Origin of the sequence: Actinomycetospora soli, assembly GCF_021026295.1 — a bacterium.
Lineage (GTDB): Bacteria > Actinomycetota > Actinomycetes > Mycobacteriales > Pseudonocardiaceae > Actinomycetospora > Actinomycetospora soli.
The window spans coordinates 1-51969 of record NZ_JAJNDA010000029.1 but is presented as its reverse complement, the minus strand read 5'-3'; the positions used below and the strand labels follow the sequence as shown (position 1 = coordinate 51969).

At 72.1% G+C, this 51969-nt stretch carries 55 protein-coding genes and 1 pseudogene; 33 read left to right on the top strand and 23 right to left on the bottom strand.

The annotated features are described in order from the left end of the window. A pseudogene (locus tag LN037_RS28950) lies at positions 1-350 on the top strand (cobalt ABC transporter ATP-binding protein); the annotation flags it as partial. A 348-nt stretch (positions 351-698) separates the two neighbouring features. On the opposite strand, the gene LN037_RS28945 reads toward LN037_RS28950, so the two are convergent. Then, a complete protein-coding gene (locus LN037_RS28945; protein ID WP_230760007.1) occupies positions 699-1529 on the bottom strand; it encodes a helix-turn-helix transcriptional regulator in 831 nt (276 codons plus the stop codon). A gap of 85 nt (positions 1530-1614) precedes the next feature. Between LN037_RS28945 and LN037_RS28940 the strand changes: the two genes are divergently transcribed. After that, positions 1615-2682 carry an aldo/keto reductase gene (locus LN037_RS28940; protein WP_230760005.1) on the top strand — a complete coding sequence of 356 codons (1068 nt, stop codon included), beginning with the start codon at positions 1615-1617 and terminating at the stop codon, positions 2680-2682. A gap of 71 nt (positions 2683-2753) precedes the next feature. Here LN037_RS28940 and LN037_RS28935 read toward each other — a convergent pair whose 3' ends face one another. Next, positions 2754-3533 carry an IclR family transcriptional regulator gene (locus LN037_RS28935; protein ID WP_230760004.1) on the bottom strand — a complete coding sequence of 260 codons (780 nt, stop codon included), beginning with the start codon at positions 3531-3533 and terminating at the stop codon, positions 2754-2756. 47 nt (positions 3534-3580) lie between these two features. Beyond that, positions 3581-4855, bottom strand: coding sequence for an MFS transporter (locus LN037_RS28930; protein WP_230760002.1), 1275 nt, complete (start codon positions 4853-4855; stop codon positions 3581-3583). A 284-nt stretch (positions 4856-5139) separates the two neighbouring features. Between LN037_RS28930 and mhpA the strand changes: the two genes are divergently transcribed. The 3 genes from mhpA (at position 5140) to LN037_RS28915 (ending at position 8607) form a co-directional block, all read left to right on the top strand. Further along, entirely contained in the window at positions 5140-6666 is a 1527-nt protein-coding gene (gene mhpA / locus LN037_RS28925) for a bifunctional 3-(3-hydroxy-phenyl)propionate/3-hydroxycinnamic acid hydroxylase MhpA (protein ID WP_230760000.1), read from the top strand. A 75-nt stretch (positions 6667-6741) separates the two neighbouring features. After that, a complete protein-coding gene (gene tsdA, locus LN037_RS28920; RefSeq protein ID WP_230759998.1) occupies positions 6742-7731 on the top strand; it encodes a gamma-resorcylate decarboxylase in 990 nt (329 codons plus the stop codon). A 36-nt stretch (positions 7732-7767) separates the two neighbouring features. Further along, on the top strand, positions 7768-8607 hold the full coding sequence (locus LN037_RS28915; protein WP_230759996.1) for an intradiol ring-cleavage dioxygenase: 840 nt from the start codon (positions 7768-7770) through the stop codon (positions 8605-8607). Positions 8608-8909: 302 nt separating this feature from the next. On the opposite strand, the gene LN037_RS28910 is transcribed toward LN037_RS28915, so the two are convergent. Further along, a complete protein-coding gene (locus tag LN037_RS28910) occupies positions 8910-9893 on the bottom strand; it encodes a GlxA family transcriptional regulator (protein ID WP_230759994.1) in 984 nt (327 codons plus the stop codon). 71 nt (positions 9894-9964) lie between these two features. Here LN037_RS28910 and LN037_RS28905 point away from each other — a divergent pair, with 71 nt between their 5' ends. The 5 genes from LN037_RS28905 to LN037_RS28885 all read left to right on the top strand — a co-directional run bounded on the left by LN037_RS28905 (position 9965) and on the right by LN037_RS28885 (position 14698). Continuing rightward, positions 9965-10387: a TIGR03618 family F420-dependent PPOX class oxidoreductase gene (locus LN037_RS28905; protein ID WP_230759992.1), complete on the top strand. Its 423-nt coding sequence runs from the start codon at positions 9965-9967 to the stop codon at positions 10385-10387. Next, positions 10384-10704: a carboxymuconolactone decarboxylase family protein gene (locus LN037_RS28900; RefSeq protein ID WP_230759990.1), complete on the top strand. Its 321-nt coding sequence runs from the start codon at positions 10384-10386 to the stop codon at positions 10702-10704. Before LN037_RS28905 ends, LN037_RS28900 begins: the two co-directional genes overlap by 4 nt. 339 nt (positions 10705-11043) lie before the next feature. Continuing rightward, positions 11044-12162: an epoxide hydrolase family protein gene (locus LN037_RS28895; RefSeq protein ID WP_230759989.1), complete on the top strand. Its 1119-nt coding sequence runs from the start codon at positions 11044-11046 to the stop codon at positions 12160-12162. A gap of 588 nt (positions 12163-12750) precedes the next feature. After that, complete coding sequence (locus LN037_RS34160; protein ID WP_504756269.1) at positions 12751-13542, top strand: DUF305 domain-containing protein; 792 nt, start codon at positions 12751-12753, stop codon at positions 13540-13542. A 394-nt stretch (positions 13543-13936) separates the two neighbouring features. Then, positions 13937-14698 carry a VIT1/CCC1 transporter family protein gene (locus LN037_RS28885; RefSeq protein ID WP_230759987.1) on the top strand — a complete coding sequence of 254 codons (762 nt, stop codon included), beginning with the start codon at positions 13937-13939 and terminating at the stop codon, positions 14696-14698. Positions 14699-14710: 12 nt separating this feature from the next. On the opposite strand, the gene LN037_RS28880 is transcribed toward LN037_RS28885, so the two are convergent. From LN037_RS28880 to LN037_RS28855, 6 genes are all read right to left on the bottom strand, one after another. Beyond that, positions 14711-14998, bottom strand: a complete 288-nt coding sequence (locus tag LN037_RS28880) for a YciI family protein (RefSeq protein WP_230759984.1) — start codon at positions 14996-14998, stop codon at positions 14711-14713. 214 nt (positions 14999-15212) lie between these two features. Continuing rightward, entirely contained in the window at positions 15213-15845 is a 633-nt protein-coding gene (locus LN037_RS28875; RefSeq protein WP_230759982.1) for a YveK family protein, read from the bottom strand. After that, positions 15842-15985 carry a hypothetical protein gene (locus tag LN037_RS28870; RefSeq protein WP_230759980.1) on the bottom strand — a complete coding sequence of 48 codons (144 nt, stop codon included), beginning with the start codon at positions 15983-15985 and terminating at the stop codon, positions 15842-15844. Before LN037_RS28870 ends, LN037_RS28875 begins: the two co-directional genes overlap by 4 nt. A 27-nt stretch (positions 15986-16012) precedes the next feature. Further along, positions 16013-16708 carry a DedA family protein gene (locus tag LN037_RS28865; protein WP_230759978.1) on the bottom strand — a complete coding sequence of 232 codons (696 nt, stop codon included), beginning with the start codon at positions 16706-16708 and terminating at the stop codon, positions 16013-16015. 149 nt (positions 16709-16857) lie between these two features. Further along, positions 16858-18279 carry a sensor histidine kinase gene (locus LN037_RS28860; RefSeq protein ID WP_230759976.1) on the bottom strand — a complete coding sequence of 474 codons (1422 nt, stop codon included), beginning with the start codon at positions 18277-18279 and terminating at the stop codon, positions 16858-16860. A 16-nt stretch (positions 18280-18295) separates the two neighbouring features. Beyond that, the gene (locus LN037_RS28855) at positions 18296-19003 is read right to left on the bottom strand and encodes a response regulator transcription factor (protein WP_230759974.1); all 708 of its coding nucleotides are present in this window, start codon (positions 19001-19003) and stop codon (positions 18296-18298) included. Positions 19004-19197: 194 nt separating this feature from the next. On the opposite strand from LN037_RS28855, the gene LN037_RS28850 reads away from it, so the two are divergent. Then, positions 19198-20373, top strand: a complete 1176-nt coding sequence (locus tag LN037_RS28850) for an LCP family protein (RefSeq protein WP_230759972.1) — start codon at positions 19198-19200, stop codon at positions 20371-20373. A gap of 11 nt (positions 20374-20384) precedes the next feature. Here LN037_RS28850 and LN037_RS28845 read toward each other — a convergent pair whose 3' ends face one another. Continuing rightward, a complete protein-coding gene (locus tag LN037_RS28845; RefSeq protein WP_230759970.1) occupies positions 20385-20660 on the bottom strand; it encodes a hypothetical protein in 276 nt (91 codons plus the stop codon). Next, the gene (locus tag LN037_RS28840) at positions 20657-21148 is read right to left on the bottom strand and encodes a hypothetical protein (protein ID WP_230759969.1); all 492 of its coding nucleotides are present in this window, start codon (positions 21146-21148) and stop codon (positions 20657-20659) included. Before LN037_RS28840 ends, LN037_RS28845 begins: the two co-directional genes overlap by 4 nt. Positions 21149-21242: 94 nt before the next feature. On the opposite strand from LN037_RS28840, the gene LN037_RS28835 reads away from it, so the two are divergent. Together LN037_RS28835 and LN037_RS28830 are read left to right on the top strand one after the other, a co-directional pair. After that, entirely contained in the window at positions 21243-21899 is a 657-nt protein-coding gene (locus LN037_RS28835; RefSeq protein WP_230760011.1) for a phosphatase PAP2 family protein, read from the top strand. A gap of 23 nt (positions 21900-21922) precedes the next feature. After that, the gene (locus LN037_RS28830; RefSeq protein WP_230759967.1) at positions 21923-22642 is read left to right on the top strand and encodes a phosphatase PAP2 family protein; all 720 of its coding nucleotides are present in this window, start codon (positions 21923-21925) and stop codon (positions 22640-22642) included. On the opposite strand, the gene LN037_RS33930 is transcribed toward LN037_RS28830, so the two are convergent. The 3 genes from LN037_RS33930 to LN037_RS28815 all read right to left on the bottom strand — a co-directional run bounded on the left by LN037_RS33930 (position 22633) and on the right by LN037_RS28815 (position 26474). Then, a complete protein-coding gene (locus LN037_RS33930) occupies positions 22633-24714 on the bottom strand; it encodes a multicopper oxidase family protein (RefSeq protein ID WP_230759965.1) in 2082 nt (693 codons plus the stop codon). The two genes, LN037_RS28830 and LN037_RS33930, sit on opposite strands and share 10 nt — an antisense overlap. Positions 24715-24980: 266 nt before the next feature. Next, on the bottom strand, positions 24981-26072 hold the full coding sequence (locus LN037_RS28820; RefSeq protein ID WP_230759963.1) for a zinc-binding dehydrogenase: 1092 nt from the start codon (positions 26070-26072) through the stop codon (positions 24981-24983). 3 nt (positions 26073-26075) lie between these two features. Beyond that, on the bottom strand, positions 26076-26474 hold the full coding sequence (locus LN037_RS28815; RefSeq protein WP_230759961.1) for a DUF302 domain-containing protein: 399 nt from the start codon (positions 26472-26474) through the stop codon (positions 26076-26078). Positions 26475-26613: 139 nt separating this feature from the next. On the opposite strand from LN037_RS28815, the gene LN037_RS28810 reads away from it, so the two are divergent. The 6 genes from LN037_RS28810 to LN037_RS28785 all read left to right on the top strand — a co-directional run bounded on the left by LN037_RS28810 (position 26614) and on the right by LN037_RS28785 (position 30988). After that, positions 26614-26880, top strand: a complete 267-nt coding sequence (locus LN037_RS28810; RefSeq protein WP_230759959.1) for a metal-sensitive transcriptional regulator — start codon at positions 26614-26616, stop codon at positions 26878-26880. Positions 26881-26959: 79 nt separating this feature from the next. Beyond that, the gene (locus LN037_RS28805; protein ID WP_230759957.1) at positions 26960-28354 is read left to right on the top strand and encodes a rhodanese-like domain-containing protein; all 1395 of its coding nucleotides are present in this window, start codon (positions 26960-26962) and stop codon (positions 28352-28354) included. Positions 28355-28515: 161 nt separating this feature from the next. After that, a complete protein-coding gene (locus LN037_RS28800; protein ID WP_230759955.1) occupies positions 28516-29112 on the top strand; it encodes a rhodanese-like domain-containing protein in 597 nt (198 codons plus the stop codon). A gap of 3 nt (positions 29113-29115) precedes the next feature. Beyond that, a complete protein-coding gene (locus LN037_RS28795) occupies positions 29116-29901 on the top strand; it encodes a sulfite exporter TauE/SafE family protein (RefSeq protein WP_230759954.1) in 786 nt (261 codons plus the stop codon). 26 nt (positions 29902-29927) lie between these two features. After that, positions 29928-30242 carry a rhodanese-like domain-containing protein gene (locus tag LN037_RS28790; RefSeq protein WP_230759952.1) on the top strand — a complete coding sequence of 105 codons (315 nt, stop codon included), beginning with the start codon at positions 29928-29930 and terminating at the stop codon, positions 30240-30242. Positions 30243-30766: 524 nt separating this feature from the next. After that, positions 30767-30988 carry a hypothetical protein gene (locus LN037_RS28785; RefSeq protein ID WP_230759950.1) on the top strand — a complete coding sequence of 74 codons (222 nt, stop codon included), beginning with the start codon at positions 30767-30769 and terminating at the stop codon, positions 30986-30988. Between the two features lie 46 nt (positions 30989-31034). On the opposite strand, the gene LN037_RS28780 is transcribed toward LN037_RS28785, so the two are convergent. From LN037_RS28780 to LN037_RS28770, 3 genes are all read right to left on the bottom strand, one after another. After that, on the bottom strand, positions 31035-31253 hold the full coding sequence (locus LN037_RS28780) for a hypothetical protein (protein ID WP_230759948.1): 219 nt from the start codon (positions 31251-31253) through the stop codon (positions 31035-31037). A 102-nt stretch (positions 31254-31355) separates the two neighbouring features. Beyond that, a complete protein-coding gene (locus LN037_RS28775; RefSeq protein ID WP_230759946.1) occupies positions 31356-31598 on the bottom strand; it encodes a hypothetical protein in 243 nt (80 codons plus the stop codon). A 255-nt stretch (positions 31599-31853) separates the two neighbouring features. Beyond that, positions 31854-32381 (bottom strand): DUF4232 domain-containing protein, encoded by a 528-nt coding sequence (locus LN037_RS28770; RefSeq protein ID WP_230759944.1) that lies wholly within the window; start codon positions 32379-32381, stop codon positions 31854-31856. A 402-nt stretch (positions 32382-32783) separates the two neighbouring features. Here LN037_RS28770 and LN037_RS28765 point away from each other — a divergent pair, with 402 nt between their 5' ends. From LN037_RS28765 to LN037_RS28715, 11 genes are all read left to right on the top strand, one after another. After that, positions 32784-33107, top strand: coding sequence for a hypothetical protein (locus LN037_RS28765; protein WP_230759942.1), 324 nt, complete (start codon positions 32784-32786; stop codon positions 33105-33107). Positions 33108-34029: 922 nt separating this feature from the next. Next, complete coding sequence (locus tag LN037_RS28760) at positions 34030-34716, top strand: winged helix-turn-helix domain-containing protein (protein ID WP_230759940.1); 687 nt, start codon at positions 34030-34032, stop codon at positions 34714-34716. Further along, positions 34713-36095, top strand: a complete 1383-nt coding sequence (locus LN037_RS28755) for a sensor histidine kinase (protein ID WP_230759938.1) — start codon at positions 34713-34715, stop codon at positions 36093-36095. Before LN037_RS28760 ends, LN037_RS28755 begins: the two co-directional genes overlap by 4 nt. A 273-nt stretch (positions 36096-36368) precedes the next feature. Next, the gene (locus tag LN037_RS28750; protein WP_230759937.1) at positions 36369-38156 is read left to right on the top strand and encodes a BCCT family transporter; all 1788 of its coding nucleotides are present in this window, start codon (positions 36369-36371) and stop codon (positions 38154-38156) included. Continuing rightward, on the top strand, positions 38153-40174 hold the full coding sequence (locus tag LN037_RS28745; protein WP_230759935.1) for a transglycosylase domain-containing protein: 2022 nt from the start codon (positions 38153-38155) through the stop codon (positions 40172-40174). The genes LN037_RS28750 and LN037_RS28745 overlap by 4 nt, the downstream gene beginning before the upstream one ends. Positions 40175-40259: 85 nt before the next feature. Further along, positions 40260-41852 (top strand): alanine/glycine:cation symporter family protein, encoded by a 1593-nt coding sequence (locus LN037_RS28740; RefSeq protein ID WP_230759933.1) that lies wholly within the window; start codon positions 40260-40262, stop codon positions 41850-41852. 53 nt (positions 41853-41905) lie between these two features. Next, positions 41906-42757, top strand: a complete 852-nt coding sequence (locus tag LN037_RS28735; RefSeq protein ID WP_230759931.1) for a YhjD/YihY/BrkB family envelope integrity protein — start codon at positions 41906-41908, stop codon at positions 42755-42757. A gap of 127 nt (positions 42758-42884) precedes the next feature. Beyond that, entirely contained in the window at positions 42885-43253 is a 369-nt protein-coding gene (locus tag LN037_RS28730; RefSeq protein ID WP_230759929.1) for a hypothetical protein, read from the top strand. 62 nt (positions 43254-43315) lie between these two features. Continuing rightward, entirely contained in the window at positions 43316-43897 is a 582-nt protein-coding gene (locus tag LN037_RS28725; RefSeq protein WP_230759927.1) for a hypothetical protein, read from the top strand. A 328-nt stretch (positions 43898-44225) separates the two neighbouring features. After that, the gene (gene nhaA, locus LN037_RS28720; protein WP_230759926.1) at positions 44226-45500 is read left to right on the top strand and encodes a Na+/H+ antiporter NhaA; all 1275 of its coding nucleotides are present in this window, start codon (positions 44226-44228) and stop codon (positions 45498-45500) included. 383 nt (positions 45501-45883) lie between these two features. Then, positions 45884-46804 carry a M48 family metalloprotease gene (locus LN037_RS28715; protein WP_230759924.1) on the top strand — a complete coding sequence of 307 codons (921 nt, stop codon included), beginning with the start codon at positions 45884-45886 and terminating at the stop codon, positions 46802-46804. Positions 46805-46806: 2 nt separating this feature from the next. Here LN037_RS28715 and LN037_RS28710 read toward each other — a convergent pair whose 3' ends face one another. After that, entirely contained in the window at positions 46807-47199 is a 393-nt protein-coding gene (locus LN037_RS28710) for a BlaI/MecI/CopY family transcriptional regulator (RefSeq protein WP_230759922.1), read from the bottom strand. A 106-nt stretch (positions 47200-47305) separates the two neighbouring features. Here LN037_RS28710 and LN037_RS28705 point away from each other — a divergent pair, with 106 nt between their 5' ends. From LN037_RS28705 to LN037_RS28695, 3 genes are read left to right on the top strand one after another with little or no spacing between them, the layout of a single operon-like run. Next, positions 47306-47707, top strand: a complete 402-nt coding sequence (locus LN037_RS28705; protein ID WP_230759920.1) for a hypothetical protein — start codon at positions 47306-47308, stop codon at positions 47705-47707. Continuing rightward, a complete protein-coding gene (locus LN037_RS28700; protein ID WP_230759918.1) occupies positions 47704-48219 on the top strand; it encodes a hypothetical protein in 516 nt (171 codons plus the stop codon). The genes LN037_RS28705 and LN037_RS28700 overlap by 4 nt, the downstream gene beginning before the upstream one ends. A gap of 3 nt (positions 48220-48222) precedes the next feature. Continuing rightward, complete coding sequence (locus LN037_RS28695; RefSeq protein ID WP_230759916.1) at positions 48223-48438, top strand: hypothetical protein; 216 nt, start codon at positions 48223-48225, stop codon at positions 48436-48438. Positions 48439-49122: 684 nt separating this feature from the next. Here LN037_RS28695 and LN037_RS28690 read toward each other — a convergent pair. From LN037_RS28690 to LN037_RS28675, 4 genes are all read right to left on the bottom strand, one after another. Further along, on the bottom strand, positions 49123-49860 hold the full coding sequence (locus LN037_RS28690) for a peptidoglycan-binding domain-containing protein (protein ID WP_230759914.1): 738 nt from the start codon (positions 49858-49860) through the stop codon (positions 49123-49125). A gap of 387 nt (positions 49861-50247) precedes the next feature. Beyond that, positions 50248-50658, bottom strand: coding sequence for a hypothetical protein (locus tag LN037_RS28685; protein WP_230759912.1), 411 nt, complete (start codon positions 50656-50658; stop codon positions 50248-50250). A gap of 654 nt (positions 50659-51312) precedes the next feature. Continuing rightward, positions 51313-51831 (bottom strand): SGNH/GDSL hydrolase family protein, encoded by a 519-nt coding sequence (locus LN037_RS28680; RefSeq protein ID WP_230759910.1) that lies wholly within the window; start codon positions 51829-51831, stop codon positions 51313-51315. A 24-nt stretch (positions 51832-51855) separates the two neighbouring features. Continuing rightward, positions 51856-51969 (bottom strand): transposase (locus LN037_RS28675; RefSeq protein WP_230760009.1); only part of this gene is annotated, 114 nt, incomplete at its 5' end.

Genomic DNA, 51969 nt, shown 5'->3' with positions numbered 1-51969 from the left:
CCGTGGCCATGCGACCGCGGCTGCTCGTGCTCGACGAACCCACCGCCGGTCTGGATCCCGCCGCCGTCGAGGACACGCTGACCACGCTCGGGGACCTGCACGCCGCGGGCACCACCATCGTGCTCTCGACGCACGACGTCGACCTCGCACACCGCTGGGCCGACGAGATCGCGGTCGTCACGGAGGGCACCGTCCGCTCCGGCTCCCCCGATGACGTGCTCGTCGACCTCGACCTGCTCGCCTCGGCCCGACTCGGCCCCGCCTGGGCTCCCGCTGTCCGGGCCCTGTTGCGCCGCCACGGGCTCGAACACCTCGCGCCCCGACGACCGTCCGACGCACTCGAGGCCTGAACCTCACGTCGCACCTCTCGGTGTGTCGCCCCGGCCGCGCGGGGGGGGAGGCCCGACCAGGGACATCGCGGTGGCGATCGGCGCCGCCCTCGACCTCCCGGTCGTGTCCGACCCCGCGAGCGGGGCCGACGAGCACTTCGGCTTCGTCGGCGGCTTCTTCGCCACCTCCATGACCGGATCCAGCGCCCGGACCCGCGAGCTCCTGGACTGGCGGCCTACCGGACCCAACTCTCATCGACGACATCCGCGCCGGCGCCTACACCGGTGTCTGAGGCCCGTCCCCCCACCACGACGAAGGAGATCCCCGTGGCCGACCTGGCCGGCGGACCGTCGCGGGCCAGGAGCAGATCAACCGGCGCCCAGCCGATCCAGCGCCATGCGGCTCCCGTCGTCGGCCGCGCGGTGGACGACGACGACCTGGTCCGGGTCGGCGAGCGGCGCGAGCACCTCGAAGTCGGTGGCGATGAGGCCGAGGTCAGGGTGCCGGACGACCTTGTGTCCCCGGCCGGACAGGGCGACGTCCGGCTCGGACCACCACCGGGCGACGTCCTCGCGGCGCAGACACTCTGCGATCAGGGCGTTCAACGCGGGATCGTCGGGGTGCATGGCCCACGCGACGCGCAGATGCGCGACCCCGTCCCGGACCACGGCCTCCCGGTCGAGGTAGGACTCGCGAAGACGGGGATGCATCAGGCACAGCCAGACCGCATTCCGCCGCGACGGCGGCAGCGTGTCGAAGTCCAGCATGAGCCCGGCCATCGCAGCGTTCCAGGCCAGGATGTCGTAGCGGTAGTTGAGCAACATCGCCGGCCGCGGGGACAGGTCCTCGACCAGCTGCGCGAGCGCCGGCGCCGCGGTCGTGGTCGGGCCGTCGGATTCACGGGGACGCCGCCCGGACAGGCCCACGAGATACGCGCGCTCGTCGGGAGCCAGGTGCAGTGCCCGGGAGAGGGCCTCAATCACCTCCAGCGACGGACGCAGCCCGCGGGCCTGCTCCAACCGCACCACGTAGTCGGTGCTGATCCCCGCCAGCTCGGCGACCTCCTCGCGACGCAGGCCGGGCGTCCGCCGGTTCCGTCGGCGGGGCGGCAGGCCGGCGTCCTGCGGGCTGAGGTTCTCCCGTCGCGCCCGGAGGAAGACCGCCAGCTCCTGCGCCGCGTCGAGGCTCCCGGTGATCACGACCGGAGAACCCGGCGGCGACGACCGACATTCCTGGGAAGAACCCTCCCTGGTCCACCGCCGCCGACCGGGCCACCGTGCAGGCATGTCACAGACACTGGACACCTACCGGTTGCTGGGCCGCTCCGGACTCCGGGTCTCACCGCTCGCGCTGGGTACGGCGACGTTCGGCACCGAGTGGGGCTGGGGGGCCGAGAAGGACCAGGCCCGGACACTGTTCGACCGCTACGTCGAGCGCGGCGGCAACTTCCTCGACACCGCCTCCACCTACACCGACGGTAGTTCCGAGCGGATGCTGGGCGAGTTCATCCGCGACCAGCGGGACCGCCTCGTCGTCGCCACCAAGTACACGACGCTGCGTCAGGCCGACGACCCGAACTCCGGCGGCCCGCACCGCAAGAGCCTGTTCGCCTCGGTCGAGGCCAGCCTGCGCCGGCTCGACACCGACTACATCGACCTGCTCCACCTCCACGTCTGGGACTTCACGACCCCGGTCGAGGAGGTCCTGCGCGGCCTCGACGACCTGGTCCGGGCGGGAAAGGTCCTCTACGTGGGCATGTCCAACGTCCCCGCCTGGGAGATCTCCCGGATGCAGGCCATCGCCGACCTGCGGGGCTGGGCGCCGTTGGTCGCTCTGCAGCCCGAGTACAGCCTCATCAACCGGACCGCCGAACGCGACCTCCTGCCCATGGCCCGGGAGATGGGCCTCGGCGTCACCCCGTTCTCACCGATCGGTGGTGGCGTGCTCGCCGGCAGATACGGGCGAGCCGACCTGGCCCGAGACGAACCCGCGGCAGGCGAGGGCGGCCGCAAGAGGTTCAACGCCGCTCTCGGCATGGTCACCGACCGGACCCTGCGCATCGCCGACGTCGTCCAGGACATCGCCACCGAGACCGATCGCCGGCCCGCCCAGATCGCGCTCGCCTGGGTCCTGCAGGTCCCCGGGGTAACGGCCCCGGTCATCGGCGCCCGCACCGCCGAGCAGCTGCTCGGGAACCTCGAAGCGCTGCACGTCGATCTCACCGACGAGCACCTGGCCCGCCTCGACGCCGTCAGCGCCGTCGACCTCGGTTACCCCCACGACCTGCTCGCCGGGGACCACGGCCGCACCGTCACCGCCGGCGACCTGCGGATCGACAAGCGCCGCCCCTGAGCGGGCAGGTGCCTGCGGTCTCGCCGAGGAGACCATCCCGTCGCGGTCGGACCACGGAGTCCGACCGAGACCTACCGAGCGCCGAGCTCGCTCGACATGGTCGCCGTGACCGAGAGGAGCGCGCCGACGACCCGGTCGATCTCCTCGTCGGTCGCGGCGCGGGCCGGGAGTGCGACGGCGACCGCGAGCGGCAGCGACTCGCCGGCGGTGAAGACGGGCGCGGCGATCGAGGTGACGCCGGGGATCACGCCGCCGGAGGTCACGGCGTACCCACGGTCCCGGACCTCCTCGCCGATGCGTCCCGCCTCGTCGAGGTCGGCGTCCTCGGAACGCAGGACCGGGTCGGTGAGCGTGGCGGGGAGGTGGGCGAGGTAGACCCGACCGACGGACGACGCGAGCAGGGGCATCGTCGCGCCGACGCGGACGGTGATGGGCAGCGCGTAGGCCCCGTAGTCCCAGCGCACGATCACCGGCCCGGCGTCGCCCCAGACGGCCAGGTTGACCGCGTGGCCCAGGCGGTCGCGCAGCACGGGCGCGTACTCCGAGGCGAGACCGACCTCGTCGACCCGCCGCAGCGACTCGGCGCCGAGGCGCCGCATCGCCGGTCCCATGTCGTAGAGCCCGGAACTCGGGGACTGCGCCACGAGCCCGACCCGTCCGAGGCTGACGAGGTACCGGTAGGCCTTGCTGACCCCCATGCCACCCGCGGCCGCCGCGATCGCGGTGAGGCTCATCGGGCCCCGCCCCTGCTCGAGAGCGGTCAGAACGGTCATCGCGATCTCGACGGACTGGATGCCCTGGCGGGCGGGCGCGGCGTCCTGATCCGGTTCCGGGACGGCTGCGGGGGCCACGGGCACGAGCCTAGTCGGCCGCCCGTGCCCCCCGGTCGCGCCCGCGGTCAGGCGATCGCCTCCGGTCGCCGCGACCCGTCGTCGGGAACCGCGTGCCCGCCCCGGGCGTCGCGGTGGACGGCGATCGCCGGGACGGCCGCGGCGAGTGCGGCGCCGAGGAGACCGGGCACGGCGAACAGGTAGAAGTTCCAGGCGACACCCAGCCCCGAGGACAGGATCGCGGCGCCGAGGAGCGGGCCGGTGATGGCGCCGAGCCGACCGACGGAGAGGGCCCACCCGATCGCGCGCCCCCGCAGCTCGGCCGGGTAGTGGCTCACGATGAACGCGTTGGTGAGCACCTGCGACCCGATGAAGCCCAGGCCGGCGACGAACATGAGGGCGAACAGCAGCACCAGCGGCGGACGCAGGCTCATCACGACGAGGGCCGCGGCCCCCGCGAGGAAGGCGACGGTGACCACGGGCTTAATCCCGATCCGGTCCGCCACGCGACCGCCGGCGACCATCCCGAGACCGGCTCCGACCCACATCGCGGCGGTCTGCAGCAGCGACGAACCGAGCGAGTACCCGGCGGCCTGCATGATGGTCGGGAGCCAGGTGGAGATCCCGAAGACCAGCAACAGACCGCAGAACGAGACGACCCAGAACAGCAGGGTGGCAGCGCGGACGCCGGGCGCGAGCAGCGGCCGCAGCCCGAGGAGGGCGCCTCGCTCGGCGGCGCCGTCGGCGGTGTGGACGGGGCTCTCGGGCAGGAGCCGGATCGCCAGCGGGACCAGGACGATGGCCGGGACACCGCCGATCACGTAGATCCAGTGCCAGCTCGCCCCACCCAGGATCGCCGCCCCGAGCAGCGGCGCGAGCAGCGCGCCTGCGGCGTAGCCGGACATCATCAGCCCGACGTTGCGAGCGCGCCGGCCGGGCGCGGAGAGGTCGGCGACGTAGGCGGTGACGGTCGGCAGGACGATGCCCAGCCCGACACCCACGACGAGTCGGGCGGCTCCGAACAGCGCGAACGTGGGCGCGGCAGCGCACACCAGCATGGCGACCGAGAACAGGGTCGATCCGGCGATCAGGAGCCGCCGGCTCCCGTACCTGCGGATCGTGGCGGCGCAGACCGCCGCGCCCACGAGCATCCCGACGGCGACGAGGGCGCCGACGGTGCCCGCCGCGGCCTTGTCGGCACCGAGCGAGCGGTCGGCGAGCAGTGACGGGACGGTGACGCCGTAGCAGGCGAGGTCGTAGCCCTCGAGGGCGGCGAACGCCGCGGCGAGGGGCAGGACGGCGCGGTGGCTGCGCTCCGCACCGGTGGGGGGCACGTGGGACATGGCGGACTCCTGCGAGGCGGGGTGGGCGGGATCAGTCGGTGAGGACGGCGGAGGCGCCGACGAGGGCGCCGTCGCTGCGGGCTCCGCGGTCGTTGCCGATCAGACCTGCGCTCCCTGTGAGGTTTGACACGAGCGGACAGTAGGTTTCACCATGAAGCAAGTCAATGCATGATGGTGAAACCCGAGCAGCCCGCTGGGAACTCCCGGCGCCGGTCGCATGTACAGGCCCCGTCGCCCTCGCCCGCCGGCGGGCCCCTCTCACGGTGCAGTCCAGAAAGGCAGCCATGGATCTCGATGTCGCCATCGTCGGCTACGGGCCGACGGGGATGACGCTCGCCGCTCTCCTCGGGCAGCAGGGCCGCCGCGTGGCCGTGCTGGAACGCTACGAGGGCCGCTACAACCTGCCCCGCGCCGCCGCCTTCGACGACGAGACGATGCGGACGTTCCAGAAGTTGGGCATCGCCGAGAAGATGCTTCCCGGGACCAACGTCCAGCCCGGGTACGTCTGGGTCAACGCGCAGGACGACGTCCTGCTGGACATCGAGTACGACAATCCCGGCCGCTGCGGCTGGCCGTCGCAGTACATGATGTTCCAGCCCCACGTCGAGGACGTCATCGACGGTCTGGTGCAGAGCACCCCGGGGGTCGAGGTCCGACGCGGGCTCACCGTCACCGCCATCACCGAGGACGACGAGGGCGTCGAGCTGCACGCCCGCGGCACGGACGGCGCCGAGGACGTCGTCCGCGCCCGCTACGTGGTGGGCTGCGACGGCGGCAACGGGTTCGTCCGTGGCCATCTGAAGAGCCGGGTGGACGACTACGGCTTCTTCGAGAACTGGCTGGTCTGCGACTTCGAACTGCGCCACGACGTGCCCGGCCTGCCCACGTTCCGGCAGGTCTGCGACCCGGCGGAACCCATCGCGATCGTCAACATCGGGCCGCGGTACCACCGCTTCTCCTTCCGGCTCGACGCCGGCACGAGCCGCGACGAGGTGGTGAAGCCCGAGAACGTGTGGCCGCGGGTCGCGGCCTTCCTCTCCCCGGAGGACGCCGACCTGATCCGGGTCGCCAACTACACGTTCCGCTCCCGCATCGTCGAGACGTGGCGGAGCGGACGGATCATGCTGGCCGGCGACGCCGCGCACGAGATGCCGCCCTTCCTCGCCCAGGGCATGGTCTCGGGGATCCGGGACGCCCGGAACCTGGCGTGGAAGCTCGGCATGGTCCTGGACGGGCACGCCGAGTCGCTGCTCGACCGCTATCAGCCCGAACGCGAGCCGCACGTCCGGTTCATCACCGAGAAGGCCATCGAGCTGGGCCGCGTCCAGACGATGCGCGACCCCGCAGAAGCCCGGGAACGCGACGCCCGGATGATCGCCGCGCGGAAGGCGAACCGGAAGCCGGACAAGCTCCGCTACCCGCCGCTGCGTGGCGGGCTCATCGCCAACCACGGGGACCTCTTCCCCCAGGGCCTCGTCTCGACGTCCACGCGGACCGCCCTGTTCGACGAGATCGCAGGAACCGGGTGGCTCATCGTGGCGACCGGTCGGGAGGCTCTCGCCCGGCTCTCCCAGGACGATCACGACGCCTTCGCCGCCATCGGCGGACGACAGATCGCCTTCGGCATCGCCAGCATGTTCGGCGGTGCCGAGATCTCGGACAGCGGCGGCGTCTACGCCCGGTGGTTCGCCGAGACCGGCTGCGTCGCGGCCGTGGTGCGTCCCGACAGCTACGTCTTCGGACTGGCTCGCGACGCCGAGGAGCTCGTCTCACTGCTGAAGGAACTCTTCAGCGCGCTCAGCCGCGACTGACCGCACCCGCACCTCGTCCGAGGTGCCATCTCGACATCCACGTGTTCGACGATCGACCCAGGGAGCCCGGAAGACATGAACGGCAAGATCGCCCTCGAGGAACACTTCGCCATCCCCGACACCATCCAGGACTCCGCCGGCTTCGTTCCCGGCCCGTACTGGGAGGAGCTGCAGTCCCGCCTCCTCGACATCCAGGACACGCGCCTGAAGCTGATGGACGAACACGGCATCGAGACGATGATCCTCTCGCTCAACGCGCCCGCCGTGCAGGCGATCACCGACCGGACCCGGGCCGTCGAGGTCGCACGACGCGCCAACGACACGCTGGCCGAGGAGTGCGCGCGCCGACCGGACCGCTTCCGCGCCTTCGCGGCGCTGCCGCTGCAGGACCCGGAGGCCGCGGCGCAGGAACTGAATCGGTGCGTCACCGAGCTGGGCTTCGTCGGCGCCCTGGTCAACGGCTTCTCCCAGGACGCCGAGCAGGGCGACGGCCAGGACCTCCTCTACTACGACCTGCCGCAGTACCGCCCGTTCTGGGCCGAGGTCGCCCGCCTGGACGTGCCCTTCTACCTGCACCCGCGCAACCCACTGCCGCAGGACGCCCGCATCTACGACGGCCACCCGTGGCTGCTCGGGCCGACCTGGGGCTTCGCGCAGGAGACCGCGGTCCACGCACTGCGTCTGATGGGTTCGGGCCTGTTCGACGAGCACCCGTCGCTGCAGATCGTCCTCGGCCACATGGGCGAAGGCATCCCGGCCATGCTGTGGCGGATCGACAATCGCAACGCCTGGGTCACGGTTCCGCCTGCCCACCCCGCGAAGCGACGGTTCGTCGACTACTTCACCGAGAACTTCCACATCACGACGTCCGGGAACTTCCGCACCCAGACCCTGATCGACGCCGTCCTCGAGCTCGGCTCGGAGCGGATCCTGTTCTCGACCGACTGGCCCTTCGAAAACATCGACCACGCCGCGGACTGGTTCGACACCGCGACCATCTCCGAGGCCGACCGGGTCAAGATCGGGCGCACCAACGCGCGTCGCCTGTTCAAGCTGGACCGGTAGGAGCGTGCGTCCCTTCATCGACGAGGAGGTCGGTTCATGACCCGGTACTTCACCGAAGCCGCCTCGGCCGAGACCGTGAACTCCCGGATGGGACCCGACGTCGACCCGCGTCTGGCCGAGGTGATGACATCACTCGTCAAGCACCTCCACGCCTTCACCGAGGACGTCCGACTCACCACCGCGGAATGGAACCTGGCGATCGACTTCCTCACGAGGACCGGCCAGATCTGCTCCGTCGAGCGCCAGGAGTTCATCCTCCTGTCGGACGTACTCGGCCTCTCGATGCTCGTCGACGCGATCGACCACCGTCGTCCCACGGGGGCCACCGAGAGCACCGTCTTCGGCCCCTTCCACGTCGACGGGGCACCCGTTCTCCCCATGGGCGCCGACATATGTCTGGACGGCAAGGGGGAGAGCTGTCAGTTCGAGGGTCGGGTCCTGGACCTGCAGGGCCGTCCCCTCGAGGGCGCCTGCCTCGACGTCTGGTCGGACAACGCGGACGGCTTCTACGACGTCCAGCAGCCCGACCTCCAGCCGACGTGGAACAACCGGGGCCGCTTCATCACCGGCGACGACGGCCGCTACCGGTTCCGCGGGATCAAGCCGACCTCGTACCCGATTCCCGACGACGGACCCGTGGGCCAGATGTTGAGCCGGCTGGGACGCCACCCCTACCGCCCCGCCCACATGCACTTCCTGGTGACCGCCCCGGGCCACCGGGAGCTCGTCACGCACACCTTCGTCGGCGGCGACGTCTACCTCGAATCCGATGCCGTCTTCGGGGTGAAGGAGTCCCTGATCGCCCCCTTCGAACGGCGGGAGGACGCCGACGCGCAGTGGCGGTCGACCTACGACTTCGTGCTCGCGCCGGCCTGACATGGCGCACCAGCCGACCTCGACGCGTGACGCGACCACCCCGGCATCCGGCCGACCGAGCAGAGGCTGGAACTCAGTCAGCAGGGACACGTCACGAACGAGATCGTCCACAGGAAGCCTGGGTCAGGCCACCCTTCGTAGCTCCGCTGAGCGACCTGTCCGCTGCCTTTCACGTGGTGGCGCTCGATGCCCCGACCGGGCGCGCCAACAGCTGTGAACCCGTACGAGGTCGCATCGGAAGCGAGGCTGCCTGCTGGTCATCGGGAAACCGGCCGACGTCGGGGATGGCGGTCCCCGTCACATCAATGGTGCGGCCCGTCGGACTGGAGGAGCTGGAAAGCCTGCCGGTAGGTCGACGGGGAGACGCGCAGGATGGTGCGCATGTGCAGGCGCATGGCGGCGGCACTCCCGAATCCGCATCGGGCGGCGATGGCGTCGACGCCGAGATCGGTCGTCTCCAACAGTTCACGGGCTCGATCGAGTCGACGCGCCAGCAGCCACTGCGTCGGGGACGTCCCGGTCTCCTCGCGGAAACGGCGCGTCAAGGTGCGGGTGCTGACCTCCTCGCGCTCCGCCAGATCGCGCAGCGTGATCACCGTGTCGAGGTGCTCGAGCGCCCAACGACGCGCACGGGCCGTTCCGGCGATGCCGGGCTCGGCGACCGGTCGCTGGATGAGCTGCGCTTCATCGGCTCCACGGTGAGGGGGTGTCACCACGCGGCGAGCGACGGCAGTTCCGACTGCGATGCCGTGGTCGGCCTGGACCATGTGCAGGCACATGTCCGTGACAGAGGCGACTCCGGCCGACGTCAAGACCTCACCATCATCGGTGTAGAGCACGTCCGACCGGACCGACACGGCGGGGTAGCGCTCGCGGAACGCCTCCACCTGTGCCCAGTGGGTGGTGGCGCGTCGACCGTCGAGCAGACCCGCCGCGGCCAGGACGAAGGCGGCAGTACAGATGGATGCCAGTCGTGTCCCCGTGGGGATGCGGCGCAGCGCGTCTGCCAGCCCGCTGTCCTCGATGGCTGCAGTGTCGACGGCATCGTGGTCCGTCGCCGCGACGATCACCGTCGAAGCCTCGGCGAGCAACTCGGGTCCGTGCTCGACCTCGACGGTGAAGTCGCCGTCCGTGCGGACCGAGCCCGCCCTGAGCGCGCAGGTCAGCACGTCGTACAACGCCCGCCCCTGCTCGTCGCGCGCCTCGCCGAACACGCGATGCACGATCCCGAGCTCCATCGCCAGGACCCCGTCGCGAACGAGGATCGCGATCCGGTGCCGCTCCATGGCCCGATCCTTCCACGATGTGTCTCCCAGGCGGCTCGTGCCGACTTCCCGGCCGGTCCAGGCTCGACGTCGTGCTTCCCACCTCGGCCCGAGAGCTGATCCTCAGCGGGACAGCTCTCGCGCACATGATCACCCTGAATCCCGATGGGTCACCCCAGGTGAGCGTCGTCTGGGCCGGACTCGACGGGGACACCATCATCACCGGCCATTTCGGCCGCTACCGGAAGATCACAAATCTACTGCGCGACCCACGCATCGCCCTGTCCTTCGCCGGCGGGACCCCGCTGCCGAACGGGATGCATCCCAATCTCGTCGTGCACGGCACCGCCGAGGTCACCGAGGGCGGCGCGCCCGAACTGGTGAGCCGACTCGGCACGGTGTACGTCTCGCCGGATTTCGAGTATCAACTGCCACCGGGGCCGCCTCCCGGTTACATCATTCGCACAACGATTCGTCGCATCGGCGGCGTCGGACCCTGGATGGACGAGTCATGACCGCAACCCCGGGCAGGAACAGTATCGGCGACATCACCCCGAAACTCGCGGAGCTCACCGACGACGTGCTCTACGCCGACGTCTGGGAACGTCCACAACTGAGCAAGCGCGACCGGAGCCTGGCGACGGTGGCCGCGCTGGTCGCTCTCTACCGCGCTGACGAGCTCGATATGCATCTCGGCTCGGCTCTCGACAACGGCGTCACCGCTGAAGAACTCATCGAGACCATCACCCACCTCGCCTTCTACACCGGATGGCCGTGCGCGGTCACTGCGGCCAAGCAGCTGCGTGCCCTCCTCGACGGTCGCAACAGCTGACGACGCATCCTCGTGAGAGCCCGTCCCGCCCGCCGGGTACCGTCCCCGGTCCCCTGATCTCGGCGCGTACGTCGCGCTGGTGCACCACGGTCTGCACCAGCGCCGCGAGCGTCCCGATGCGCCGCTCCCCGTCACCCGAGCGCTGTTCGCCGAGCCGAACCCCGTGGTCCGCATGGCAGTCCTGCACGCAGAGGGAACGATCCCGAGCGCCGACGTCCGCGCTCTCGTGCTCGACTGTTCCCCAGAGCTCACCCGACTCGCGCCACAGGTTTGCATCGACCGACAGGGCCCGTAGTCGGCCTGATCGACCGCCGTGCACTCTCGGAAGGACGTCCATCGATGGCCGAGCCGTTCGTCGTCAGGATCACCGACGCCGAGATCACCGACCTGCGCGAACGGCTCCGGCGCACCCGGTGGCCCGAACCGGAGACCGTCGACGACTGGTCACAGGGCGTCCCACTGTCCTACGCCCGCGAGCTGTGCCGCAGCTGGGCCGAGGACTACGACTTCGGGTTCGCCGACCGCGTCAACGCCTTCCCCCAGTACCGCGACACCGTCGACGGACTCGGGATCCACTTCCTGCACGTCCGGTCCCCGGAGCCGGACGCGTTCCCGCTGGTGCTCACCCACGGCTGGCCCGGCTCGGTGCTCGAGTTCCTCCACGTCCTCGGCCCGCTCACCGACCCCCGCGCCCACGGCGGCGACCCCACCGACGCCTTCCACGTCGTCGCTCCCTCCCTGCCCGGCTACGGCTGGAGCGACAAGCCCACAACGACGGGCTGGGGCGTCCCCCGCATCGCCCGCGCCTGGGACACGCTCATGGTGTCGCTGGGCTACGACCGGTACGGCGCGCAGGGCGGCGACTGGGGCTCGGAGGTGACCGCCACCCTCGGCCAGGTCGCGCCCGAGCGGGTCGCCGGGGTGCACCTGAACATGGGGAGGGTCCCGCTCGGCGGCTTCGCCGACCCCACCCCCACCGAACAGGCCGCCCACGACGCCGCCGAGGAGTTCGCCCGCACCGGACGCGGCTACTCCGGGATCCAGATGACCCGACCGCAGACCCTCGGCTACGGCCTCACCGACTCCCCCGCCGGCCAAGCTGCGTGGCTCGCCGAGAAGTACCGGGCCTGGACCGACCACGACGGCGACCACGAGACCGCCGTGTCCCGCCAGAGCATCCTCGACGAGATCTCGGTGTACTGGTTCACCGCCTCCGCGGCCTCCTCGGCGCGCCTGTACTGGGAGAGCTTCGCCGACTCCCGCGTGCAGATCACCGCCCCGTCCGGGCTCTCGGTCTACCCCCGCGACATCGTCCGTCCGTCGCGCCGTGAAGCCGAACAACGCTTCACCGACCTGCGCTGGTACGCCGAGATGCCCCACGGCGGGCACTTCGCCGCCCTCGAACAACCTCAGTCGCTCGTCGAACAGATCCGCGGCTTCTTTCGCCTCGTCCGATAACGGGCAAGACGTGGAACACGCCCGTAGGCCGAGTGCGGACATCTTCCAACGCAGTAAGGAACTGCGGCCGCAACCCAGAAATTGGCACTCATAATCACACACGCTGACACAATCTAAGTTATCGGATGTACATCGGCGCTGCTCAGGGGCTTGGTCTGACATAACCGAGAGTTGGCGAGGCGCATACTGCTGCCATGGGGGTGGTTGCCGCTCACGCCGCCTCGTGTAGGGCTGCGGGCGGACCGGCTGGGGCCCGACGAGCGACCACGGCCAGCTGGCTCGACGCGACTCCACCGGTCAGGACGCCGAGGAGGAGATCCCTCGGAACGAGGAGGGTCGCGGGTCCGGCCAGCAGGATTCCCACCACCAGCGCCGCGGCTCCGAGCACGCGGCGCGCCACGGCTTCCGACCCATCGCCACGTGCGATGCTCCGCCGTCCTCTGTCGTCCCCGTCGCGGGGCGCCGCGTCGCTGGCCTTCGCGCCCGGCTCCTCGTCGAGCCAAGGAACGTGGACGTACCACGCGGTCCCGCAGCTCGTCGGGTACTTCTTCGGCGCTGCCATCGGACACTTCCCTCCGGCCTGCGGCCATGATGGTCGGTCTCCGAGCTACGGGAATCTCAGGACTGGCTCGCTGGGCCGTCCGCCCGGTCCCTGCCGCGGGCCTGGCCGACCGGGCAGCCGATCCCCGACGATTCCTGGGGCGCCGTCACGCCAAAGTGGTCGCCCCGCGGGGTGAACGTGGACGGGTCGGGCCGCGAAGGCATGCGGTCATCCACGTGAGGAGAACGACCTCGATGAGATCCGTACGTGCCCGTCGTCGGCTCGCCATCGGACTGCTCGCCCCTGCCCTGGCGGCGCTCGCCGCCTGTGGCGCATCAGGTGCACCGTCCGGTACGGGCACAACGTCGACGACGGCGCCTCCGGCGGCTGCGACTCCCGTCGACTCCGCGTTCGTGCTGCACATGCTCCCGCACCACGAACGGGCGCTGCAGGTCGGCGCGCTGATGGCGGCGCAGGGGTCGGACCCGCGGGTCCGAGAGTTCGGGCAGCGGATCGTCACCGAGCAGACCCCCGAACGAGACCGGCTCCAGAGCTGGGTGACCACGCTGCACCTGACGGAGTCACCCAGCGACGCGACCATGGCGTCCGGGTACATCGACGACGCGACGCTGGCCCGGCTGCACGGCGAGACCGGGACCGCGTTCGACCGCGACGCGCTGCTCTCCTCGGCGAGCTCCGAGACCGGGGCTGCCCAGATGAGCGCTGTCGAGCTGCAGGGCAGCACCTACGCCCCGGCGCGAGACCTCGCAACCGCCATCTCGACCGCACCCGCCGGGGAAATCCCACAGCTCCGGTACCTGGCGACCCAGCTGGGGTGACCCGCCGGTCCCCCGCCAGCTGTTGGTGATCAACGGCCGTCTTGGTGGGCTCCTGGTCCTGGTCCTGGCGAACCTTCATCGCTGCCACCCTGCGGCGAGTTCAGCCCCACCGCTCTCCCCTGCGCCGGTCCGCCGGAAGCGGGCGAATGACCGTGCGCCGGGCGTGACCTCGGTCTCGCCTTTCCCTGGCTGAGGATTGCCTTTCTTCAGCGCGGCACCGGTCCCGACGCATCCGGCATTCCGTTTCACGGCTCGCTCGCGCTGCATTCCGGTTCATCGCGCCCTTCTCGGACCGGGTGGGCGAACATCGGAGGAATGCCTCGGCTAACCCGTACGTCCCGGGGCGCACCGACCCCGCATGGCGATGACCTCCGCCTCTTGTTCTCCTTTTTCCATGAGTGACGAGAAGGTCGCCGGGCCGACCGAGGTCGACCTCCCCGAGGACGTCCTGCCGACCCACGACGACGAGCCGCACGTCGAGCAGAACGAGAACCGGCTCAACCGGCTCCGCGCCGGGGTGCTCGGCGCGAACGACGGGATCGTGTCGGTCGCGGGCATCGTCGTCGGCGTCGCCGGCGCGACGATCGAGAGCGGTCCGATCCTGACGGCGGGTGTCGCCGGCCTGGTCGCCGGTGCGGTGTCGATGGCGCTCGGGGAGTACGTGTCGGTGTCGAGCCAGCGCGACGCCGAGAAGTCCCTGCTGGCCAAGGAACGCCGGGAACTCGCCGAGGACCCCGAGGAGGAACTCGAGGAACTCGCCGCGATCTACCAGGCGAAGGGGCTGGCGCCGGAGACCGCGATGCAGGTGGCCCGCGAGCTCACCGAGCACGATGCCTTCGCGGCGCACGTCGAGGCGGAGTTGAAGATCGACCCCGACGACCTCACCAGCCCGACCCAGGCGGCGGTCACCTCGGCGATCGCGTTCACCCTCGGCGGGGTGCTGCCGCTGCTGGCGATCCTGCTCCCGCCCGCGTCGTGGCGGGTGCCGGTCTGCGTCGTCGCGGTGCTGGTCGCTCTCGGGATCGCAGGGTGGGCGGGTGCCCGCCTGGGGGGCGCCGCTCCGCTCAAGGCGATGCTGCGCGTGGTCATCGGCGGCGGTCTGGGCCTCGCGGTCACCTACGGCATCGGGCTGGCCCTGGGCACCGCCGTCGGGTGATCCCCGACGTGTCTATCGGGGTCGCACGATCCCGGCGAGCATCGTCCCGACCAGGAGCTGGGCCGTCCCGGTGGTGACGACCGGGTCCGCGGCCGCGAAGGCGCGGAGGGCCTCCTCGTCGTCGGTCTCGACCACTCCGAGACCGTAGGACCCGGAATCGTCGAGCACGGGCCCGAAGACCACCATCTGCCCGGAGTCGATGTAGGGCCGGCAGTGCGCCGCGTGCCGGCCCATCACCTCGCGTACCTCGACTGTCAGGGTCTGCGCGAAGTCCGGACGCGGACCCAGGAGCCGGAGCACAAACGTCGTCGCCCTCGGGGCGCTCTCACCGGTGGGTGTGCTCTCGTCGGTCGTGACCGGGGATCGTCCCGTGAAGCGAACCCCCCGCGATACCGGGGGCCACGGCTCACGAGTTGTCCGATGCGGGTCCATCCTTCCTGCTCCTCGCGGACCAGGACGTCCCGTCGGTTCGCTTCCTCGCCGCCCCACCTGCGAGGACACCCGGACCCGCGGGTCACGGCTGCGCGGTCGTCCACGCACGAACCCTCGCCACGGTCCGGCGTACCGGGCCGGAGGCCAGAACGGCCGCGCCCAGTGCGGCGAGGACGAGCCCGCCGAGGGCCCCGGTGACCGTCGCAAGCAGCAAGGACGGCCGGCCGGGTGGCAGGGACGGCTGTCGAACGACCTGGGTGGACGACCGGGCGGCCTGGCCCGCATCGGGGGTCTCGAGGACGGGCAGGACCCGGACGGCGGAGGTGGTGACGGCCTCCGCCGCACGCCGGGCGCTCTCGGGGCTCGAGCCGCGTACCTCGATCGTGATGGTCGAGGCGTCGTCGGGAGCCGAAGCCCTGACCTGCGACGACAGTGCTTCGACGGTCATGCCGAGCTCCCGGGCCGCCGGGAAGAGAACCACGTCGCTGGTCACGAGCTCGGCGTCGGTGGCCATCCGCTGGTTGACGTACTGGTTCGTACTCGCCGACGCCGCCGAACCCCGGGTGGCCTCGATCCCGGCGGAGAGCAGGACCTGGGAGGTCGACAGATCACCTGACGCAGCGGCGACGTCCGCGACCAGGAGACCCACACCGGCCCCGAGCAGGGCGCCGACGACCAACGCGCGCCATCGGCGACGCAGCAGGGCCCCGATCACGACGCGGCCGCGGCGGGCTCGGACCGCCCCTCCGCCAACCATCCGACCGCGATCATGGACCGGTCCAGGAGGAGGCGGAATCGTCGCCCGGGGATGTCCGGTCGGCGCCCCTCGGAGAGCAACTGCCACAGCGTGGTCATGACGGCGAGCGTGCGCCCCGGACCGTGTCAGGCCGATGAGAGCGGAGGACGTCCCTCCGGATGCAGGCCCTGCTTCTTCTCGCGGCGGGCCTGGATCACCTCGATGGCGATCGGGACCAGGGAGATCACGACGACGAGGATGAGCATCAGCTCGATGTTGTTCTTGACGAACTCGAACTGGCCCAGCGCCGCCCCGAGCAGCGTCACCCCGGCGGCCCAGAGCACGGCGCCGATCGCGGAGAAGGTGAAGAACCGCTTGGCGTCCATCCGCCCGACGCCCGCCATGACCGTGATGAAGGTCCGCACGATCGGCACGAAGCGGCCGAGCACGATGGCCCGGTTGCCGTACTTGTCGAAGAACTTCTGCGTGCGCTCGACGTTCTCCCGCTTGAACAGCTTCGAATTCGGCTTGTCGAAGATCGCGGGTCCGGCCTTGTAGCCGATCCCGTAGCCCACGACGTTGCCGGCGAACGCCGCGACCACGAGCACCACGCAGACCACCCACAGCGGGGTCCCGATCAGTCCCGTGGTGGCCGCAAGCCCGGAGATGAACAGCAGCGAGTCACCCGGCAGGAAGAACCCGATCAGCAGCCCGCACTCCGCGAAGAGGACGAGTGCCACGCCCAGCAGGGCCCAGGGCCCCAGGTCGGCGATGAGCGTCTGCGGGTCGAGCCAAGACGGGCCGAGCGCGACGAGGGACGAGCCGGCGGAGGAAGGGGCCACCGACCGCACGCTAGGTGCGGGCGGATGTGAACGGCATGTACGCCGTGCGCGACCGCCCGCGCATTGCACGCAGCCTCAGGCCCGTCGCCCCGAGGGCCCGTCATTCGCGCGCCGCGGCGTCGCCGTGTCCACCTCCGCTGCGAGCGCCGTCAGCCCGGCGTCAGGACGGTCGGCGAGGCGGGGGTCGAGACGCCGAGGGGCAATTCGATCAGGACGAGGGCGCCTCCGCCCGGTCGGTTGGTCGCCCGAGCTGTCCCGTCGTGGGCGCGGGCGATGGTGTCGACGATCGCCAGCCCGAGCCCGGACCCGCCATCGGCACGAGCGCGGGCGCCGTCGGCGCGACGGAACCGCTCGAAGGCGTGCGGGAGGAACTCGGCCGGGAAACCGGGACCGTCGTCGGCCACGCTCACGACGGCGAGATCCCCCCTGGTACGGATCGCGAGCACGATCACGGCGTGATCGGGCGAATGGCGCACCGCGTTGGCCAGCAGGTTGTCCAGGGCCTGTCGCAACCGGTCGGGGTCCACGGCGGCCACGAGTCTCGGAGGTGCCTCGACCACGATGTCGACGTCGCGCTGGTCACCGACGGCGGCAGCCGCCCGGGCGGCGTCGCGAGCGACGACCGGGACGTCGCAGGAGCCCAGCCGGAGGAACGGGGTGTCGCCGTCGGCGCGGGCGAGGGTGAGGAGGTCCTCGGCCAGCCGGATCAGGCGGTCGGTCTCCACGGCCGCCGAGGCGACCGCTTCCGCGAGCTCCGTGCGGTCTCGGCCGGGACGTCCGGCCAGTTCCAGCTCTGCGCGCAGGGTCGCGAGCGGGGTCCGCAGCTCGTGTCCGGCGTCGGCGACGAAGCCCCGCTGCCGCTCGAGGGCGTGGCGTTCCTGCGCCAGCGCGTGACGCTGCTGGTCGAGCAGTGCGTTGAGCGTGACAGCGAGCGCCGCGATCTCGTCGCGCGTCCCTGGAACGGCCAGATGGGCCCCGTCGTCGTGCGCGGCGAGGTCGGCGCTCTGCCGCCGCATCCGCTCCACGGGTCGCAGCGCGGCGCCGGAGAGCCACCACGCGCCGAGCCCGGCCAGGACGACCGCGACCGAACCACCCACCACGAGCCCGGTGTCGACGTGCTCGTCGGCGGTGTCCGCGATCTCGGTGCCGGTGCCCACCACCAGGACCAGACCGCCGTCGTCGGAGAGCACCGTCGCGAGGTAGCGGGTGCGGTCCTCGTCGTCGCCCAGCGTGAAGGCGTAGGGACCGCTCCCGTCGACCCGCCCGGCCAGCGTCCTCCCGATCGCGGCGGCGTCGAGCACCGGACCTCTGGCGAGGCCCGGGGTCGAGAGCAGGACCCGACCGTCGGTCGTCAGCACCTGCAGCGGCGCGTCGGTGCGGTCGACCCGCAGTCCGGCGAGCCCGCCCGCGGCGAACTGCTGCTCGACCATGGTCGCCCGACCGGTGAGCGCGATGTCGAGGGTGGCCTCCAGACTCGCCCGCAGCTGCAGGACGAACGCCAGCCCGACCACCGCGATGAGCGCCGCGGTACCGACCACGACCCCGAGCGCCAGACGTACCCGCAACGGCACGGTGTCCTCCGCCCGCTCAGCCGGCCACGGGCCGGTCGGTCGTCCCGGCCCGACCGACCGGGCGGAGTCGGTAGCCCGCGCCGCGCACCGTCTCCAGCATCTCGGTGCCGTAGGGCCGGTCGATCTTGCGGCGTAGGTAGGAGACGTACTGGTCGATGACGTTGGAGACGCCGTCGTAGGCGAAGTCCCAGACGTGCTCGAGGATTATGGTGCGGGAGAGCACCTCGTCGGGATGCCGCAGGAAGAGCTCGAGCAGGGCGAACTCCTTGGTGGACAGGGCGAGTTCGTCGCCCGCCCGCCATGCCCGGCGGCTGGCCGGGTCGAGACGCAGGTCCCCCACGGCCAGCACGGTCGGACGGTCGGCGGCGCCGCGGCGGATGAGCGCCCGCAACCGGGCCGCGAGCTCGCCGAAACTGAACGGCTTGGTGAGGTAGTCGTCCGCGCCGCCGTCGAGACCCCGGATCCGGTCGTCGACGGCGTCGCGGGCGGTCAGCATCAGGATCGGCGACCACCGCCCTGCCTCTCGCAGACCCCGGCACACCTCGAAGCCGTCGGCGCCGGGCAGCATGACGTCGAGGACCACGGCGTCGTAGTCGACCTCGCGGCCCTGCCAGAGGGCCTCCGGGCCGGTCGCGGCGACGTCGACGGCGTACCCGTCCTCCTCGAGGCCGCGGCGCAGCAGCGCCGCCATCCGCACCTCGTCCTCGACCACCAGCACCCGCACGCCCACGGACCCTAGGCGCCGACCGTGTACGTCGGATGAGAACGGTTCCCTGAGGCTTCTCACGGCCCTCTCATCGACCACCGGCGACAGTGCGACAAGCGCCGCCGTCCGTGAGCGGTCGGCTCGCCGTCGGAGGTCATCGCGCCGTGCTCGTCCCGTTGCGCCCCCGACTCCCGCCCTCCCCCGAGAGCGACATGCCTCCGACCGTCGTCCTGCCGGTCCCGGGTCGACGCCTCCGGACGATGCGGCGGGTCGCGGTCGCGACGCTGTCCGCCGCGGTCCTCATCGCCTGCGGGACGGGGTGGGCAGGCGCGCAGGGAGTACAGCGGGCCTCGGTCGTCGACGCCGCCCCGTCGACGCCCTCCGCGGAGCAGAACATCCTGCTGGTCGGGATCGACTCCCGCACCGACGCGCACGGCGAACCGCTGCCCGCCGCCACTCTCGCCGCGCTGCACGCCGGCGGCAGCAGCGACGGCGGGGACAACACCGACACCATGATCGTCATCCACGTCCCCGCCGGCGGCCGGGCCGCCACCGCGTTCTCGATCCCCCGCGACTCCTACGTCCACCTCGCCGGGGACTTCGGCGAGCACAAGATCAACACCGCGTACACCTACGGCTCGGTCGCCGCCCGCGCGAGCCTCGCCACCGACGGTGTCTCCGGCCCGGCCCTCACGGTCGCCGCCGACGAGGCCGGCGCACGCGAGGCCGTCGCCACCGTGCAGGACCTCACCGGGCTGCCCATCACCCACTACGCCGCCGTCGACCTCGCCGCCTTCGCCGCCATCAGCACCGCCGTCGGCGGAGTGCAGGTCTGCCTCACCTCCCCGACGCAGGACGACTACTCCGGCGCCGACTTCCCGGCCGGGGTCCAGACCGTCGAGGGCGCCTCCGCTCTCGCCTTCGTCCGGCAGCGCCACGGGCTTCCCAACGGCGACCTCGACCGCATCCGCCGCCAGCAAATGTTCATGGCCGCCCTGAGCGCAAAGGTGCTCTCGGCCGGGACCCTGGGCGACCCGGGCGCCCTCGCCGACATCCTCGCCGCGGTGCAGGACAACGTGGTCCTGGACCGCTCGTGGGACCTGCTCTCCTTCGCCCGACAGATGCAGGGCCTCACCGCGGGGGCCGTCACCTTCACCACCGTCCCCACCGGCTCGACGGACCTGTCGACCCCCGAGGACGGGACCGCGGTCGCGATCGACCCCGCCCAGGTGCGTTCCGCCATCGCGCAGACCATCGACCCCGCGGTCGCGCCCCGGAGCGACCCGCGGGTCGGCACCACGACTCCGGCCGATCGCGCGGCCTCCACCGGCGCGGGCGCGCCCCCCGCGCCGCCGATCTCGGCGGGTGCGGTGCCCTGCATCGCGTGACGACCTCCGCCTCACAGGTGGCGGTTCGACCGCCGCGTGTGCACGACCAGCAGCGCGCACGCCACGACGAGCACCGCGCTCCCGCCGCTCCACAGGAGCAGGCGGGCGGGATGGTCGGCGACGCTCGAGGCCGCGTCGGCGAGCGCGACCGTCCCGACCAGGACGTCCACCCCCGAAGTCAACCGCCCCGGCGTCGGGACGGCACCCGTCCGGCGAGCCCAGCACCCGCGGGCCGCCACGCCGAGGAAGAGCACGCCCACGAGGAAGAGGACCACCGCACCCGTCACCGTTCCACCGCCGACGTGGGGCGACGCCGAGCATGATCGGTCGCCACGGCATGGACCGTCCGTGCGGCGTCGGCCGGGTGCGTGAGGAGCAGATCGCACCCGACCACGGGCCGGTGAACCTCGGTGAAGCAGGCGATCAGCGGGCCGGCGAGGGCCCCGCGGAGCCGGAGCCGGCCGAGCGCCGCGGCGGTCCTCGGGTGGGTGACGACGACGGCGTGCGCGTCCACCCCGAGACGCGACGCCACCTGCGAGGCCGCCCGCTCGAAACCCGTGGCTTCCCGCCGACGGGCGAGTCGGCGGAGTGGGTGCGACCGCGCGGCCCCGGCGACCCGGGGCAGATCGACCCACCAGCCGGCGGCGTGCAGCTGCCGCGCGAGCTCGTCCGCCTCGTCGTCGCCGGGCTCGCCGAATCCGGCGGACACGATCACGATGCGGGCATTCGGTGGCAGCGCGGCACGGGCCGACCCGCGACCGTCCGGTTCCGGCATGGTCGCCACCGTGGTGCCGGATCGATGTGACCGTGATGAGAGCCCGCGGCGCACATCGTCCTCTCATCACCCGACGACGACCCTCGGTTCCGTGATGGTCCCCCGTGCCGACGTCTCCCCCGACGTCTCCTGGTTCCTCGCGGTCAACCGCGTCGCTCGCGCCACGCCCGCCCTGCATCCCCTCGTTGCCGCCTACGCCCTCTGGGCCGGGCCGACACTGCTCGTGCTCGTGGTGGCCGTCGTGTGGTGGCGGGCCCGCCGGACACCGGACCCCGTACCCGCCGTGACCACGACCGTCCTGATCGGGATCGGCACCGTCGTCGCCCTCCTCGTGTGCCAGGACCTGGTGTCGGGGCTGATCGCGCGGGCCCGACCCTGCACCGAGCTGCCGGGGGTGCAGGTCCTGCTGACCTGCAGTCCCGACTTCTCGATGCCCAGCGACCACGCCGTGATCGGAGGCGCGATCGCCGGTGGCCTGTGGCTGGTGCACCGCCGCTGGGCCGTCGTCGCCACGGTGCTCGCGCTCCTGCTGGCCGCCGCCCGGGTCTACGTCGGGGTGCACTTCCCGAGCGACGTCGCCGTCGGCCTCGCCTTCGGCGCCGTCATCAGCATGGCGGTCGTGAGGCTGGGCCACCGTCCCGCGCAACGCCTCGTCGGGGCGGTCGGGCGCGGACCCGCTCGGTGGCTGGTGCACGCCGACGGCCGTGAGCCTGAGGTCGCCGAGCATGCTGTGGCCGCACCCAGGTCCTGACCGCCGGCTTCCGGGAGGACACCATGACGGCTCCCGTCCCCGCCCGGGCCATCGGCTGGCAGCCGGCCGCGGGACGGCTCCGGCCGGTCGCCTCCGTCGTTGCTCTGGCCCTCGCCGTGATCGTCCTGGCGCTGCTGTGGGTCGGCGTGGCCTCCGGGACGCTGCTCGCCACCCTCGACCCGGGCGTGGACGCGTGGGTGGTGGCGACGAGACCGGAGCCGCTCGTGGTCGCGGCCCGGATCGTCAGCGAGGTCGGCCAACCCGCCGTCATGATCGCAGTGATGCTGCTCGGCGGGCTGCTGATCGCGCGCGCCGCACGGTCGTGGTGGCCTGCGGTCGCGGCAGCGGTCGCCGCGGCGCTGCTCGCCGTCGCCGACAACGGTGTCAAGGTGATCGTGGCCCGGCCCCGGCCCCCGCTGGCCTGGCACGCGATGTCCGCCCAGGGTCTGTCGTTCCCCTCGGGCCACGCCCTGTGGTCCGCCGGCGCGGCACTGCTGTTGGTCCTGCTCCTCGACCCACGTCGACACGCAGCCTTCCGGATGACGACCGTCCTCGCCGTGGTCGTCGCGGTCGCCGTCGCGGCATCGCGGATCGTCGTGGCCGTGCACTACCCCGGCGACGTCCTCGCCGGCTGGTGCCTGGCCGTGCTCGCGGACGGGATCGCCGTGGCCGTCGTCCTGCGCGTCCGAAGCTCCGGCGTTGTTCGGGGCCCCGCGATCGGCCTCGCCCGTGATCAGTGGTGATGGTGGTCCATGAAGGCCATCAGATCCGCCGGGAGGACCGAGAACGGTCGCATCATCTCCATGTCCTCGTGCTCGATGATGTGACAGTGGTACATGTAGCGGCCGGAATGGGCCCCGAAGTTGCCGGCGATGGTGACCATCTCGGCCGAATGGACGGCATCGGTGGCCTCGTCCCTCCTCCCCGGATCGACGCGGAAGGTGTCCTTCCAGCCTTTCTCGTTGGCGTCCAGTGTGACCTTCGCGTCGTCCGGGTCGGTCGAGGCGAGCAGGTCGAATTGCCTCTCCGATCCGGGGTCGAGCGTTCCATGAGCCGGAACCAATCGACGGCGTGAGATCGCCTGGAACTGCGTCAGGTGGACGTGGAACGGGTGGGTGTCCGGACTGAGGTTGAGGATCTTCCACAGGTGCCAGCCGTGCTGGGTCGCCATCACCCTCGTGGCGTCGTTGAACCGTTTCCCGCACGTGACGTAGACCGTCGGATCCCCGGGCAGTGTGAGCTGGAGACCCGCAGGGACGGGCATCACCGCAGTGGCGTCGTTCGGATCGACGACCAGCATCGTCTGGGCGTGCATGTTGATGCCATCCCGATCGGCCACCTCGACGGGGATCAACTCGTGGAGGACGAGCATCGTCCGGGAGACGATTGATTGGTCGTCGCGCTTCCGCGGCTCGCCGTGATCGTCGTACACGACCGGCGATTCCTCGACCATGGCGAGCAGGGTGTGGCCGTGATCGGACGGGAGCCGCTCGTGATCGGTCGGGAGAGAACGGAACTCGGGGTCGAGGGGCATGCCCTGGATCAGGCAGTCGTCGAGATGGGGACGAGCCGGCTCGTTCTGCAGCTCGAACCGCATGACCTGAGGGACCGGGAGTAGCCCGTCGGGCGAGGGCTCGTGGAGTTGGATCGGGTCGCGCGGTTTCTGGCCGTTCCACGGCGCGGGCGCCGAGTTCCACACCACGACATGCGTGTCCTCCGGGTCGAGCAGGCCGAGGTCGACGAGGAGATCCGCCCGCTCGGCCGGGGCGAGGACCAGACCACCGGGCGGCAGGTCGATCGCCGCGCCGAGCAGTCCTCCGTCCGTTCCGATCTGCTGGACGGCGGCCGTCGGTAGCGGCACTCCGGCCTCGCCGTCGGTGGTCGTCGTGTGGAGGTGGAGACGAAGAGTGCGGGCGTTGCAGGCGTTGAGCACGCGCAGGCGGATGACCCGTCGAGGGACGGAGCAGCGGGGCCAGGCCAGCCCGTTGACCAGCGTGACCGGCCCGAAGAACTCGCGGACGTCGGTGGTGACCTTGTGTAGAAGACGGCCTGTCAGCTCCCCGTTCTCGGTACCGTCGACGGTCTCGAGGTTGCGGTCGGAGATGACAAGAGGGATTTCCCGGCCCGGGTCGGTCGGGAGACCGAGGTGGTGTTCTAGCGGGTCGCGGACCAGCCATGCTCCGGCGAGGCCGGCGAACACGTTGAAGCGGGTCACCCCCATACCGTGATCGTGGTACCAGTACATCGGCGCCGCCCCCGATCGGAACGACGTCGTGGTTTCATCGTCGGCGTGGAGCATCGGCCACGTCTCGCGAGTGAACTGGTAGGTGTCACGACGCTCCTCGCCGCAACCGATGACGTTCTCCGCCCAGCCGTCGCTGCCCGGTTCGCTCGGCGCGCCATGCAGATGGGCAACCGTGTAGGCGTGCAGGGCCGCCGCCCGCTTGGCCTCCTCGACGTCGTCGAGGTCAGGACTGGCATCGCCGGAGCCGGTGTGGTTCATCGGTGTTCCGTTACCCAGGGCTGGGCTCACGGTGACGACGTGGGCATAGGGCAGTCGGCCATTGATGTCGTGGTCGTGGACAACGTCCACCTCGTCGTCGCTGCGCACCTCGATCACCGGTCCAGGCAGGGTCCCGTCGTAGGCCCAGACCGGTGTCGGCGGCAGGTCCGGATGCAGAACGACGTCGGTCGCACGTTGTTCGATCCGGGCCGGAGTCGACGAGGGGCGTAGACGACGACGCCGGGGCCGGGGCATCTCGGCGGCGCGATCGAACAATTCGGTCGGCTTGGACAGCTTGTCGAAACTGGTCACCACGAACTCCGCTCGAACTCGGCAACGCCACAGGCTCTGCGACGGAACGTCATCTTCCAGCGAAGATTCGCGAGCCGTATGGGCCGTTCGAGCGAATACGCTTATCAATGACTTAACGACCTGACCTCACCGTGACCGCGGATGCACCCGCGGCGAGAGCGACTACTCACGAAAATGGTCACACCGCACCAAAGTCACAAACAAGGCGATTCGCAACCTGCAGGGGACCGCAGAGGCCGTCCGACCGAGTCCACTGCCTCCTCGCTTCAGCGTCGATCGTCCGGGACGACGACGATCTTGCCGACGTGTTCGCGGCGTAGGAACCGTGCCTGCGCCTCCACGATCGACGAGAGGGGGAAGCGCGCCGCGACCCGGGGCCGGACATCGCCGGCCCGGGCGTGCTCGACCAGCTTCGCGAAATGGGCGGGAGTGTGCATCGTCGACCCGATCAGCTTCCGGTTGTGCAGGTAGAGCCGGCGCAGGTCGATCGCCGGGACCGCGCCCGCCACCGCTCCGGCGACGACGGCTCGCCCTCCGGGACGCAACACATCGATCAGGCGTGCGAGCTGGTCTCCGCCCACGACGTCGATCACCGCGTCGACCCCGTCCGGATGGGTCGCGTGGACCGCGGTGACGACGTCGTGGGCGGGACCAGAGCGATCGAGGGTCGTCATCGCGCCTGCGCTCTCCACCAGGGCGGCCTTGGCGTGCTCGGTGACCGCGGTGACCCGGGCTCCGCGCGCTGCGGCCAGTCCCACAGCGGCCAGACCCACCCCACCCGACGCCCCGGTGACCACGACCGTCTCCCCGGCCAGCACCCCGCCCCGCTCCAGCATCCCCATCGCGGTCCCGGACGCGATCGGCAGACAGGCCAGCTGCTCGTCGTCCAGGGGCGAGTCGGTGACGTCGTGCACGCGATCGACGTCCACGACCACGTACTCGGCGAACCCGCCGTCGTACTCGCTGCCCATGACCGCCACGATCGCCGCGTCTGGACCGGAGTCCGCGTAGCGGGCGGGATCGACCAGCACACGACGCCCGACGAGGCCATCGACCACGCCCGGACCGACCGCCTCGACCACACCGGCCACGTCGCCGCCCTGTATCCGGGGGAAGGCGATCGGCCCAAGCCAGCCCGCCCGTGCGTCCGGATCATCGGCGGTGCCGTAGGCACCCTCCCGCGTCCACACGTCGGTGTTGTTCAGCGCCGCGGCGACCACACGGACCCGGACCTGCGCTCGGGCCGGATGCGGGACCGGGAGGTCGTGCCGGACGACCAGGACCTCCGGCCCACCGAACGCCGTCAGGACGACGCCCGTCATCGTGGCCTCGCCGGTCATGGTGGTCTCGTCAGGCATGGGTCACCCGCCGACCAGGGAGTCGAGGGCGGCGCGCAGGCGGGTGCCTGCGTCGGCGGCGGTGTCGGCGAGGTCGGCCTGCTCGCCGGCGGCCATGCCGAGGAGAGCGCCGGGGTCGACGGCCTGCACGATGGTGCGGCCTTCGGCGCGGCGGACGGTGACGTTGCACGGCAGCAGGAGCCCGACCTCGGGGCTGGCACTGAGCGCGGCGTGGGCAAGGCGGGGGTTGCAGGCGCCGAGGATCGTGTAGTCGTCGACCTGCTCGCCGAGCTTGGCCGCGAGGGTGGCCTTGATGTCGATGGTGGTCAGCACCCCGAAGCCCTGCTCGCCGAGGGCGGCGGTGACGGCGTCGATGGCGGCGGCGTGGTCGAGGTCAACCTCGACGGTGTGCGCGATCTGCATGCTGGTCGTCCTTCCTCGCAGGACCCGGACCGCTGCGGTGGCCGGGGTCACGACCCTACCGGAATACCCCCGGGGGTACGCTGGTTGGCGAGAGAGCAAGCCCACGGACCCACCGCGGGCGGCCGGGACGGAGAACGCCATGCAGGTACAGGCCGCACAGCTCACCGACGTCGTCGCCCGACTGCGCCGGGTCGAGGGCCAGATCAGCGGAATCATCCGCATGATCGAGGACGGCCGCGAGTGCAAGGACGTGGTCACCCAGCTCGCCGCCGCGTCCCGCGCGCTCGACAAGGCCGGCTTCAAGATCATCTCGACCGGACTTAAGCACTGCATGACCGAGAACGACGAGGGCGAGCAGGTCGTCAACGTCGCCGAGCTCGAGCGCCTCTTCCTGTCCCTGGCCTGACCGGCCCACCACCCAGCCCGAACCCGCTCCGGCGGGTTCCCGTCTCGACGGTAGATACCCTACCGGGTAGGGAACCAGCATGATCGACGTCCACACCATCGCCACCTCGAGCCTCGGAGACCGCAGCTACCTCGCCCACGACGGCGAGGTCGCCCTCGTGATCGACCCGCAACGCGACATCGACCGCGTCCTCGCCCTGGCCGACGAGCTCGGCGTGCGCATCACCCACGTCGCCGAGACCCACATCCACAACGACTACGTCACCGGCGGCCTCGAACTCGCCCGCCGCCTCGACGCGACCTACCTCGTCGACGCCCGCGACGACGTCGCCTTCGACCGCACCCCCGCCCGCGAGGGCGACGACATCGCCGTCGGCGGCATGCGGCTGCGCCCGATCGCCACCCCCGGCCACACCCACCACCACCTGTCCTACGCCCTGGCCGACGAGGCGGGGCAGGTCGAGGCGGTGTTCACCGGCGGATCGATGCTCTACGGCACCACCGGGCGCACGGACCTGGTCTCCCCCGACGACACCGTCGAGCTGACCCACGCCCAGTACCACTCGGTGCGTCGCCTGGTCGACGAGCTGCCCGCCGACGCGACCGTGTTCCCCACCCACGGGTTCGGCAGCTTCTGCTCGGCCACCCCACCGTCGGGCGAGGCCTCCACCGTCGGCGAGCAGCGCAGCACCAACCCCGCGCTCACCTCCGACGAGCAGGACTTCGTCGACACCCTGATCGCCGGGCTCGGCGCCTACCCCGCCTACTACGCGCGGATGGCGCCCACGAACTCCGCCGGACCGGCGCCCGTCGACCTGTCGCTGCCCGAGCCGCTCTCCCCCGACGAACTCCGCGGCCGGCTGGAGAAGGGCCTCACCGAGGGCCAGTGGGTGGTCGACCTGCGCGAGCGCACCGCCTTCGCCGGGAAGCACCTCGCCGGGTCGCTGTCCTTCCAGCTCGCCCAGCCCTTCGTCACCTACCTCGGCTGGCTGCTGCCCGACGACGCCGACCTCACCCTCATCGGAGAGTCCGAGGAGCAGGTCGCCGACGCCCGCCGCGAACTCGTGCGCATCGGGATCGACCGCCTCGCCGGTGCCGCGACCGGCCCGATCGAGGACCTCGCCGGCGGCGCCGACCTGGCGTCCTACCGGGTCTCGGACTTCGCCGGCCTGGCCGACCGTGACCCGGCCCAGGTGGTCGTCGTCGACGCCCGCACCGAGAACGAGCGCGCCGGCGGGGGCGTCGCCGGCTCGATCCACCTCCCGCTGCACGAGCTCCTCACCCGCCGCGACGAGATTCCCGACGGCGAGGTCTGGCTCTACTGCGGCTCCGGCTACCGCGCCTCGATCGCCGCGTCCCTGCTCGCCGCCGAGCCCGGACGCGACCGCGACCTCGTCGTCGTGAACGACGACTGGCCCCACGCCGCCCAGGCCGGGCTCTCCGTCGTCCGCGACGACGAGCGCCGCGCCGCCTGAGCACCGCCGACCGAGCAGCGCCGACCGAGCAGCGCCACCTGGAACCGAGGGGTCCCGACTCCCCCCGACGGGACCCCGCACCCGGGGTGGCCCGGCCGCGCGCCTGCACCGGGCCACCCCTCCACCTCCCCGACCCCGCCTCCCCGACCCCGGAGAAACCCGTGACCTCATCGTCCACCGTGTCCGCCGCTCAACTCCTCGCCTGGCAGTCCACGTCGGATGCCGCGCCGCTGGTCATCGACGTCCGCAGCGCCGCCGAGTTCGACGCCGTCCACGTCCGCGGCGCCTACCACGTGCCGCTGGCCACCCTCGGCGAGCACACCCGCGAGCTCGCCGACCACCTCGCCCACGACGACCGCGTCGTGCTCGTCTGCCAGTCCGGGGTCCGCGCCGAACAGGGCCGCCGCCACCTCGCCGCCGTCGGCCTCGAGCACGCCCAGGTCCTCCACGGCGGGGTCGCCGCCTACGAGCAGGCCGGCGGCGACGTCGTCCGCGGCCGCCGCGCCTGGGCCCTCGAACGCCAGGTCCGCCTCACCGCCGGCACTCTCGTCGTCACCGGCCTCGCCGCCGGGCGACTCCTGACCCCCAGGGCCCGGCTGCTCGCCGCCGGGATCGGGACCGGACTCGCCGTCTCCGCCCTCACCGACACCTGCGCCGTGGGCGCCGCCCTCGCCCGGATGCCGTGGAACCGCGACCACACCGACCCCGAGCCCGGCGACACCCTCGACCGGCTCGCCCGACGCACCCGGGCAGCGTGAGCCGTGCTCGCCCTCGCCGCCCTGTTCGGCGCCGTCATCGGCGCCCTGCTCGGCCTCGTCGGCGGCGGAGGCGGCATCCTCGCCGTCCCCACCCTGGTCTATGGCCTCGGGCTCCCCCTGGCCGCCGCGGTCCCCGCCTCCCTCGTCGTCGTCGGATCCGCCTCGGCGGTCGCCGTCGCCCCCCGCGCCCGCCGCGAGGTCAACTGGCGCATCGCCGGGATCGTCGGCGCCGCCGGCATCCCCACCGCCCTGCTCGGCGGTCTCGCCAACCACCACCTCGACCCGCAGATCCTCCTGCTGGTCTTCGCCGCGATCATGGTCGCCGCGGCGGCCCGCATGCTGCGGTCGACGACCGAGACCGGCGGCGTCTGCGACCTCCCCGGCGGCGGCGTCGCCTGGCGACGCTGCCTGCCCCGCGCGATCCTCACCGGCCTGGTCGTCGGATTCCTCACCGGGCTGCTCGGCGTCGGCGGCGGGTTCCTGCTCGTCCCCGCCCTGATCATCGCCCTCGGGCTGCGCACCCCGAACGCCGTCGCGACCTCACTGGTCATCATCGTCGTCAACTCGATCGCCGGCCTGACGCCCTACCTCGTCGCCGGACGCGGCACCGGCGCCATGAACTGGCCCGTCATCGCCGTCTTCGCCCTCGCCGCGATCCTCGTGTCCCTCCCCGCCGGACGCCTCGCCCGACGCGTCCCCGCCGCCGGGCTGCGCCGCGGGTTCGCCGTCCTCGTCCTGCTCGTCGCCGCCGGCGTCACCGTCCAGGCCATCACCGCCCTCACCACCTGAACACCCACCACGAAAGGACACCCGCCATGACCGTCCCGGAGATCACCGTCGACGACGTCGCCGCCACGCAGGAGACCGACGCCACCATCCTGATCGACGTCCGCGACCCCGAGGAATACGCCGCCGGCCACATCCCCGGCGCACGACTCGTCCCCCTCCCCCAGCTCGCCGACCACCTCCCCGAACTGCGCGACGCCCGAGAGCTGCAGGTCGTGTGCCAGAGCGGGAACCGCAGCGCCCGCGCCGTCGAATACCTCACCGAACACGGCGTCCCCGCTGTCTCCGTCGTCGGCGGAACCAAGGCCTGGATCGACGCGGGCCATCCGGTGCGCACGACGTAGACCACCAACCTGTCCCTGCAACGGGTCCTCGCCGATCGCAGACGCCGTATGTCGATCCGCTGGCGATTCCGATCGCAACAAGGCTGATCGAGGCGGGCCCTGTTCCGGAAGCCGTCCTCCCGACCACCGAGGACGGCGATCGAGAGGACCAGCCCCTCCGGCTGCGTTGCTGAACCAGACCTCCGACATGGCTCTCGGCCACATCGCGCGGACCGGCTCCCAACGTCCGGACAACCAGGAACTACCCGGACGCCTCCACGGCGTAAGCGCTCATCCGATCGTCAGTGGTGTCGACACCGCCCACCGGCCCACCCACGGGCTCGCTCACGGGAGTGGAGCACCCTCGTCGATGATCGGGGTCACCGAGACCGGCTCCAGCCTTCTTCACCCCGGAGACGGCTCCCTAGCGACCGGGGTATCGCGTCGGGCCGGTCGACGGTCCACGCCCCGGCCCTCCTCTCGCGCGGCGGGTCGCTCCCGAGTTGAGCATGGACGCGCTGCGGCGGTGGTGTCAGGAGCGGGGCGTGACTTTCCCCGTGGCGTCGTGGCAGCTCGTGCTCGCCGCCGACGGAGCGAGCGACAACCGGTGGCTGGCCGGCGCCGTCGCCCGTCTCCCCGCGCAGCGGTTCCGTTCGCTGCACCAGCTGTTGGCCGAGGTGGAGAAACAGGCTGGGCGGACCCGGTCGCCGGGCCGCCCCTCGGGGGCAGTTTCAACGGGCTCGAGTCCCTCCGACGAGCAGACGTGACCCACAGATGGTCGACGTCGGGCGGGTGGCGCTGTGCCGGCGCGCGTCACCCGGCGCTCCGTCCGCCGCCAGGCTCCCCACCGCGCTGCGGTCGCCGCCCTGGCTCGCGCAGCAGCGACAACATCGGCCGCAGCCCTCCCTCCCCCGACGAGGACCGGGGCTGCGAGACCTGGCGGTGTGGCCACACCGCGCCGGCGAGGAGCAGCGTGCCGACCATGACGACGCCGGCAGCGAGCAGGAACACCGCCGGCTCCCAGAGGTCCAACAGGAAGCCCCCACCGTTGAGAGCCCCACCCAACCCGGCGAACCGCCACGCGGACGCCGCGGTACGCGACCGACCGCTCGCCTCGGCAGGCACGTGATCCGTCTAGAGGGCCTCGTATGGTGTCAGCACCGCGAAGTGCGCGAGGAAGTACAGCCCGGCACCGACGATGATTACCGCGGGCGACACGTCGAGGGCTGCGAGGAGCAGTCCTACGACCGCGACCGACGCCACCAGCAGGACGAACCGCAACCGGTGCCCGACCCGCTGCGTCCACCGGTCGTCGACCATCTCGACCAGCAGCGGCACCGCGATTCCCGCCAGCCCATCGAGCACGAGCCCCGTCACCAACGGACCCGACTCGGGGGCCGGGAGGGTCTGCAGACAGGTGCCGTGAGCGCGACCGACGTCCCGAACGCCGGTACCCCGAGCCGCAGGAGGAAGGACCAGCGGTCGCGACCGGCAGCGGACCGGTCCGCCGGGACGTCCTCGGTGCGCGACGGTCGTGACGTGGGCATCGGCCGTTCCTTGCCGTGTCCGGACCGCTGCCCACGGTCCGTCCACATGAGCGGCCGAGACGTCGAGGCGCACGCAACCCTGGTGTCAGCGATCGGCGCCGTCGACGGTGCTGTCGTCCAGCGGCTCCACCACGCCGGCCGTCCCGCCGAGGTCGCCGCGACCCGGCGTGACGCTCCGGACGCGCATGGTTCCGATGTCGGCCGAACAGGAGACGCCGGGCGAGGGCAGGAACGCCGCCGCCTGGTTCCCCGGTGGGTAGACCCGGATCCCGCGCACCCCGGTTGGGCGACACGTGTCCCGGTCGACCAGGTCGGCGTCCGTCACGCTGATGATCGAGTGCGCCGACGCCGCGGGCTCGAGGACGACCCGGTCTCCGCGGGGCCCGACCCACGCACCGGCCCGTCCGACCTGATGTCCGTCGTCACCGGCGACGTGGGAGACGCCCGGGAAGCCCTGCAACCGGCAGGGGGACGACCCGATGTTGGTGAAGTTCACGGGCCGGTACACGGTCCCCGACGTCGTCCCCTCACCCGGTCCGAGGGTGACCGACAACGACGAGGTCCGGCACACCGGGAGGCTGACGGCGGGGCCGTCGTCGGGCGTGATCGGCACGATCGAGACCTCCTCCGAGGGCGTCGTCGTGGTGGTCGCCACGGCAACGGTCGGTGAGGTGCTGGCCGACGACGACGCCGAAGCCGCCACGGTCGTGCCGCGGACCTGATGTCCTCCCGTCCCCCAGGCGATCAGGACCGCCACCGCGACCAGTCCCATCCCGTACCAGGCCCCACGGGCCGCCTCGCGCATCGTCAGCATCCCCCGGTCGTCGGCTCGGATCAGGATCTCCGGTGTCGTTCCCGGCCCACCCCGGCGCCACGCGATCGTCGGTCTTGCGGTCACCTGACGTTCTGTCCCGCCCCGAAACCTGGACCCTCGTCGACGCCTACGGTCACCGGGGATGAGCCGGGACGTCTGCTCGGCACGGCCCCGCACCCTGTCCCGAAGGACGACGATCACGTGCCGACTCCCCCGTCCCCCCGCCCGGACGACGGGCACCTCAGCGCTCGCGAACGGGCGGTGTTCGACGACATGACCCGCCGACTCGGCGACGTGGCCGACGGCCGGACGCCCACGCACGCCACCCGCACCGGCTCGTGGACCGACCGGCTCGTACGGTCGCGGCGGAGTCTGCAGGTCACGGTCATCGCGGCCGCGGTGATCCTCATCCCGTCGTCCCGGTGGGCCGCCGTGGCCATGGTCGTCGCGATGATGGCGGTGGAGCTGGTGGTGCTCGTCCGGCGTCGCCGCCGGGCCAGCAACCCGTCCGACCGCGACTCGTGAATTCGGGCCCAGGACCCCGGTCGGTCGCCTGCCCCTGTGGAAAGACCCGGTTGATCGGTCCCGGGGCGGACCTGTGGCACACCGCGGTCGAGGCGATGCGCCGGTGGCCCCTGGTCGCCGGCCTCGTCGACCAGCCCGTGCGCCTGCTCGTCGCCGCACGCCGCTCACCGTCAGGAACCACCGGTGATCGACGTCGAGTTCGTGTCGTCACGGTCGTCCTGCTCGGCGATCGCCCGCTGCGCGTGGGCCTAGGTGCGGCGCAGCCGCGAACAGGCCGCCACGAAGTAGACGATCGTCCCGGCGCCGGCGATCCAGAAGAACCGGTCGCCGACCCTCGAACGCGTGTGCGTCGGCGGCCGGGACGGGAGCGCTCGCCCGCCCCGCCCCGGCCGACGCCGTCCCAGGCTCCCCCTCGTCCGAGCCTGGGACGGCCGTTCCCGACCGGATCAGCGACCTGCCGGGAGTTCGTGCACCGCACCGGCGGGCGCCCCGTCGACGCTGCTCGGCCCTGGCGGCGGGATGACCCAACCGACCAGGAACGCGAAGACGATCCCCAACGCCCAGGGCCAGAGCGGGTGCTGCTCGGGATGATCGGGCGTCTCGCCGTGCCTCGGAGCAGTCGCCATGGGTGTCCGGCGCCCCGTCGTCAGTGACAGCCCTGCGGCGGCGTGCCGCACCGTCGGTACGCCGAGTTCGGTGGTGTCGGCCTCGGTCGGTGACATCGTCCGCTGCCCTGCGTGCCGGCCGGATGTTCCCTGCCCGTGGATGGTGCCCCCGCTGGTCGTCGTCGGTACCTGCAGGGATCATCGCCCCCGATCACCCGTCCGTGAGCCTGCGAGCCTTGCGGTCTCCTGACGGGTCCGGCCCGGAGGTCCGGGTGGAGCAGACCGCGCTGGTCGGATCGTCCTCAGGAGGCACACCGATGGAGGAAGGCGGGCCGAAGGCCCTGCTCGTGGAGGACGACGACCGCATCCGGCGGGTCCTCACCGTCGGGCTCGCCGACGAGGGCATCGAGGTCCGCGAGGCGGCCAGCGCGGAGGAGGCCCTCCCGCTGCTCGACGAGGACGTCGACGTCGCCCTGATCGACCTCATGCTGCCCGGCATCGACGGGATGGCGCTGTGCCGGTCGCTGCGCGAGCGCGGCGACCTGCCGATCATCATCGTCACGGCGCGGTCCGACACCGACGACGTCATCGCCGGGCTCGAGGCGGGGGCCGACGACTACGTGACCAAGCCGGTCGTCCCCGGCGAGCTCGCCGCCCGGGTCCGGGCCCTGCTGCGCCGCCGGCGACCCACCGAGCAGCCCCGTCGGGAGCTCGCCGTCGCCGACCTCGTGCTGCGCCCCGAGGAGGGCGTCGTGACCCGGGCCGGGGAACCGGTCGCGCTGACGCGGACCGAGTTCCGGCTGCTCACCGAGCTCGTCGAGGGCGAGGGCCGCGTCGTCTCCCGCGAGGACCTGCTCCAGCGCGTGTGGGGCTACGACTACTTCGGCGACACCCGCCTGCTCGACGTCCACGTCCGCCGCCTCCGGCGCAAGATCGAGCAGGACCCGGACTCGCCCTCCGTCGTCCTGACCGTCCGCGGTCACGGCTACCGCGTCCAACCGTGACGGCCCGCCGCACCGCCTCGCTGCGCGTCCGCGTCGCGGTCTCGTTCGGCCTGGTCACGCTGGTCGTCTGCGGTGCGCTCTCCGCCGCCACCTGGTTCCTGACGACGGGCTACGCCACCGCCCAGCGGGAGAACGCCGTGCGGGCGCGGGTCTCCGCCGACGCCACGCTCGTCGTCGGGACCCGCCAGTTCCGACCCGGCGGGCTCCCCGACCTGCTCGCGGGGCTGGGCGGGGAGCCCGACACGACGGTCCTGCTGCGATCAGCGGGCTCGTGGGCCCGCTCCGGCCCGGCGGTGTCACCCGACGCGCTGCCCCTCGAGCTCACCGCGCTCAGCCCCGGCGACCCACCCGTCGTCATGCGGATCGAGGTCGACGGGCGGGAGGTGATGGCAGGCTCGGCCGGACTCGGCACCCCCGGCGACCTGCTCGTCGAGCTCGCCCCGGTCCGGGAACTCCAGAGCACCCGTCGCTTCCTCGCCCTGCTGCTGACGGGCGGGACCGCCGCCGCCACGGTGGCGGGAGCGGTGCTCGGGGCCTGGACCGCCAGGCGGTCGCTGCGGCCGCTCCACGAGCTCACCGCCGCCGCCTCCCTCGTCGCGCGGGGCGACCTCGACGCACGGCTGCCGACGCGCGCGGACCCGGAGCTCGCCGCACTGGCGACGACGTTCAACCGCACGGTCGAGGACCTCGGCGACCGCGTCCGCCGCGACGCCCGCTTCGCCGGGGACGTCAGCCACGAACTCCGTTCCCCGCTGACGACGTTGCTCGGGGCCACCGACGTACTGCGCCGCCGCCGCGACGACCTGCCGCCGGCCGCCCGGGAGGCGGTCGACCTGCTCGGGCCCGACCTCGACCGCTTCGTCGACACGGTCGACGACCTGCTCGAGATCTCACGGATGGACCAGCCCGTCGACGAGCGCGACCTCGACCGCGTCGACCTCGCCGGCCTGACCCGCGCGGTCGCGCGCCGCCAGGGCCTCGAGGACCGCGTGGACGCCGTCCCCGGCGACACCCACGTCGTCGCCGACCGACGGCGCCTCGACGCCGTCCTCACCAACCTCTGCACCAACGCCGACCGGCACGGAGGCGGCGTCGTCCGACTCGGCGTCGGGCCGGCCCCGGAGGACCCGGGCACCGTTCGGTTGGAGGTGGACGACGCCGGACCGGGCGTGGCCCGCGAGGACCGCACGGAGATCTTCGAGCGCTTCGCCCGCGGCTCGACGGCGGGGCGCCGCGGCGCCGGAACCGGCTCCGGGCTCGGCCTCGCCCTGGTCAACGGGCACGTCCGACGACACGGCGGCCGCGTGTGGGTCACCGACCGCCCCGGCGGCGGCGCCCGGTTCGTCGTCGAGCTCCCGGTCGCCGAGGACACCATCTGAGGGACCCACCGCCGGGGCCGCAAGGCGATCGCAAGGTCAACTCGGCTGCGGGGGACGTAGACAGGGACGCGCCCCGATCGACGATCCCGAGGAGTGATCCCGTGTTCGACACGAAGCGTGAGGCCGCCCTGGCCACGTCCCTCTGGCTCGGCGTGATCGCCGCGCTCGTCTACGGGTTGGGCCTCCTGTGATCGCGGTCGACCGACCGATTCGTCAGGGTTTCGTCAGGTTCGACCGGTTCCGGAGGCCGATAGCTCGGCCACCCTGGGGGACATGACCACGACCGATCCAGAGGGTCCCGAGGGCTCGACCGAGGGCGGCTCGACGCTCGCCCGCTATCTCCGGACCCACACGAACCCGCCGGTCTTCCTCGTCTCCGGCGTCGTCGTGCTCGCCTTCCTCGCCGTCGGCGCGCTCTTCCCCGACGGCACCAGCGGCGTGTTCTCCGCGCTGCTGGGCGGCATCTCGCGCTACTTCGGCTGGTTCTACATCCTCGCCGCGACGGGGTTCCTCGTCTTCGCGCTGTACCTGATGGTGTCGAAGTACGGGCGGATCAAGCTCGGGCCCGACGACGCCGCGCCGGAGTACGGCACGACGGCGTGGTTCGCGATGCTGTTCACGGCGGGGATGGGCATCGGTCTGGTCTTCTACGGGGTCTACGAGCCCGCGTACCACACGATGAACCCGCCGACCGGGCCTGCGGGGACACCGGAGGCCGCCGAGCGCGGCATGAACTACACCTTCTACCACTGGGGCCTGCACCCCTGGGCAATCTACATCGTGCTGGGCCTCGCGATGGGGTACTTCTGCTTCCGCAAGGGCCTGCCGATGCGCCCGGCCTCGGCCCTGTACCCGCTGCTCGGGCAACGTGTCTTCCGGTGGCCCGGCGCCGTGGTCGACATCCTCGCCGTCTTCGGCACATTGTTCGGCCTGGCGACGTCGCTCGGGCTGGGCAGCCAGCAGATCGGCTCGGGGCTCAACCAGCTGACCGGGCTGCCCAACACCACCACGACACAGGTGCTCGTCGTCTGTGCCATCACCGCGGTGGCCGTGGTCAGCGTGATGCTGGGGGTGGACAAGGGCATCCGGCGGCTGTCGCTGGCGAACCTGTGGCTCGCGTTCGCGCTGATGGTGTTCGTGTTCGCCGTCGGGCCGAAGATGTTCGTCCTCACGGGGCTCGCCGACTGGACCGGCTACTACCTCCAGAACATCATCGGGACGAGCTTCACCGTCTTCAATCCCGACAGCCAGCCCGCCGCGTTCGACTGGCAGGCCTCGTGGACCCTCTTTTACTGGGGCTGGTGGATGTCCTGGGCCCCCTTCGTGGGCATGTTCATCGCGCGCATCTCCTACGGGCGCACGGTGCGCCAGTTCGTCTCGGGGGCGCTGCTCGCGCCGGTCGGCGCCTCCATCGTCTGGTTCTCGGTCCTCGGCGGCACCGGCCTCGCCCAGCAGCTGTCCGGGCAGGCCGACATCGCCGGCGGCAGTTCCGAGTCCTCGCTGTTCACCGTGCTGTCGACCCTGCCGGTCGGCGGCGTCGTGGCCGCGATCGCCTCGGTCCTCGCGATCGTCGTGGTGGTGCTGTTCTTCGCGACCTCGTCGGACTCGGGCTCGCTGGTGGTCGACATGCTCACCAACGGCGGCGACCCGCACCCGGTGTGGCAGCAGCGCCTCTTCTGGGCGCTCATGGAGGGCGCCGTCACCATCGTCCTGCTGCTCATCGGCGGGGCCGCCGCCCTGGACGCCCTCCAGGCGGCGTCGATCACGACGGGACTCCCCTTCGCCGTCGTCCTGATCCTCATGGCGATCGGTGTGCTCAAGGCGTTGCGCGCCGACCCGGCGGTGACCGACGGCGGCCCGGTCGTCCTCTCCGACACCGAGGGCGGCGGCTACCGACCCGGGCACGACCGGGGCGAGGAGGAGACCGACCCGGCGTCGGAGACCGCGGACGGGACCGAGCCGTCGGGGTCGTCGGCCGTCCCCGACGGGCCACGGCACGCCGCGGAGGACACGAGTGACGACGGCGTCGGGCAGCCCGTGCGCGGAGGCGCCCAGGCGTGACGGTCCGCCCACCCGCGCGCTGGCTCGGCGCCTGCCTCCTGGCGGGCGTCCTCCTCGCCGGCATCGCACTGCCCCCGGTCGTCGTCGGCGGCCTCCTCGTCGGCCGGGCCGCGGCGTCGGTCGATGCCACGTCCGGATCGCTCACCGGAGGACGGGTCCGGGAGGCATCGGTGGTCACCGACGCGTCCGGGACCCCGATCGCCCGGCTCTACGAGCGCTACCGGCTCCCGGTCGGCTCGGCGGGGATCGCCGACACGATGAAGGCCGCGATCGTCGCGATCGAGGACCGCCGCTTCTTCGTCCACGACGGGGTCGACTGGCGGGGCCTCGGCCGGGCTCTGGCGAGCAACGCCCTGCGGGGCTCGCCCTTCGAGGGCCAGGGCGCCTCGACGATCACGATGCAGTACGTCAAGAACTACCGGCTCTACGCGCTCGCCGACACGGAGGCCGACCGGCGGGCGGCGACCGCCGACACCCTGGCCCGCAAGGTCACCGAGGTCCGGCTCGCGCACCGCATCGAGGCGCGGCTCGACAAGGACGAGATCCTCTCCCGCTACCTCGACCTGGTCTCCTTCGGGAACGGTGCCTACGGCGTCGAGGCCGCGGCCCGGACGTACTTCGGGACGACCGCCGCGGAGCTGTCGCTGCCGCAGGCCGCGCTGCTCGCGGGGATCGTCCGCAGCCCGGAGGGGTACGACCCGACGGCGCACCCCGAGGCCGCTCAGGCACGGCGCGGCGAGGTCCTACGGGCCATGGCCGACGTCGGGTCGATCACCACCGAGCGGGCCGCGGCCGCCGACGCCGCGCCGCTCGGGGTCGCCGCGCCCCTGCGTCGGCCGGCCCAGGGCTGCGCCTCGGCGGTCGAGGGGACCGGCTTCTTCTGCCGCTACGTCGAGGAGCAGCTGGCCGCGGCCGGGATCCCGCCGTCGGAGCTGCGCACCGGCGGCTACACCGTGCGGACGACGCTCGACCCGGCCGCCCAGGCGCGCGCCGACGCGGCGGCCGGGCGGATCGGTGACACCTCGGGGGTTGCGAACGTGGTTGCGGTCGTGTCTCCCGGTGCCGCCTCCCGACCGGTGCTGGCCCTCGCCGCCAACCGCGACTACGGGCCGGACGCCGACGCCGGGCAGAGCTCGCTGCCCCTCGTCACCGCCGCCCTGCGGGGTGCCGGGTCGGTCTACAAGATTTTCACTGCCGCGACTGCCCTCGAGCGAGGGCTGGTCTCCCCCGACGAGGAGATCGACGTCCCCGAGCGCTACACCTCGTCGATCTCGCCCGGCTACACCGTGGAGAACCTCGGCAGCTACGCCGACCGCATGACCCTGACCCGGGCCCTCGCGACCTCGCCGAACACCGCGTTCGTCGAGCTCGAGGACCGGATCGGCTCCGTCCGCCCCGTGGTCGAGGCCGCCCGGGCGCTGGGGCTCCGGCGGACCCTCGGCGCATCGGCGCCCGGCGGCGGCACCGTCGGCGAGACGGTCACCGCGCAGGACCAGGCCTCGTTCACCCTCGGGCCGAACCCGACGAGCCCGCTCGAGCTGGCCAACGTGGGCGCCACCCTCGTCGCCGACGGCCGCTGGTGCCCGCCGACGCCGATCCTCGCCGTCACCGACCGCGAGGGTCGCCCGGTGGACCTCCCGACGCCCGCCTGCGAGCAGGCGGTGCCCACCGAGGTCGCGGCCGACCTGCGGACCGCGCTGTCGGAGGACCACACCGACGGCACCTCCGCCGACGCGGCCGAGGAGGTCGGATGGGACCGTCCGATGATCGGCAAGACGGGAACCACCCAGGTCTCGGCGTCCTCGGCCTTCCTCGGCGCCACCACCGCCTACGCCGGCGCGGTGATGACGTTCTCCGACCGGGGTGCCCCGCAGCCGGTGTGCACCGACCCGGTCCGCGTCTGCTCCGACGGCGACCTCACGGGCGGTTCCGTGCCGGCCGAGACCTGGTACCGGACGATGCTGCCGTTGCACCGCGGCGTCCCGGAGGACGACCTCCTGCCCGCCCGGGACGACTGACGGTGGCCGCACGACGCGCCTGACGATCGCCTGACGAAACGTTCGCGGGCCTTGTGGTCCGTGGCCGAGCGTCTGGAATGTCCGTATGACGGCTGCCGCTCCACCCCCCGCCGTGGTCGACGTCCTCGCCCAGGAGGGGGCCTCGTCCGGGACCCTCTCGGCGATCGAGGACGCCATCGACGCCGTGTTCACGCCCGTCTCCGAGGGCCTCTCGGCGGTCGTGTTCGCGGAGATCCCGCTCTTCGGGGTGTCGTTCCCCTGGATCGTCGGGTGGCTGATCCTCGCGGCGCTGATCTTCACCGTCGTGTTCCGCGCGCCGCAGTTCCGCAGCTTCGGGCTGGCCGTCCGCATCGCGCGTGGCCGGTACACCGGCGACGACGAGCCCGGGGAGATCTCGCACTTCCAGGCGCTGACGTCGGCGGTGTCCGGCACGGTCGGACTCGGCAACATCGCCGGGGTCGGGGTCGCGGTGACCATCGGCGGCGCGGGAGCCACGTTCTGGATGATCGTGGCCGGGCTGCTGGGCATGTGCACCAAGTTCGTCGAGTGCACCCTCGGGGTCCGCTACCGCGAGCACCACGCCGACGGGACCGTCTCCGGTGGCCCGATGCACTACCTGCGGCGCGGCATCGCCGAACGCTTCCCGACGGCGTTCGGACGCTCGCTCGGCAAGGTCCTCGCCGGCCTCGCCGCCGTGTTCATCCTCTTCTTCGGGGTCGCCGGCGGGAACATGTTCCAGGCCAACCAGACCTTCGCCCAGCTCACCGAGGTGACCGGCGGGGAGGCCGGGCTCCTCGGGGGCGACGGCGCCGCGCTGGTCTTCGGTGTCGTGCTCGCCCTGCTGGTCGGCGCGATCATCTTCGGCGGCATCCGCTCCGTCGGTCGCGTGACCAGCCGGCTCGTCCCGGCCATGGCGATCATCTACGTGACGGCCTGCCTGATCGTGCTGCTGGTCAACCTGCCGCTGATCCCGGCCGCCGTCGGCGCGATCCTCGGCGGGGCGTTCACCGGTGCGGGCGTCGCCGGCGGTGCGGTCGGCGCGCTCATCGTGGGCTTCCAGCGCGCCGCGTTCTCCAACGAGGCCGGGCTGGGCTCCTCCCCGATCGCGCACTCCGCGGTGAAGACCCGACACCCGGCGACCGAGGGCTACGTCGCGATGCTCGAGCCGTTCGTCGACACCGTCGTGGTCTGCACGATGACCGCGCTGACCATCGTCGTCGCCGACACCACCTTCTGGCGCGACGCGCAGGCCGCCGCGGCCGCCGGGGAGGACCCCTCGGGCGTCGTCGTCACCTCCTCGGCGTTCGAGACGGTGCTGCCCTGGTTCCCCTACGTGCTCACCCTCGCGGTCGCCCTCTTCGCGATCTCGGCGATGATCACCTGGGGCTACTACGGCCAGAAGGCCTGGACCTACCTCTTCGGGCGCAGCACCCTCTCCGAGCGCCTGTACCAGGCGGTCTTCTGCCTGTTCGTCGTGATCGGCTCCGTGCTCACCCTCGGCGCCGTCCTCGACTTCGCCGACGCCGTGCTGTTCCTGCTGGCTCTGTTCAACATCATCGGGCTCTACCTGCTCGCCCCCGTGGTGAAGCATGAGGTCGACGCGTTCCGCGCCGCGCGACGGTCCGGCGAGGTGGTCGAGATGGCGCCGTCGGAGCGGCGCGCCTCGACCAGCGCCTGACCCCGCAGGGGGCCGCCGGGTCGGTCGGCGGCTCCACCGGGCAGCCTGTCCGCGTGATCCTTCCCGGACGGCGACGGTTCGCCCGGACCGCCGCGGGCCGGGTGGTCGCCTCCGCCTCCGCGCACCGGCTCCCCGCCCTCGCGGCCGAGTCCGCGTTCTTCGCGGCCCTTTCGGTGTTCCCGGCGTTGCTCACGGTCGTGGCCATCCTCCGGGCGGCCGCTCCGGCTCTTCCCGGCGCGGCCGACGCCGCGGCCGTCGAGGGGATGACCCGACTGCTGCGGCTCGTGCTGACGACACGGGGCAGTGCGGCCGCGGACGCTGCGACCGCCCTGCTGGCCACCAGCACCCCGGGCCTGCTCACGGTCGGGACCGCTGCCGCGGTGGTGCTGGTGGTCCGCACGCTGCGCTCGGTGCTCCACGGCCTCGCGACGATCTCCGGGACCGCGCCGCGCTCCTGGCGGGTGGCCGCCTTGATGGGGGTCCTGTTGCTGGTCGGCGCCGCGACCGTCACGGCGGCGGCCGTGCAGGATCCGATCGCGTGGCTCGGGGTGCCCGGCGGGCACCTGCTCTGGCGGGTGCTCCGGTGGCCGCTGATGCTGGTCGCCCTGTTCGGCTGGGCGGTGCTGGTCCTCCGGTCCGGCGTGCGACGGAGGAAGCGGCGCGCGCTGGTGGCGGCCGGAGCGCTGGCCGTGGGCGGGTGGGTGCTGGCCAGCGCGCTGTACCCGGTGTACGTCTCGGTCGCGGCGAGCGTCGCGCAGGGCCTCGGCGCCCTGGGCGGCGGGCTCATCCTGCTCGTGTGGCTCTACCTGCTGATGGCCTCGCTGTACCTGGCGGCGGAGACCCTCGTGGTCAGGTCGTCCCCTCCCCGCGCCCCGACCACGCGCGGGGACGAGGACCGCGGCTGAGCCGGCTACCGCGGTCGTCAGGAACTTGCAAGGACGGACCCCTTCCACCGTGGCCCGTCCCGGCGTTGCATGTCCACGGCCGCGTCGGGCGCCCGCCCGGCCGGGAGCGCAGGAGGGCAGGTCCGACGTGACGTGCGAGGCCGGGTCCGCGGATTTCTCCGACATCGTCTGCGAGGAGACGGGGGTGTCGGTGCGGCAGGCGGCCGCCCGCGCGCTGATCGCCCGCGACGAGGTCCTCGGCGAGCCCTCCCCCGCTGAGGGGCCGCAGCACCACGCGGCGATGATCGAGGACGTGCGGGCGCTCACCGGGGTCCTCGCCGCCGAGTTCGACCTCGCCGCCCACGACGTGGCCGCCCTGCGCGATGCCGCGTACTGGGCGTCGGCCGCGCACCGGGCCACCATGCGCTCGGACACCTTCGCCCTCCACACGGCCCTCGCCATGCGCGCCTACGACGAGGACAGCGGGAGCCGGCGAAGCGGGTCCTCGCCCACCTGACGACCACCTGACGATCGCGGCCGGTCCGATTCCCGGCCGGAGACCTGCGGTACCAGGACCGGGTGACCCCACGACACCCGGTCCCTGCCGTGCTCGCCGTGACCGTCGCCCTCGCCGTCGTCGCCGGGTGCAGCTACGGCGTCGAGGCCGCTCCCCCGCAGAGTCGGCCGATGGCGCCCGAGAACACCGTCGCGCCCCCGACCCCCCAGACCTGGCTCGGCCAGGTCTGCTCCGCTCTGGTGCCCGCCGTCCGTTCCACCGAGCCGGTCCCGGCGACCGCGCCGGGTGACCTGGCCGGGTCGCGGGATCGCATGGTCGCCTACCTCGAGCAGAGGGCGGCCGCTCTCGACGCCTCCGCCGACGGCGTCAACCGTGCGGGGCCGGCGCCCGTCGACAACGGCCAGTCCACCACCGCGACCGTCGTCGACCTGCTGCGGGAGCGGTCAGCCTCGCTCCGGGAGCAGCGCGCAGCGCTGGCGGCGATCCCCGCGAACTCCGACGCCACCCTCGTCGGCGGGCTCGAACGGGCACGGTCGGCCCTCCCGCTGCCCGGTCCGACCGTCCTGCGGGACCTCGCTCTGCCCGTGAACCTCACCGACGAGGCGGCGTCGGTCCCGGCCTGCCGCACGCTGAGCGCTTCGTGAGGGTCCGGCAGCGACGTCCCCGGACCTCGATCGCCCGCTGCTCGCGGGACGGCGGTGGAGCGTCGTCGGGGAGGTCCCCGATGAGATCACGGAGGTTGCCCAGCAGGCTCATCGATCGGTCTCCTCTCACGGGCGGTCGGCGTCCAGCACACCACGGCCGACGTCATCGTCGGGTCGGGACGACGTTGCAGCCTCCTGACGAAGACCGTGATGCGCGGTGTGCCGGTGCGCGGTCGGTCGGCTCCGACGTGCCACGACCCGTACGGTGGTTCACGGTGTGCCGGGAAGTCTGGTCGGCGTCGAGCCGACGCCTGTCCGGAGGTCACCCGTGAACCGTCCCCACCTGTTCGCCCGCGGCACCTGGCGCGAGCAGCGGCGGATCGGCGACGTGCTGCGACGCGAGACGGTCGGTGGCGCCCTGCTCGTCGGCGCCGCCGCGATCGCGCTGATCTGGGCCAACTCCCCGTGGGCGCAGGCCTACACCGACCTCGCGGCACTGACGGTGGGCCCGGCGGCGCTGCACCTCGACCTGAGTCTCGCCACCTGGGCCGCCGACGGCCTCCTCGCGATCTTCTTCTTCGTCGCCGGTCTCGAACTCAAGCGCGAGTTCGTGGCCGGGGACCTGCGCGACCCCGCCCGGGCCGCTCTCCCGGTCGCGGCCGCGGTCGGGGGCATGATCGTGCCCGCGGTCCTCTACACCGTGATCAATCTCGGGACCGACGGTCTCGACGGCTGGGCGATCCCCACCGCCACCGACATCGCCTTCGCGCTCTCGATCCTCGCGATCATCGGGACCAACCTGCCCGACGCGTTGCGCACCTTCCTGCTCACTCTCGCCGTCGTCGACGACCTGCTCGCGATCACGATCATCGCGATCTTCTACACCGACGACCTGTCGGTGGTGCCGCTGCTGCTCGCGCTCCTGCCCCTCGCCCTGTTCGCCCTGCTGGTCCAACGCCGGGTCCGTCGGTGGTGGCTGCTGCTGCCGCTGGCCCTGCTGACCTGGGTGCTCGTCCACGAGTCGGGTGTCCACGCCACCGTGGCGGGGGTCCTGCTCGGCTTCGCCGTCCCCGTCGTCCGCCGCGCCGAGGGGCCCGGGCCCGGGCTCGCGGAACACTTCGAGCACCGTTGGCGGCCGCTGTCCGCCGGCGTCGCCGTCCCGGTGTTCGCCTTCTTCGCCGCGGGGGTCGGGGTCGTCGGCGGAGGCGCCGCCAGCGCCTTGACCAGCTCGGTCACCCTCGGAATCGTCGTCGGGCTCGTCGTGGGCAAGACGATCGGCGTGCTCGGCGCGACCTGGCTGGTGCAGCGGTTCACCCGCGCCCGGCTCGCCGAGGACCTGTCGTGGTGGGACGTGTTGGGCCTGTCACTGCTCGCCGGCATCGGGTTCACCGTGTCCCTGCTCATCGGCGAGCTGGCCTTCGGAACCGGGACCCCCCAGGACGACATGGTCAAGATCGGCGTGCTGGCCGGCTCCCTGATCTCCGCGCTGCTGGCCACCGTCGTCCTGCGTGCCCGCGCCCGCGTCTACCGCCGCATCTGCGACGAGGAACGACGCGACGCGGACGCCGACGGCGTCCCCGACGTCTATCAACGAGACATCTGAGGCGCTCCTCACCCGCCCGGATGGCGCGACGCCGGAAAGCATTGTGCTCTCGCGACGACAGGAGCGGGCGCCGGACCGCCTGGGCGGCACCGCTGTGCTGATGGTGACGCCAGGCGTGGTGAACAGCGACGACCTCGGCGCGGTCCGTCGAGCCTCATCCAGAGCATTCCGAGTAACGATGCGACCTTTGGGCTGCGTCACGACCTGAACCGCAGCGAGGACGGCGCTCGGACGGTGCCAGCCGACGGCCCTGGACGGCGAGCCCGCACTGACGACGAGCGCTGGGTGCTGCGGGGCGTCCAGAGCGGCCGGCGCTTCCCACCTCGGGGCCGACGGACCCGGCTGCCACACTGGGCCACGCCCCCACCCCCGAGGAGTCGACGGTGTCGATCGCGGTCTTCCTGGCGCTGTTCGCCCCGGCGGTTCTCCTGCCTCTCATGGGTGCACCGGTGGGACGGTTCCTCGCCGACCAGCTGCGCCCGACCTGGAGCGTCGCGGTTCTGACGGGGGTGCTCGCGGGCTTCGCCGCGGTCACCGTGGCCGGCCTCGCTCTGCTCGCCGCCGTCGCGGTCTCGGAATGGGAACCGGCCCTGGTGTCGCGGACGTGGTCGCTGGCGGCGCTGATCGGTGGTCGCGCCGAGGTCACCGCACTCCTCGGCGTGGTCCTCGGCGTCCTCGCCTGGCTGGGCCTCGGGATCGTCGTGGTCCGCGCGGCGCTCGCCGTCCGCGGGATGGCCCGGCGCTATCGGTGGGCCGGTCGCCAGATTCCTCCCGGGGCCGAGCCCGGCTCGGTCATCGAGGCGCCGGAGACCGCAGCCCCGGCCCGGGTCCTGCCGGTCCGGGGCGGACACGTCCTGGTCGACGCCCGACTCTGGGCGGCCCTGCCCGCCCGGCACCGCGATGCGGTCCTGGCCCACGAACGGGCCCATCTGCGTCGCCACCACGACCGGCACCTCGCCGCCGCGGCCCTCGCCTGTGCCTGCAACCCGCTGCTCTCCCCGCTCGCCCGCGCGCTGGACTACGCGCTGGAGCGCAGCGCCGACGAGGACGCCGCCCGCTCGTGCGACCGCCGCACCGTCGCGCACGCGATCGGAGCGGTCGCGCTCGCGGGCCGCCCGGACCACACGGTGCTCGCGGCGACCGGCGGCGAGGTACCGCACCGGGTCGGCGCCCTGCTCGAGACGCCGCGAACGACGTGGCGCGGCTTCGCGGTCGCGGTCGCCGCCCTGCTGGCCCTCGCGGCCTCGACGGGGCTCGCGCACCACGCGTGGGTCGATCTCCTGGAGATCCTCGCGACCCGGTAGGCCTACGACCGGGGGTCGGCCTCCGGGCGCCCTGCGAGCAGCCGCCGCAGCAGCGCCTCGTCGTCGCTCGACAGGTCGGACACGAAGCGCGAGAGCACCTCGCGGCGATCGACGTCGCCCTCGAGCACCCGGCGCATCGCGCGGGCCGCCAGCCCTGCGGAGTCGGCGGCCGGGGCGTAGCGGTGCGAGCGGCCGTCCCGCTCGCGCACGAGCAGACCCTTCGCGTGCAGGCGCCCGAGCGTGGTGATCACCGTCGAGTACGCCAGCGGCCGCGGCAGGCCGTCCCGCACCTCCGCCGCGTTGAGCGGCCGGCCCGCCCGCTCGAGCACCGCCCACACCTCCGAGGCCAGCTCGCCGCGGGCCCGCGCCTGCTCCTCGCCGCCCGCCTGCGCCACGTGCCCCATCCTGCCGCACCCGCGGAACCGGGCGCCCCGTCGTGCGTCCTTCTACATGCTCGTAGATGATGATTCGGCCGATCACCGCTCCCCGTGGAGGACACCGATGACCCCGACTCCCCACCGCATCGCGCTCGCCGTGTCCGGCGCTGCGCTCGCCCTCGCTCTCGCGGGCTGCAGCGGAGGTGGCAGCGAGGCCCCGGCGAGCAGCTCGGCCACCTCGACCCCGGCCTCCACGTCCGCGACCTCCGCCGGCTCCGCGACGTCCGCGAGCGCTGCTCCCACCGGCGGGCCGAAGGTCTCCGCCAACAACGCCTCCGAGGACGAGCTCGCCCAGCGCTTCGAGCAGGCCGGGATCCCCAACGCCGAGAAGTGGGCCGACGAGGTGGTCGAGTACCGCCCCTATCCCGCCGACGACCCGAACTTCAACGCCCTGCGCGAGGAGCTCGCCAAGTACAACCCGGGCCCCGGCGTGGTCGACCAGATCGTCGCCGTCCTCCAGCCGTGACCCACGTCGACCCCGCGACCGGCCCCGCGACCGAAGCCCGGACCCGCCGTCGGGAACCCGCGACCATCCTGCGCGCCGGCGCTCTCGCACTCGCCGGGATCGGCGTCGCCGCCACCGCCTTCGAGCTGGCCAGCGAACGGCACTGGAACGACCTCGACCAGCTCATTCCCTGGGCGGCGCTCGTCGTGCTGCTCGGGGCGATCGGCGCGGTCCTCGTCCCGCGAGCCGCGGCGCTGACGCTCTCCCGGGTCCTCGCGGCGATCGTGCTCGCGGCGAGCCTGTACGGGATCGTCGACCACACCGTCGCCAACCACGACGCCGGCGCCCTCGACGGCCGGTACTCCGAGACCTGGGACGACCTCCCCGCCGCCCAGCAGTGGTGGTACGCCGCGACCAAGACCGTCGGGCCCGCCCCGACCCTCGCCCCCGGCGTGCTCGGCCAGGGCGCGCTGCTCGTCCTGCTCGCCGGCGTCGGCCGCCGGAACCGCGCACCCTCGCGACACCGGAGCTGAGAGATGCTGCCGGAGCGCGGGCTCGCGTTAGTCCTCGGCATCTATGTCGCGGTCTCGGTGACCTGCGCGCTCCTCGGCGTCGCCGCGCTGGTCTACCGGACGCTCGGACACCGCTGCGACATCAGCACCCTCGGCCCCGTCGTGGTCCTCGTCGCCGCCACGACCACCGCAACCGCCGGAGCCGCGATGATCGCCGTCCTGCGGCGCAGCCACACCTGACTCCGTCCGGCGGTGACTACGCGATCGGCCCAGGCTCGGGGCCGAACAAGCAGCGATGCTCGCGCGCTCAGCGCCCGAGTGCCGCGATAGTCCCCGTTATCGCGACATAGCCGGATGACGGAGAGGGCCGCTCAAGGCCGGGCCTTCCGCAGCTCGAGCACAGTTTGCCGTTCCTCACTGGGCATGAGGTGCTTCAGCAGGCCCTCGATGATGAGAACGCCGAGGCGTGCAGTCTTCGCAACCTCTGCGGCGGGCACCCCGCCCTGCCAGGCCTACTCGGTCAGCAGCGGTCCGAGTACTGTGAATGCGGCACGTCAGACAGCGACTCGAGAGGTCGTCGAGCACTCCCCTCGTGTGCTCGACGACCTCCCCCGCCGACCGACAGATCCACCGACCGGATCAGCTGGGCCTCGAGACCGTGTGCGGACCTCCGCGGATAGGTCGTCGCGAGCCTCGTCCCTCGGCCCCGCCACCAAGCAGCACCGCCATTCCGGCCGGGCTGTTCAGTCCGCTCAGCGCGACGATCGCCCCAACCGAGAACCTGTTGCGCCACTGGTACGCGGGGCCCGTGACCGACTCGTCCAGCTAGAACCCCCGCCGGCCAAGTCTCCCTCTACCCCGGCGCGATTGCGTCACGCACTTACACGGGCTTGCAAGAGGACCTGACCTTCAGCCACGCAGCAGCTAATCGTCGGGTAAATCCCAGAACAAGCACTTCGATGTCTCACCTACGGTCGCCACCTGAGAGAGGCGCTTGGCCGCAAGTTCAGCGGCTTCACTGGCGGTCGCTTGCAGTACTCGATCTTTAGTGACCTGCTCGTTGACCTGTCCAGCGGCCAATTCCTTGGCGCATTCCAGCGGGCTCTTTCCGGCTCCGACAGCCGCACCCGGGTCGAGGGGAACGCAATCCCCGTGTTCCATGCCGAGACCCTGCGAGTTGCACCAAACCGCCATGATGCACAGGCTCTGGAGGTTGTCGGTGAGGGCCTGGCACGGGCTGGGCACGGGCGGGGTCGGTTCGACTGGATCGGAGAGCGCCCTCTGGATCGCCGCGCCGGTCACTGGCCCGACGTTGCCGTCGGCGCCGAGGTGCCGTTGACCTTGGAAGTCCAGTACGGCTTTTCGCGTGTCGGGACCAAACAGGCCGTCCTGGTCGAGCTGATAGGCGGAATTGATCTCGTCCAGGTCCCACTGCAGGGTGCGTACGCAGTCGCCGCTATCGCCCTCGACGAGTCGAGGACATCCCAGCACACTCTGATTCGATTCGTCGGCCGACGCCGGGGCGCTCCCAAGGCCGAACAGGAGGAGCAGCAGGGCCGCGAGAACACCCCCGACTCGGATCGCAAAGAGATGCTCCCGCCCCGTGCGGGGCTCTCGCTTAGATGTTGGAGCGGATCTCACGTGAGAATCATCGAGGTTCATGATGCTTCCTTGTCGGACGGGGCGAGGAGACCGCGCAGCCAGGTGCTGGGCGGAACCAAGACGTTAGATCGCCACCGCGGATGAAGGATCGGGGTTCACCCGATACCTGACTAAGGGTTTCCCCCTGCCGCAGTTCAGTCACGCTAAATCGCACAGACCGGGTGTGAAGCCGCAGGAGAGGGTAGGGCGGACGGTGGCGGCGCGCTGGCGACCGCATCTCGCTTCGATGTCTCGGTGCTGCGAGACCGCGACCTCGGGCACACCCTTTCCGTCGCGACTGGGCGGCCTGGTCGGCCAGTCGGAGGGCGACGGCGACGACGCTTGCGGCCTCCGTATCCCCGAGAACTCCACGCCCCGCCACTCCTATCCCCACCAATCGCGCGGGCGCTAGCAGGGCAATTGTCGAGGTGAGCGACTGGCTCGGGGCGAACACCGGATGTGCGTTCTGATCTGGACGAGTATGGCAGATACGGCCAGTACGAGGAGGGCGCCGTCGACGGCTGCAAAGGTGGCACCGGCTATCCCGATGTCCACAATGTCCGGTGCTTCTTTCCCCAGCAGCCAGCGGAAGAAGGCGGAGATGAAGGAGACCGCGAGAAAGGTCGCGCCGATCGGTAGGAGCCCGACGATGGCCGGCAGGAGCAGCAAGCCCGTCCATCGGATCCGTCCCTGGAGAACGTCGGTTGTCGGGAGCAGCGTCAGCAGCACGAGAACGAGCATTGTCGGCGTCCCGATGTAGGGGATCTCGAGCACAGACCACGAGGCGACCCCGAAACCCTCGACGAAGGGCAGGACCATGCCGAGGAGTCCAACCAGGCACACGGCGGTCGCCGCGGTTGGGATGGCCGGAATGCGCCGGCGAGCCCAGGGCGTGGGCGTGGGCGTGGGCGTGGGCGTGGGCGATGGTGGCAGGTGTGGTTGCGGGTGGCCGACAGGTGCCTGCGGAGGCGTTCGCCTTGCGTTCATCTCGACCCTGACCTGGCGGCCGACACCGCGGCCGACCTGAGCCGCCACTATCGCTCCGTGGACGGCCGCGGTCACGATCTTCGCCCCAGCCGCATCGGCTCGTGACGGGACTGGCGCCCTAGCGTGGACCGGGTTCGAGAACGTTGAAGGCCCCGCAGGAAGACCGTGCATCGGCTGAGCGACAGCAGGTCGTGGGGACGGGGGGCGGGGAACCCAGGGAGCGAGACCAGCCCCGGGCACGACGACACCGGTCGTCGGCGCATCGTCGTCGATGTCGTTCTCACGAGCACTCACGAGGTGTCTCCCGGTCCCCGGCACCGCGCGTGCCGACTGCTTTGCTCTTCGCCCGCGGCGGCGTCACCGTGGGCATGGCTGTTCTGAGGGCGATCCGTGATGTCGCCCGTCATCCGGTGGCTCGTCGCCTCGGTCGCGGGGCGCACGACCGCCCGCGGGAATGGCATTCGCAGTCGCCTTCGTTCCCTGGGACTACAGAGTGCTCTGCAAGGCCGCGGCCATTCGACGTTGCCCCTCCGCGGTGGGGTGGAAGGAAGCGGAATAGATGTCGAACACGTCGATCGACAGCTGTCGCAGGTCGAGTGCCGCGACGTCGCTGAGCAGCGTCTGTCCTGCGCTGAGCGACACGCGGGCGGAGTTGATCCATGGAGTAGGGCGTCCGGTATCGCCACAGCTGACGGTGTGGCCGTCCTCGAGGTACCCGCCGAATGCTGCCTCGACGTCGACGAGCCGGAGGCGGTCGCCCCCCGGCTCTGATCGGACCTGGTTGACGGCGGAGACGATCGCGGCGTTGGCCTTCTGCTCGTCCAGAGCGAACTGGTGCTCGACGTCGGCCGGGATCACAAGCTGCAACGGGTGGATACGGGCGATACGGCAACCGCCACTGCGCTTGCTCAAGGTGAATAGCGGCGGATAGGTCAAGACTCTGACCTGGGCTCTCGGCGCGGCCCGCAGGGTGCGTTCATAGACATCGACGAGCTGCGACCGCATGTCGTCAATCTGGCTCTTCCGGAATCAGAGTGCGAGGTTCCCGCAGTGGAGCAGGGAGCGGATGCGGTAGTTGATCAGGTTGCGGAACCCGAGGGCGTTGCGGCGCAGGGCCTCGAGGCGCCCGTTGATGGCTTCGGT

Excerpts from the sequence above, each read along its gene's own strand:
- LN037_RS28940 (WP_230760005.1), top strand. The coding sequence starts at position 1,615 with ATGTCACAGACACTGGACACCTACCGGTTGCTGGGCCGCTCCGGACTC.
- LN037_RS28930 (WP_230760002.1), bottom strand. The coding sequence starts at position 4,855 with ATGTCCCACGTGCCCCCCACCGGTGCGGAGCGCAGCCACCGCGCCGTC.
- mhpA (WP_230760000.1), top strand. The coding sequence starts at position 5,140 with ATGGATCTCGATGTCGCCATCGTCGGCTACGGGCCGACGGGGATGACG.
- tsdA (WP_230759998.1), top strand. The coding sequence starts at position 6,742 with ATGAACGGCAAGATCGCCCTCGAGGAACACTTCGCCATCCCCGACACC.
- LN037_RS28915 (WP_230759996.1), top strand. The coding sequence starts at position 7,768 with ATGACCCGGTACTTCACCGAAGCCGCCTCGGCCGAGACCGTGAACTCC.
- LN037_RS28910 (WP_230759994.1), bottom strand. The coding sequence starts at position 9,893 with ATGGAGCGGCACCGGATCGCGATCCTCGTTCGCGACGGGGTCCTGGCG.
- LN037_RS28900 (WP_230759990.1), top strand. The coding sequence starts at position 10,384 with ATGACCGCAACCCCGGGCAGGAACAGTATCGGCGACATCACCCCGAAA.
- LN037_RS28895 (WP_230759989.1), top strand. The coding sequence starts at position 11,044 with ATGGCCGAGCCGTTCGTCGTCAGGATCACCGACGCCGAGATCACCGAC.
- LN037_RS34160 (WP_504756269.1), top strand. The coding sequence starts at position 12,751 with ATGATGGTCGGTCTCCGAGCTACGGGAATCTCAGGACTGGCTCGCTGG.
- LN037_RS28885 (WP_230759987.1), top strand. The coding sequence starts at position 13,937 with ATGAGTGACGAGAAGGTCGCCGGGCCGACCGAGGTCGACCTCCCCGAG.
- LN037_RS28870 (WP_230759980.1), bottom strand. The coding sequence starts at position 15,985 with ATGACCACGCTGTGGCAGTTGCTCTCCGAGGGGCGCCGACCGGACATC.
- LN037_RS28850 (WP_230759972.1), top strand. The coding sequence starts at position 19,198 with ATGCCTCCGACCGTCGTCCTGCCGGTCCCGGGTCGACGCCTCCGGACG.
- LN037_RS28840 (WP_230759969.1), bottom strand. The coding sequence starts at position 21,148 with ATGCCGGAACCGGACGGTCGCGGGTCGGCCCGTGCCGCGCTGCCACCG.
- LN037_RS28835 (WP_230760011.1), top strand. The coding sequence starts at position 21,243 with ATGGTCCCCCGTGCCGACGTCTCCCCCGACGTCTCCTGGTTCCTCGCG.
- LN037_RS28830 (WP_230759967.1), top strand. The coding sequence starts at position 21,923 with ATGACGGCTCCCGTCCCCGCCCGGGCCATCGGCTGGCAGCCGGCCGCG.
- LN037_RS28820 (WP_230759963.1), bottom strand. The coding sequence starts at position 26,072 with ATGCCTGACGAGACCACCATGACCGGCGAGGCCACGATGACGGGCGTC.
- LN037_RS28815 (WP_230759961.1), bottom strand. The coding sequence starts at position 26,474 with ATGCAGATCGCGCACACCGTCGAGGTTGACCTCGACCACGCCGCCGCC.
- LN037_RS28810 (WP_230759959.1), top strand. The coding sequence starts at position 26,614 with ATGCAGGTACAGGCCGCACAGCTCACCGACGTCGTCGCCCGACTGCGC.
- LN037_RS28805 (WP_230759957.1), top strand. The coding sequence starts at position 26,960 with ATGATCGACGTCCACACCATCGCCACCTCGAGCCTCGGAGACCGCAGC.
- LN037_RS28790 (WP_230759952.1), top strand. The coding sequence starts at position 29,928 with ATGACCGTCCCGGAGATCACCGTCGACGACGTCGCCGCCACGCAGGAG.
- LN037_RS28760 (WP_230759940.1), top strand. The coding sequence starts at position 34,030 with ATGGAGGAAGGCGGGCCGAAGGCCCTGCTCGTGGAGGACGACGACCGC.
- LN037_RS28750 (WP_230759937.1), top strand. The coding sequence starts at position 36,369 with ATGACCACGACCGATCCAGAGGGTCCCGAGGGCTCGACCGAGGGCGGC.
- LN037_RS28740 (WP_230759933.1), top strand. The coding sequence starts at position 40,260 with ATGACGGCTGCCGCTCCACCCCCCGCCGTGGTCGACGTCCTCGCCCAG.
- LN037_RS28705 (WP_230759920.1), top strand. The coding sequence starts at position 47,306 with ATGACCCCGACTCCCCACCGCATCGCGCTCGCCGTGTCCGGCGCTGCG.
- LN037_RS28695 (WP_230759916.1), top strand. The coding sequence starts at position 48,223 with ATGCTGCCGGAGCGCGGGCTCGCGTTAGTCCTCGGCATCTATGTCGCG.
- LN037_RS28690 (WP_230759914.1), bottom strand. The coding sequence starts at position 49,860 with ATGAACCTCGATGATTCTCACGTGAGATCCGCTCCAACATCTAAGCGA.
- LN037_RS28685 (WP_230759912.1), bottom strand. The coding sequence starts at position 50,658 with ATGGTCCTGCCCTTCGTCGAGGGTTTCGGGGTCGCCTCGTGGTCTGTG.
- LN037_RS28680 (WP_230759910.1), bottom strand. The coding sequence starts at position 51,831 with ATGCGGTCGCAGCTCGTCGATGTCTATGAACGCACCCTGCGGGCCGCG.